Genomic DNA, 57671 nt, shown 5'->3' with positions numbered 1-57671 from the left:
CGCCTTTCCCCACGGAACTGCAGAGGCGAGTGGGCGTAGCGCGCACTCACTCGGCCCCCCTGGGGAGAATCTGGGGAGAATGGAATGCGCCCCACTGCGGCCAATACTCCCCAGTCGAGTACGGCGGCCTTGTCGGGGCCTCCCAGGTAGACGTCCGCAGGCAGCGCCGATCGCCACTGACCGTAAGCGAACTGCTGGACCACAGAACGCGAAGAGGGGTGCAGCACATGCTGCACCCCTCTTCCCTCTGACTTCGAGGAATCGCTTCTTCTATGTGGCTGTGGCGACGTGGGCAGGCCGGTCGAGCAGAGCGTCGATCGCACCGCGTCCCTTCCCGCCGGCCTCCGGCATGAAGTGGGCGTAGAAGTCAAGAGTGATGGTCGGGCTCGAGTGGCCCAGCCAGCGGGCCAGAGTGACCACCGATTCGCCCGCCTCAAGGATGATCGAGGCGTAGGTGTGCCGCAGGACATGGAACCCGTCCCTGCGGGATGCCTTCCAGCGTTCGTCCTTCTTCCGACGGGGGATGACGCCGGCCGCTGCCAGGGCGGGCTTCCACACGTCGACGTTGAAGATGTTCGCCCGGAGGGCATTGCCGTACGTCGTGGTCAGGATGAGCGGGAACTTCATCCTCTCGCGTTCGGCCTCCGGACCGCCCCAGGGCAGCTCGACCTCGACGGCCGGAAACTCCAAGAAGTACGCGGCCAGCGCCGAGGCGACCGCTTGAGGCATGTCGACGACGCGCGTCTTACCGCCCTTCGGCAGTGTGAAGTACAAGCGCCCGTGGAGAAGCTGCACCTGCCGACGTACGCGCAGCACCCCTCGCGAGAAGTCAACGTCCTCTGGTGACAGCCCGAACACTTCGCCCTGCCGCAGTCCACAACCCAACGCGACGACGGCGGCAATGCGGTAGCGCGGGCTGAGCGCGTCACAGACCCGGATCGCGGTCTCCAGCGGCCATGCTTCACGTTGATCCTCCGGCGCCTTCGGCCAGCGCACCGACTTGGCTCGCATCGGGTTGCGCAGCAGACGCTTGTCGTCGATGGCGGTCTCGAAGATGTTCGAGAGAGACGTGAGGATCTGCCGTGCATAGCGGGGCGCACACTCGCTCTCCAACGCGGCGATGTAGCCCCGAAGTACCGACGGCGTGATGTCGCGCAGGGAAACCTGGCCAAGACGGGGCTGGATGTGAAGTCGGACCCGCTCGTCGATGCGCTTCACCGTGCCAGGCGCACCCCGAACTCCCGCCTGCCAGTACCGGATCACGTAGTCATCGAGCGTGATGGAACCATCACGGGGATCGACGAACTCACCGCGCTCGCTGTCGGTGCCCGACTGTCGCAGCCACGCCTTGGCGTCCTCAAGCGTGTCGAACGACTTGTCCCGGACGCCGGGGATGCCGGCGACTCGGTAGCGGGAGCCTTTGCCATGGTCGTGTCCCTTGTCGTGGCGTTGGGGATCAACTGGCGGGCGTGTTTGGGGTGTTGGGTAGCGCCGGGGCGCTTTCGGAGAGTTCGCGGTAGATCTCGCCCATGCTGCCTTCGGGGAGGTATCGGCGGGGAAAGGCGATCCACTCGTCGTGCATCTCGAAGAGCACGGCAGTGACCAGCCGGATGAGCGCATCGTCATTGGGAAAGACCTGGACGACGTCGATCCTGCGCTTGATCTCCCGGTTCACCCGTTCCAACGGGTTTGTCGACTGGATCTTCTTCCAGTGCCGCGGTGGGAAGTCCGCGAATGCGGTCAGGTCCTCTTTCGCCTCAAGCAACATGGCTTTGACCTTGGGGAACTGGGTGCCGAGCATGTCGGCGACGGTGTCCAGCTGAGTCCGCACGAGGCCGGCGGTGGGCTGGGTAAAGATCGTGCGGACCGTCGCGGCGACCATTTCACCGGAATCCCGGTCGATCACACTGAAGGCATTCCGCAGAAAATGAACCCTGCACCGCTGCCAGGCGGCGCCGAGCATCACCTTGCGGACCGCGGCGACCAGCCCGGCGTGCTGGTCGGTGATGACCAGACGGACCCCGGACAGGCCGCGCTCTCGCAGCGAGCGCAGGAACCCCTTCCAGAACGCCTCGCTCTCACTGTCCCCGACCATCAGTCCCAGGACCTCGCGGCCTCCGTCCTCGGTGATGCCGGTGGCGACCACGACGGCCCGCGAGACGATCTGATGGTTCACTCGCGCCTTGCAGTAGGTCGCGTCCAAGTAGACGTAGGGGAAGCGGACATGATCCAGCCGGCGGGTGCGAAATGCGGTCAGCGGCTCGTCCAGCATCGTGCAGATCCGTGAGACTTCAGACTTGGAGATCCCGCTGTCCCCGCCGAGCGCTTTGACCGCGTCATCGACCCTGCGGGTGGAGACGCCGTGCACGTATGCCTCCATGATGACCGCGTAGAGGGCCTGGTCGATGCGGCGCCGTCGCTCCAGCAGGCTGGGGAAGAAGCCGCCGGTGCGGACCTTGGGAATCTCCAGGTCCAGGTCTCCGGCCAGTGTGGTCAGCACCTTCTCGCGATGCCCGTTGCGGACAGTGGTCCGCGTCGGCGTGTGCTCGTTCCACTCCGCACCGATGCGGACACTTGCCTCGGCCTCGATCAGTTCCTGCACCATGCGCTCGGCGATGGCGCGGACGAGCTCGATTCCGTCGGTCGAGCGTAGTGACTCAAGGAGCCGTATCAGTTCAGACTGGGACAGGGCCATCGTGCACTCCTCGTGGTTGAACTGGGCGTTCACCAAGGAGAGTTACGCGGTGGCCCACCCCCTGTTGAGGGAGCGGGCCGCACTCGTGGAAGTGCGCCCCGGGCAGACGCCCGCGCACTCCCAGCCGCTGATCCCGTACACCACGACAAGGGACACCATCCGGTGGACGGTGGCCGGGTTCAGCCCGAGGAGGTAGGCGATGCGGGCCGGTCCCCAGCGGCGCAGGACGCGGACCTTGACGATCCGGCGCTCGGTGCGGGTCGCCGTGCGGCGCGGGCTGTGGTGCGGGCGTGAGGAGCGGTCCGACATGCCCGCCTCGCCGAGTGCGCGGTAGCGGGTGGCCCACCGCTGGGCCGTGGTCGGCGAGACCTGGAAGCGCTCGGCGGCCCGGCGCAGGGGCCACCCGTCCTCGACAACGCAGCGGGCCAGACGCAGTCGTCCGGTCTCGGTCAGGGGTGCATTACGGTGGGACACGAGGGCCTTTCGGTCGGTGTAGACGTCGCAATCCACACCGAACCCGGAAGGCCCTCACTCGTTCAAGATCCCCAACCGAGACCTACATCACCGTCCACAACCTCCCAAGGCAGAACAGCTAGGTCGTTCCTGGAGATCGCGGAGTCAAGGTCCTGCAGTCTGTACAGAACGGCGCATGGGCTGGATGCACTCGCGCGTCAGCCGAGGGGCGATCGGCGGTGCGCCGCGCGAGACTCGTGCTACGGATGCGTACTGGCCGAACTCCGGCAGCGGCTCCCACAGAAGTCCAAAGACCTGTCGGGCCGATAGGAGACTCAGCCGGTTGGACAGCAAGCCGATCAGATCAGCGGCACTACCAAGCCTCAATACAACCCACGGCGCGCCATACCCAGGCAGGCGGCAGAGTGTCCGACCTACACTCCAGAAAGCCTGACACTCCATCAGAACGAGCGTCAAATGAGCGACAAGATATCGTCCGCAACACCCAAACCGCACATAATACACGCAGGCAAAACCGCAGGTCAGGCATCCTTCCTCACCGGTTCCAGAATCGCCACGCACTCCACATGATGCGTCACGGAAACATGTGAAACGAAAACACGGGGCAAGCGTCACAGGTCAGCACGCTGCGGCGAATTTTCCCGGCAAAACGCCCATGTGCGGTAGGTGCGCTGCGGACGTTCCCGTGCTCGATTCTGACGCACGCCTCCAGGACCCACTCCGCGCTGCTCCAGGCCGGCCCACAGTGGGTCTTGGCGTCGTCGATCCCCTACAGCCGGCGCATCCGCGACGGTCCGAGACCGAGGTGGCGGCCGACGAACGCCCGTACGTGTCCGAAGACCATTTCGGCATCGTCGTCGTGGAGCAGTTCGTGCCGGCCGCCTTGCACCGGCAGGTACGAGCTGCCCGGTGCGGTCAGGAGTCCGGCGAGCCGAGGGCTGGCGCGGGGATCGGTCGAGGTGTCGGCGGTGCCGTGCGCGATGAGACACGGCGCCTGCCACCGTGAGGCGCCCGACCAGACGGCTGCCGCGACGTCGAGAGAGCTGGTGGCCACGAGCAACGGCAATCGTACGTGGGCCATCAGCGCGTCCTGTTGCGCCTGCCGCACCACATCCGGGCGGCGCGTCAGCTCGGCTGAGGGAGCGGCCGGGAGGGGGGCGGGCGCCGCGGGCAGGAGACGGGTGGCGAGGCCGAGGAGCGCCCGTGCCGGCGTGGGGAGATGGGGTGGGAGAGCGGGTGCGAGGAGGACGGTTCCAGACACCCCCGTCTCGTCGGCGGTGATGCTGCCCGCGGTGACGAGCCCGCCCAGAGAGTGGCCGATCGCCAGCAGGGGAAGGGAACGGGCGAGCATGTCGCGCCGGACGGTGACGTGGTCCTCGACCGCACGGCGTACGTCGACGACACCGCGTCGCCCGGGCGAGCGGCCGTGTCCGAGCAGGTCCATGGCCCACACCTCGATCCCGCTTTCCAGCAGGCGGGGCACGAGCCGGGAGTACTGGTCCACGAAGCGCTCGGAGTATTCCGCGAAACCGTGCTGCAGCTGGACCATCGCCAGCGCCGGTATACGGGGCGTCCAGACGTGTACCACGGCTCCGGACGGTAGAACGCGGGTGCTGTGGAGGACGTCGGCGGGGTCGCGCGGGAGGGGCCGGTCGTGGGTCATGGTGCTCCGCTCAGGGGGTAGGTCCCGTGTCCCTGCCGGGTGTGGGCCGGGCAGGCGTGGTCGGGGTCCGGGTCGGTCAGCGGACGGTGCGGATGGGAACGACAAGGAGGGCCCCGAGCGCGCAGACGGCCATGGCAGCGAGGAATGCGGGCGAGTAGCCCATGCCGAGGCCGACCAGGGCCGAACTGGCGAGGGGGGCCAGGGCCTGGCCGCCGGTGTTGGCGACGTTGAGGATGCCGAGGTCCTTGGCCCGTGACGTCTGGTCGGGCAGGACGTCTGCCATGAGTGCGGCGTCCACGGCGTAGTAGCAGCCGAAGGCCAGGCCGCCGACGCAGGAGAAGGCCGTCATCCCGGCCGAGGTGGCCCACGCCAGAGGGATCGCGATGGCAGCCAGCGATACGAGGGACGCGCCGATGACGAAGGGTTTGCGGCGACCGGTACGGTCCGAGAGGGGGCCCGAGAGCGCCGAACCCACGATCGCAGTGGCAAGGAAGAAGACCGAGTTGATGCCGAGCGCGGCCGCCGCGCGGGTCTTGGACAGGCCGACGTGGTCGGTGAGAATGTACAGCTGATAGCTGTTGATCATGAAGTAGCCCAGGACCAGCAGGAGCCTCCCCCACAGCGCCCAGTGGAAGTCCGGACCGCCCTTGGGGAACTTGACCGAGGCCAGCAGGACGCGGACGGTCAGCCGTGGGGCGGGACCAGAGGCGGTGCTGGGCAGGTCGGGTGCCACGCAGACGGCCAGGATGGCCAGCGCGGTGGAGGCGAGGCCGGTGACGGCCAGGCCACGCCCGGGGGTTTCGAGGAACGCCGCGCCGAGCACTGCTCCCAGGGCGTTTCCGATGAGGACACCGATGCCGACCAGAGCGGAGACGGTGGCGCGCCGTTCCGGGGGAACACGGTCGGGCACCACGGCGGTCAGAGTCGCGGTCATGGCGTTGAGACCGACCACGGTCAGACACCACCAGCCCAGCAGTGCCCAGAAGTTGGTGCCGGCGGCGAGCAGCGTCATGAACACGGCGGTGGACAGGCCGCCGCCGATGATCCAGGGGGTCCTGGAACCCAGCCGGGAGCGGGTGCGGTCGGACAGGGCGCCGATGACGACGTTGGACATGAGCCCGACGACGGCGGCGGTCGCGGTGAGCACGGCCAGCAGCGTCACTTTGTGGTCGGGCGCGATGTCCTCGATGCGGGCGGGCAGCAGGACGGCGGTTCCGGTGGCGAACGGCATCGACCAGGCGACAGTGCCAAGGAGCAGTCCGATGCCCACCCTCACCATGCCGGTCCGCGATCTCACCGTCTCCCGCACGTCTGGGCGCGTGTGTTCGAGGGGCGCGGCGCTCACTGCGTGTTCCGGCGGGTGTGCAGGTCGGCGAAGGGCACGGTGCACAGTTCGATGACGGTCTCGGTAAAGGCGATGGCCTGCCGGCGCATCGCTTCTACGTCGATGAAGTCCATGACGGGTTCGGCGTTGAGGAGGTAGCCGGGGCCGGTGATGAAGTTCGCCGAGGGCAGGCCGGCGGTGTGCCAGAAGGCGCTGCCGTCGCCGGGCCAGGTCGTGCCGTCCGGGGAGCGGCCGGTGGTGTCGGGGACGAAGGGCCGCAGTACGCGTGACTCGGTCACCGCGGCACGGTCCAGGCCGCGGCGTACGGCGTCGATGACGGCCTGGTGCGGGCTGGCGAAGGTGCACCCGAACTCGTGCTGGCGCGCCGGAACGCCCTCCTGCTGGTCGTGCGGCCAGGGACGGGCGCCGAGGTGTTCCAGGCACAGCGCGGCGGCGATCTGCGGCACCAGGTCGTCCTGGTGCCGTTCCAGGAAGGCTTCCAGGCCCCAGGCGGTGTGGGTGGTGAAGTGGCCGGTGGTCAGCAGGACGAGCACGCTGCGCGGCAGCTCTGCTTGGGGGACGCGGGCCAGGTACTGGGCCATGGCGAGGATGGCTTCCGGGCCGTTGTCCTCCAGGCCGTTCGTGCCGTCGGTGTGCGAGTGCAGGACGACCAGTTCGTCAGATGCTCCGGGAATCAGGCCCAGCACGTTGGCGGTCTCGACGTCCTCGACACGGGCTTCGAGGACGAGCGTGGCCTCCCGGCCTTCCGCGGCGGCCGCGCGCAGCAGGGCTCCCTGCTCGCGGCTGACGAACACGGCCGGCAGGCCGCGGTGCACGCCGTCGTAGAGGAGATAGCCCTCCCTCAGGGCCTCAGCGGGCAGGTCGACGACGAGGATCAGGCCGCTCGCGCCGACGCGGGCGAACCGGTCGAGGTGTTCGCGCATGGAGTCCTGGCTCAGCCACACCCGCTCGTAGGGGGTGGCCGGGTCGTAGTCGGCGTCGTGCCGGACTTCCTGGGGGTCGCCCCAGTCGAGTTCGTCGAAGACCTGGGCCTGGAGCGCGGGCAGGGCGATGTCGACCACGCCGATCCGCCCGGTGACCGGTTCCGCGGACAGCGGGGCGATCACGCCATCGGCGCAGGTGCGGCCCGAGTAGGCGACCGGGGAGACCAGCGGAACCTCGACGGGCCGTGCCTCACCGCCGGGCTCGCCGTCGAGGGTGAGCTGCCACCGCTGGGGGGTCCACCGCCGCAGCGGCAGCGTCTCCTGGCGCACTTCGCCCACTCCGACCTGGGCGAGGCGCTGCACCAGCGACGCGATGTAGGCGTGGTGGCTGTCCGATCCGGTGGCCCGCAGGCCGCGGGCGTCCAGGTCGCGCTGCCAGGCGTCCAGGACCTTGAGGCCGAGGAATTCGGTGTCCCTGATGGTCGCTCCGGGAGTCGCGGTGGCCGGGCCCGCCGGCCACTGAAGGTCCTCGCGTGTGGTCGTCATGTCGCTGCCCTCATCGGCCTCTAGGTGCGGTACGGCTTCGACCCTCCCTTAATCCGGGCACAACAGAAATTGATCCACGACCAAACTGTGCGACGCTCACGTTGTGACATCTCCAAACGGCGAACCGCTGACCATCGACGGCGTCGCCGCGGCGCAGTGGATCGGCGGACGGCGCAGGCAGCTCGTCGAGCGCGTCCTGGCGCGCCTCGCCGCGTCCTCGCCCGACGCGGATCTTCCCTGGATCGTCGGCTACAACATCGACCTCTTCGTGCGCGCCCTACAGAGCCCCGAGGACCGCCCGGTCACCGAGGACGACGCCGCGGACCTGGTGGCGTCCGCTGCCCGGCGCGCCAGCGAGGGCCAGCCGGTGGAGAACCTGATGCGCGACTACCAGCTCGGCTTCAACGCCGTCTGGGAAGCGGTCCTGGACGAGGTCGGGGACGCGGACGCCGCCGGGCTGCTCCGGCTCACCGCGCGCACGCACACCCACCTGCTCGCCGTCACCACCCTGGTCCTGCGCGGCTACCACCACGAGGCGGCACGCCTGAGCGCCGGCGAGCGCGACGCCCGCTACGGCGTGTACGCCGCACTCCTGGCGGGCGAGGATCCGGCTGCCGCCGCGCACCGGGCCGGGTTGTCCCTGGCCGAGCGCTACCTCGTGCTGTCAATGCACCTGTCCGGCCCGGCCGTCGAGGGCGGTCCGCCGTTGGTCGCCCATCACCGTCGCGCGAACACCATTCAGCGCGTCCTCGCGGAGCACAGCGAGGGCGATGTCCTCGCCGTCGTCGGCGACCCCACCGCCGTCGCGCTCCTGCCGGTGCCCGCCGCCGTGCCGTCCGCCACGGACCGCGCCTACCGCGGCCTGCTGAGTCTCATCGACGTCCTCGACGGGACGGTGCACGTGGGGGCCGCCGCCGTCGCGGTGGCCGACATTCCGGCGGCCGCCGCGCAATGCGCCGACGTCGCGGAGATCGCTGTGGCCGTGCGCCGCCCCGCAGGCGTCTACCACTTGGCGGAGGTGCTGGTCGAGTACCAGCTCACCCGCCCCGGACCGGCCTTCGAGCTTCTCCTGGAGCGTCTCGCGCCGCTCGACGACCACCAGGACTGGGAGGAGACCTTGCGGACCTACCTGCGGCACGGGTGCGACCGGCGGCGCACCGCGGCGGAGCTGCATGTGCATCCCAACAGCGTCGACTACCGCCTCTCGCGCCTGGCCAGTACCTGTGGCTTCGACGCCACCGATCCGGCTCAGCGGGCCGTGGCACACGCCGCTCTGTGCGTCCGCGACGTGGCCGCACACCGGGCCGCCCAGGTGTCAGGCTCCTAAACGCCTCACGCGGGGCGGCGGATGCCCAGCGTGCGCTCGAAGACGACGGCGACGGTGTCGACCAGGCGCCTTTCGTCGGCGCGGGTCATCGGGGTGGTGGAGAACTCGTATCCCGTACGCCACAGCATCGCGAAGAGAACGTGCGCGAGGTCCTGGGGGCGCGGCGGTGGCGGGGCGAAGTGCCCGGCGCGCTGGCCGCGTTCGACGGAGGCCACGATCCCGGCCAGCAGGTCGTCCGTGATGCCGGTCCAGAAGCCGTTCAGGGCCGGATCGCTCTCGGCGTGCAGCGACATCGCCCGCAGGACGGGCCCCTGGGTGCGCCATCGGTGCAGGTAACCGGCGATCGCCTTGCGCAGGTCCGGAACGCTGCCGTCGGCCCCGGTGTGGAAGCCGGCGACGGTGGTGCGGATCTCCTCGGTGATGCGCTCGGCGAGCGCGAGCATCACGGCGTCCTTGGAGTCGAAGTAGAAGTAGAACTGCGAGCGGGAGATCCCCGCGCCCCGGGTGAGGTCCTCCACGCTGATCGCCGCCAGCGCCTTCTCGGTCAGCAGGGTGTAGGCGGTGTCCAGGAGGGCGGCTTCCTTGAGGTCGCCCTTGCTGGGGCCGCGCCTGCGGCCGGTGCGTCCGGCGGGGCCGCTCGGCGTGGGGGTCATCGGCGTCCGTCTCTTCGTCCGGGAAGGTGTGCCGGTTCGAACCGACATGGCGTCGTGATTCTAGCCGGGCAGATGCCCTTGCACGGGGTGCCGCGATGGACCCCCTCAGCCTGTCCGATCTGTCGGGTGAACCTCGTCCTTACCTGAGTCGGGCCGACATCTCGTTGAAAAATTCCCGACACACTGTTGAGAAGTAACCGGCGGTAAGTCTACGGTTTCGGCCATCGCTCCACTCCTGCCTGCCCGCGATGGGAGAGCCGCCCATGCCGTTCAAGAGCCATGCCCGAAAAGGGAATCAGGGCCGCACCAGAGCAACGCCGAGTCGCCACACGGATGTTGTGGCACAGCGCCGTGCGAACCGCCGCACCGCGGGAGCGGTCTTCGCGGCGGTTGCCGTGTCGGCCTCCTGCCTGACGGGACTGGCGGCACCCGCGGCGCATGCGGACGATGCGTCCCGCCAGCCGGTGATGAGCACGTCGCTGGGTACCGCGGCGGGCAGCCTCGCCAACACCACCGACGACAGCACGACGTCGTCCTGGACGAGTGACCGGGCGCCCACCACCAAGGACTGGATCAAGGTCGACCGGGGCGCCGCACTGCCCCTGCCGACGGTGGCGTTGTCGATGACGAGCCTGTTCCACGGTTCGGCACGCATCTCCAGCGGCATCGTGGAGGTGTCGAAGGACAACGCGACCTGGACCAGGGTCGGTTCGTTCGCCGACAGCAACGAGGTGCGCCTGACCCAGTCGGCCGGCACCGTGGCCCGCTGGGTGAGGGTGCGGCCGGCCGTGAATCAGACCCACCCACTCGTCGTGCGGGACTTCCTGGGCGTCGTCCGCCAGCCCGGTCAACCCGCGTCAGGGCCGGGCGGATCCGACTACACCCACGATTTCCGCGTCACGAGCGGCGGCAGCGGGTCGAACGGCTGGTACGTGTTCGAGCCGACCAGCCCCGCCCCTGCTTCCGCGCCGGTCACGGTCATCACCCACGGCTACGGCGACTACTCCGGCTACAAGATGCACGAGGCGCTGATCAAGCACACGGTCCGCAAGGGCAGCATCGTCATCTACCCCCGCTGGCAGACCTCCCTGGTCACCCCGTGCGCCGGCCCACTGGACGCCACCCCGTGCCGCAACGCGGCGCTGGCCGGGATCCGTGGCGCGCTCGACTACCTGAAGGCCGATCCCTCCCGGGTGCAGCCCGAGCTCGACAAGGCCACCTACTTCGGGCACTCCTTCGGCGGGATCATCACCGCCAACCTCATCAACCGCTGGCAGTCCCTGGGCCTGCCCAAGCCGCGGGCCGTGTTCCTGGACGAGCCCACCGACGCCGGCGGCGGCGCCGAGCCCACCCTGGACGCCTCGCTCACCGGGATCCCGGCGACCACCAAGTTCGTGTGCTTCCTCGGCCAGGACGGCGTCATCAGCGAATCCGGCAAGGCCGGCGCCAGCTGCAACACGATCTTCCCGCTGCTGACCCAGATCCCCGCCCAGAACAAGAACCTCGTCCTGGCCTACACCGACCACCACGGCAGCCCCGGCCTCTCCAGCGCCCACGGTGTGAGCCAGGGCGGGCCCAACGCCGCCGTCGACGCCCTGGACCACAACCTCATCTGGCGCCAGTGGGACGCCCTGCGCCACGCCGCCCTCGACGGCACGGACACCGACATCGCCCTGGGCGACACCCCCGAACACCGCTTCCTGGGCTACTGGAGCGACGGGACACCGATCCGCGAACCGAAAATCCAGAACACCGCGCCCATCGCACCGTAGAACAGCCGCCTCGGCCTCAACTCCCGGGCCCCATCTGCCTGCCACGCCCTCTCCCCCGCCGCGAAGGGACTCCGCCATGCCCACCCCCGTTACGCCCGAGAACGCTCCGGGCCGCCCGACCGGTCTGAACCGGCGCACCCTGCTGGGCGCCGCCGCCTCGGCCGGCGCCGCGCTCGCCCTCACCACCCCCGCCGCCTCCGCCACCACACGCACGCGTTCTTCCGCCTGGCCGCAGCAGCCGCTGCACGGGGCGGCGACCCGCCAGGTGGCACCGGCCCAGTTCATGCCGCTGAGCCAAATGCACGCCTGGCAGGAGGCCATCGACGCCATCGGCCTGCGCGCCACCGGCACCCGTTCCCACCACGCCTACATCGACGACCTTGCCGCCCGCATGGAACGCGTCGGGATCCGCAACGTCACCACCGACCCGGTCCCCCTCAACCGCTGGCAGCCCTCCGCCTGGCAACTCGACGTGGTCGGCGGCCAGAACGCCGGACCGGTGAACGTCTCCTGGTACGTGCCCTACTCCGGCGACACCGGCCCCCAGGGCATCACCGCACCACTGTCGCTGAAGGCCACCAAGGGCGCGATCGGCCTGGTCACCGTCAAGCCGCCGTCGCTGCCCTACGGACTCATCGACCTCATCAACTGGGACGCGCCCCTCCAGCCCAAACACCCTGCCGGTTACAACCCGTTCGCCACCTACGACCGCACCTGGTTCGCCGGCAGCGGCCTCGTCAAGGAACTCGACCAGCACAAGAAGGCCGGCGCCGCCGGCGTCATCGTCATCCTCGACCTGCCCAAGGAAGCCGCCGAAGGCCAGTACCTGCCCTACGACGGCATCATCCGCGACCTGCCCTCCCTCATCGTCGACCGCGACACCGGCGCCACCCTCACCAAGGCCGCCAAGGACGGCGCCACCGTTCGACTGCGCCTGGAAGCAGACGTCCAGGAGATCACCACGCCCAACCTGTACGGGATCATCCCCGGCGCCTCCGACGAACTCGTCATGATCCAGTCCCACACCGACGGCACCAACGGCCTGGAGGAGAACGGCACCGAAGCCATCCTCGCCATGGCCCAGTACCTCGCCCGCATCCCCCGCAGCGAGCTGCCCCGCTCGATCCTGATCGTCATGAGCACCGGCCACATGTCCGGCCACGCCATGGGCACCGAAGCATTCCTGCGCAAACACACCGACGACCTCGTCGCCCGCACCGCCGCCGCCATGAGCCTCGAACACCTCGGCGCCCGCCCCTGGCTCCCCGACAAGAACGGCACCTACCACCTGGGCCCCGGCTACGAGACCGGCCTGTGCTTCGCGTCCCCGCACAAGGAAATGATCAAAGTCGCGCGGGCCGCCCAGGAACGCTCGCAGGTCGACGGCAACCGCGTCCTGCGCCCCTTCATGCCCGACACCATCAGCGGCGAATCCCCCAACGGCTTCTGGTGGCCCGGCGACGGCGAGGGACTGTGGCGCGTCTCCGCCCTGCCCTCCATGCAGTACATCAGCGGCCCCGCCTACCTGCTCAGCTCGGGCAAGCCCGTCATGGACTTCATCGACACCGCAGCCATCCGCCGCCAGGCCATCGCCTTCACCGACGCCGCACTCGAACTCACCCGCATCCCCCGCGCCCAACTCAACAAGCGCCGCTGGGACGACCCCGGTTCCCTGCCCCACCTGCCCATCTGAGAACCGCACCCCTCACGGAACCAGCAGCATGTCGTGCCGCCTGGTGAACTGGTGGTGAAGGCAGCGGCAGCCGTCCTCACCACCAGCACCTCGTGCAGCAGACCCAGACGCATCGGCTGAGCGAGCGTCTCGACAGGGCGAGGGTCGCATGGCGCACTGACAGCGGGCTCAGGTGCTCGCCCGGTTCGTAGACGCTGCCGACACACGGACCGCGGGGGGCCACCCTGGATCGGCAACGGGCTGTGGTTAACCTCCTCGCCGAGGTGAAAGTTCAGTAGGGCGAGAAGGCGAAGCGGCGGAATTCGCTGTCAAACGCCTCGATTGGACGACGAAGGGCACCTGCCTGCGGGGGCGGCGTCCCCACCGTTCCGCCAGTCGTCATCGAAGAGAGGCGTTTGACAGCGAACCTAGTCGCGAAGGGCCCTCGCCACGTTTCAGAGCGGTCATCGCTTCCGGCGGTGGCGAAGGAAGACGGCAGCGAGGTCTGGCAGTTCCCTGGTGACGGCGACGATGTCGGTCCGATCAGCGCGGCTCAGGGCGACAAGACAGACGACTGTGGCGCAGATGAGGCCGAGTAGGAGTGCGAGCGGAAGGAATAGCCACACTTCGATAGGCACGATTGGTCTCCACGGTTGGTGGGCCGCAGGGTGTCCCCTGCGGATGACGGGCAGGTCGGGGAAGAAATCACCGTGCCCGTGCGGCCGCCCAGCCTTGGGTGGAATCGGTCGTGGCGCGAGCTGCCGCGCGACGTTCTTCGGCCCGGACGGCGAGACGACGGGTCTTGCGACGGACTCGTTCACCGAACGCAGTCGGGTCAGAGGCGCCGACGTGGGCAGCAGCCTCGGTCCAAGTTGCGCCGTCACCGGCAGCCAAGGCGACTACGACCAGACGTTCCTCCGACGTCAGGTGGTGCACGATTCGTAGGAGGCGGTCATCGTGGATGGCCATGCCGAGGCAGGTGTCGGACAGGTTGGCCCGGTCGGCGACGAGGTCATAGAGGCACAGGCCGTCGCCGAGCGGTGCGTCCAGGAGTAGCAGTCGGGAACGCCGGACCCGGCGGCGCCACAAAGGGACGAGTTGGCGGTGGATCGTGTGCGCCTCGGCGCGCAGCTGGCCAAGGGCCTCTGGTGGCAGACATCCGCGCTCGTCCAGTGGCCTGGTCCAGTCACCCATCAGGGCGGTGGAGACCGCCTCGCACCAGCGTGTACTCCGGTTCACCCCCAGAACGCGGGCAGCGAAGTTCTCTACCTTGTCCTGTCGATTCTGGAGCGCGTCGGCGCGTGCCTCCAGCGCCGCCATCAGATCGGGTACGGGCCCTTCGGTGTCCTTGACCCAGTCCGTGTTGTAGCGGGCGTCCTCGCCGACACGCAGCCGCACTGTGACGCCTGGGAGGGCGATAGGTGACTCGGGTTCCAGGGCGGCCATGACAGCGTCCACCGCGGGCTCCCGGATGATGTCTCGCTGATGGCGCTGTACGAGACCGCCGTCGTCAGTCTCGTACAGGAAGGCCCCCACAGGGAGGCCCGTCTCCTTGTGGATTCCGCCTGAGGTCGCGCGGACGCGAACTTCGTGGCTTTGGACGTACCACATCGGAGAGATCGGTGGGAGTACCGGCTTGTTGAGGACAGATGCGGACGACGTAGCGGTGGTGGAGAGATCGAGATCAGGCACGGCGGGCTCCTGGGGTCGGTTCAGCAGCTTCACCTCTTCGGTCCCGGCAGATGCCCTGAGCGGCAATGAATCTTGGACGGATTCTGCAGACGGTCGTTGGTCCATCACACGGTAGTTGCGGGCCGAGAGAGTCGCCTGCGATTCAGGATGTGCTCTCGCTCTCCGCGCCGCCGGGCGGAACCGCCGCCTGATTAGGCGGCGCACGCCGTTCCCCCTGCACGACTGGGTTCTGTGTCAACCACATTGATTGGTTGGCGAAGGACAACTGCGGCTTCCCGCAGTCCACTTGAAGCGTCCGACGGCTACCGAGTCGTAATGCCTGGTTACAGCGTTCCGGTGGACGACCGTGACGCGAGCAGAGCGCGTCGGTCGACGATCATGCTGCGCCAGCGTTGGCGTACTGTCTGCTGCTCGTCGAGCCACCGTGCGCTGGAGGGTTCGTCGAGGGGGAGGTCGGCCATGAAGTGGGCGATATCGACGTAATAGGCGTAGTAGCCCTCACGGGTCAACTCACGGAGTCGGCTGATTCTGGAAGCGACGCCCGCCTGGTCGTCTCGGATGGCGTGGTGGAAGGCGCGTGCCAACGCGAGCTTGGCCTGGACGAAGAGCAGCCCCGAAGTGCTGATCTCTGCGCTCAGCACTTGGGCCCTGTCTTCAACTCCCGTGTCCGTTCCGGCGTCGCGCAGGAATGCCGCGATCCGTACGTCCAGTGTCGCGGCGCGCAGGTCGACCTGGGCCAGGAGGTGTTCGCCGAGGTCGATCTCATCATCGATGGTGGGTTCGGTCGTGAACGCGAGGGTGAAGGCCCGCATCGCCTGAGACATGGCTGCCTCACCGCTCTTGCCATGCGCCTCGCCCTCCGCGCGGGCGGCCCCGAAAGCCTCTGCAGCCGAGGCCATGTCGCCCTGCACCCATCGCACGTCGCCCACGATGCGATGGTGCCGACCTGCCCAGCCCAAGTGTTCAGCGGCCTCAAGAGTGGCTGGGAAGTCACCAGCAAGCCGGGAGAGATGGGCGAGCCCGCGGCGGGCGTTCGCTGCGAGACGTCCACCACCTGCGACGACCAGTTGCATCCCCTGGCGGGATCCCTCTGTGTGCCCGAGGTCGCGCTGTGCCTTGGCTCGGTAGTAGATGGCCACCTCGTGCAGTTCCGCAGGCAGCAACCCAGTGTCAGCGACTGCGACCAGGCGCTGCACGGTGCGGGCGCGGTTCTCGTGCTGTCGGCGGGCGAGCGCACTGAGCAACTCCACCAGCACGTCGGCGGCTGTGGCCGTGCCGCCCTCCTCTTCGGGGCTGGCGGCCAGGTCGAGGGGTTCCCATACGGAGTCGCCGATGTACGTCCAGGCAGCCTCGATGAGCCAGCCGAGGTCGAGGCGGTAGTCGCGGGCAATGGCCAGTCCTTGGCGCAAGCAGCCCACGAGGAGCAGGCGATCGCGGTCCGAGCCGCTACTCCACTGCTCTCCGAGGGCTGCGAAGGCCCGGACGGCGGCCTGCTGCCAGTCGGCGGGAGACCAGCGGTCGTCGGTCTGGTCGTCGGCGCCCCGGATCGTCGCGCGGATGAGGGCGTGCAGGTGGAAGGGCCACAGTCCGAAAGGCGTCTCTCGTACGAAGGGACGCTCGACGAGCCGAAGGGCTGGCGCTTCTTGAGGCAGACCAGCGGCCCGGGTCGCCAGAGCCACGTCGAAGGAAGAGAAGAGGCTGGCGGAGCGCAGGACATGGCGCTCGGGGGCGGTGAGGTCGGAGAGAGTGCGGGCGATCAGCGCGGGGAAGTCATGGTCGAAGTCGGTCGGCTGTGGAGTGTGCCCGTTGCGTCGGAGCTCCAGGAACCTCATCACGGAAAGGTCCAGGTACAACGGCAAGCCGTGCGAGCGCTGCCCGATCACCCTACGGATGGCATCGCCGATGAGGGGGCGGCCATTCGCGGAGAGGCGGCGGGCAAGGTAGTCGTCGCAGTCCCTCAAGGAGAAGTCACCGATCAGCATCTGCCGTTCACGGCTACGGGCAGAGGGCTCGGTGCGCGCCTGGGGAATATCGTGGGCAACGAGGCCGGGCCAGGCGGCGGGGCCGGTGAAATCGAGCTGCCCCTGAAGGGCTTCGTCGGCCCACTGCAGGCGGGAGCGGCCGGTGATGACGAAGAAGGCATTGGGCATCAGCCACACGAGGCGCTGCAGGAGGCGTTCGAAGTCCCGATGGGTGCGGTCCCCGATCTCCTCGAAACCATCAAGCAAGATCACCGGCGTGACCTTCTTCGCGGCGGGTATCCGGGCAAGCTCCCAAGCGAGCAGATGCGGGTAGTAGGACAGGGAGTCCAGATCCGGTTCACCCTCCAGGAGATCGGCTAGGCGCACGCAGCCGGCGAGCGCCCGCACGGTCTGCCGACGCTCGCGCAGCGCTCCCACGAGCGCCCCGGTCACCTGCCCGATCGCAGAGCCCACCGTGCCCGGCAGCAGCAGGGCCTGGGCGACGTCAGCGAGCGCGGACTGCATCTGCTGTGGCAGCGCCTTGCCGAACCGGGCGGCCAGGCCGCCTCGATTGAGGAAGTCCTCCAGCGGATCCCCCGGGTGCTGCTGCTCCCAGTAGCGACGTAACGCCAAGTCGAAGGCGGGCAGAGGCCGACCGATCGCGGCCAGCGTGAGGCGCACGCTGAGCACGACCTTCTCGAAGTCGGGATTCGCGGAGCGCGCGAGATCGATCCGTATGGGCAGGAGCCGCGCTCCACCCCAAACGGGGGCACCCCATTGAGCGGGGCGCTGCCCCGGGTCTGCGAGGGACGCCTCGAACTTGCGCGACAGCGTGGACTTTCCGATGCCACCGATCCCGTGGAAGACCACCACGTTGTCGCGAGCGGCTTCCATGTCCTCCGGAGCGAAGGCAGGGCTGTTGACGTGCCGCAGGTGCTCGGCCAGCGCAGCCACCACGAACCCCCACTGCGCCTGCCGGTTCGTGAACGCCTCCGCAGTCCCGAGCGTGCGGTCGTTCGTACTGAACAGCGCCCGCAGATCCCGACCTGCCACACCGGCCCCCAATGGAGATCCCCCAATCGCCAACTTGCGCACACCCCAACCCTGTTGGGGAAGCATCCCCGAAGGTGGCCACGCGCGACACATCACTGTCCCTAACGCACCACACTGCCCAACCACAGCACGTCACGGGCCCGAGTCATCGCCACGAAGAGCTGACTCCGTAGCAGCTCCTCGCGCTCCCGGGCCGTTTCGGCCGCGCCGGCAATGCTGGAGGCGTCGGCTGACGCCCCGTTCGGCAGGGCTGCATCGTGCTGGGGCAGGTACACGTGCTTGAACTCCAGGCCCTTGGCCCTGCGGTAGCTGCCGAGCTTGACCGCTTCGACGGGGCGACCGTCGTAGTGCTCCAGCAGGCATACCGGGAGGTTCGCCTGGGTGAGCAGTCGCTGGTAATGGCCGATGGACCGCATGGAGGGGCACAGCACCGCAACGTCGGCTCGCGCGGCATCGGGCAGAGCACGCAGGGCCTCCAGGAGCGCCTGGTCGTGGGCGCCCGCCGTCGGCCTCGTGACGCGGACCACCTGCCCGTCGTGGTAGGTGAGGTCGACCTCGCGGCGGCCCGGCGTGCGCAGGCCGTCTATGTCTTCGAAGGCGTCGTCGGCCACGACCGTGAGCGCCGCGTCCAGGATCTGTTTGCTGTTGCGGTAGTTGGTGCGCAGCACCTGTCCGCGATCGCCGCGAATGTCGATGCCCGCGTCTGCAAGACGGAACCCGCCCGGATAGACGGCTTGCTGGCCGTCACCGACCAAAAGCAGCCCGTTGGGGGCATCACCGACCAGGGCGTGCAACAGGCGTACCCCGATGAGAGTGAGGTCCTGGACCTCATCAACGACGACGGCCGCATAGGACGGTTGACCCGTGTGACGGACCGCTTCTGCCAGAGCGAGGGAGAGTACGTCGTTGAAGTCGTGCACGCCGCGCTCGGTGCGCAGCGACTCGTACGCCTCGTACAGCGCCCACACGGCTTGGCGGTGCGGGCGACGCAGGCTCGCCCGGCGCCGGCGCCGAGGCACGGTCGCGTACTCCTCGAAGGTGGTGATGCCGCGGCCCTTGATGACGTGGTCGATCTCCTCGCGCCAGTAGACCGGCGCCGGGTCGATCTCGGCCAGGCAACTGTCGCGCCCGACGTGCTTCCAGGCAAGGCTGAAGGCCGTCTCGGCCTTGTCTCCGTGCAGCCGCACCGGGACGTCTCGCGCCTGCAGGAATTCCTGTGCCCAGGAGTGCAAGCTGCGGAACTCCACGCGATCCGCGACCGCCGGGGACATGGTCCTGAGGAAGGTTCCCTGTACTCGGGGCAGGTTGTTGGCGAACGTGACGTACAGGATCCGGCCGCCGGTACGCCTGGCGAGGTGGGCCGCGCGGTGCAGACCGACCACGGTTTTTCCCGTGCCCGCCGGGCCGCTGATGCGCGCCGGACCTGACCAGTCGCGGCGCACCAGCGCAACCTGGTCGGGGTGGAGGAAGGTCATCCACTGCTCGATCGGGGCCCGCAACGCCTCCTCCAGGGCCGCGTCCCGTAGACCTTCCAGGTCGAACAGTCCGTCGGGCACGGCCTGTTGTGGTTGCTCCGGCGCCGGAGCAACCCCCTGCACCACCGCCGATCCCTCGTAATCGGGGAAGACTCGTTCCAAGTGGTCGGCAATTGCGCGGACCGACTCCGTGCGCAGCCGTCGGCTCTCCGACAGCAATGCGGGCCCGACTTCGTGCTCTCCGAGGAGCCGGATCCGGCCGAGGCCAGCGTCAACTCGTTGCCCTGCAAACACCATGAGCGGCTGGACCGCTACCGGGGACAAGCCGAGCGATGCGACCGCTCCCTCGGCGGCTTTCGTGACCGCGAGCAGCTTCCCTGCGTGCTCGTCACGCGGCTCGCCTCCAGTACGGAGCTTGCCGTCCGAGACCTCTGGGGCAGAGCGCCAGTTCTTGACGTCGATGACGAAGACACCGCCGGGCCCCACCAGCAACATGTCCACATTGGCGGCGCGGGTCCCTGGCCATCGGCGGTCCACGAGCAGTCGCCACCCGCGCTCCGTGAGCACCAACAGCTGCGCGGCAACCCGGCGTTCGCCCTCGCTCCCCGCTTCCCACTGACGCGCCTGCCGACGAGCGGCTTGCCACTGCTCACGCAGCAACCGCTCCTGCCGTCGTGCCTCCTGCGCTCGTCGCGACGCCGACCCGCCTGCCGCCATACCCAGCCCCCTCGTACGCGGAGTAGCGATCATAGGACGGTCCGCGACCGTAGCGGCAGGGTGCACAACGGCAATAGGAGCGGCTCGCCCCCGGCTACGCAGCCGAGCCAGAACAGAGGCCCGGCGCGCTCCAGGTCCTTCGCTGAGCCCAGCCGTACCTCCAGCGATCCCGTGCCGTGGTGTCCGATGCCGGTCACGTCGCGCGTGAATCCAAGCGAGGTCGACCTAGCTTGGATTCACCGACAGGTACAACACGACCTCGCGCTGCTGCGTGCTGCCGACGCAGGCGAAGTCCCGCAGTCGGTGGTACTCCTGGTATTGCTTGCGGTCGACAGGTGTGACCTCGTCGTCGAGGGACGTCAGGATCTCGGCGACCGAAGCCCTCAAAGCAGCTACGGCACCGCTCGAGACGAGCTCCCGCCGCCTGCGCAGAGGCTGCGGCCCCGAGAAAGGGCCGGTGACCATCTGCCGCCGCCCCACCGACAGGAGCGAGGGACGATGCCTGGAGTCGGGGCGATCACGCGACGGTGGGCTCTCGGGTGGTCTCGAGATCGTTGAGCACCGCGAGGACCGGCCCCCAACACATGCCGACGGTGTCGCGGTCCGGAATGACGCCGCGTTCGCGTTGTTTTCGGAGGTGGACGAAATTTCGGTACTCGCGGACGATTGCCATGAAGTCGTGGGCGTCCATCTGGATCCAGCCTCGCGTGCGAGCTGTGTCTAGGAGCAGGGCGAAGCTGGCTCGTTCAAGCGCAACACGCCTCTCCCCCTGGGGGATGCCCTGTTGCAGGCTGGGATCTCTGTACGTCAGCACGTCGAGGAGAAGAGCTTCAGTGAAGCTCCCGATGCCGATGAGAGCCATACCGTATGCGCCGTGCTGCTCGCAGATCTGTGTTTCAGTGACCCTCGCCATGAGTTGGCGCAGGAACTCCTCGCTGCTGACGAGGGGGCGGATTCGCTCTTCCAGGTCCTCGGGGGCTGAGAACACCGTACTGTCGCCGTCCGTACTGACCTCTCCCAGAACGGGGCGTCGGGCAATGTAGGTGACGGCCAGCCCTTCAGCCGCGAGAATACTGTTCAGTTCTTGGCGGATGAGATCGGCGGAGGACAATCCGTCGTCGTATTCGAGCGGATCACAGATGCGGCACAGCAGCCGGCTGACTGCAGCGTGATCAGTGGTGCCGACCATGATGTCCTTTAGCCACACGATGCGGGGTGAGCCGTCGTACTCGGGGGGCGATGGCCAGGCTGCACGTTGCAGGAGTTGTTCGAGCTGGTAGCCGCGGCGCTCGAAGGGGCCGTCGATGTCGACGATGAGACGAGCGACGCGCTCGAGGGTCAGAGTGTCGAGCGTTTTCATCACTGCTCCTTGTCTGCCGGGTGCCGGGCCTGTTCAAAGGCGCAGGTGAGGCGCTCGACGATCACGCGACCGCGACGTTTGAACCCGAGCTCGGTGAGTGCCTGGCCTATGCGGGTATCGCGATCGAGTTGAAATCCGTCGCTCAGAAGCCAGTTGGCCAGGGCGAGCAGATCCGTGTCGCTGTAGTCGCCGGTGCGTCCTCCTTGTGGCAAGACGGGACGGGTGCCTCGGCCACTCGCTGCGGGCGGATCCGGCGCGCGGTGGACGGGATCGGGAGTAGTAGGGGTGCGGTCGGCCCGTTCCATGGCGTCATGCCAGGCGTCGAGGAGCCTTTCGATTTCAGCATGCGGATTGGCGAACCAACTGGACGCCCAGATGCGATGGAAGCGCCATCCGAGTCTTTCCAGGTGCTCTTGCCGCAGTCGATCGCGGTCGCGGGCACTGGGAGCGCGGTGATAGCGATCACCGTCCGTTTCGACGGCGAGGATCATCTGTCCGGGGCGGTCGCGGTGACCGAGCGCGAAATCGATGCGGTAGCCGGACACGCCCCATTGTGGTGTTACCGGGACATGAGCCAATTCGAGTGCCACAAGTATCTGTTGCTCGAAGCCGTTGAGGTTCCAGTCGGTACGTGCGCTTCCGGCGCGCTGGAGGTCTCCGCCGTGGGAGGCGTATTCCAGGAATCCACGCAGCATTTCGGGGCCGCGATGCCGAGCGGTCAGGAGCTTGGACGGGTCGAAGTCGTGATGAGTGAAGGAAGAGACGACGGTCATTGACTGGCGGGCGCGGGTGATGGCCACATTGAGGCGCCGTTCTCCCCCATCGTTGTTGAGCGGGCCGAAATTCATTGCCAGGCGCCCGTTTGCGGCTTTCCCATAGCCGATGCTGAGAATGATGGCGTCACGTTCATCGCCTTGGACTTGTTCGAGGCTTTTGACGAAGAAGCGCCGGCGTGGGCCTGCTTCCGGGCTGAAGTAGTCCTGCACATCCGGGTGGTCCTGCAGGGCTTGCCTCAGAGCAAGATCAATCCTGTCTGCGTGACGCTGTCCCATAGTGATGACGCCGAGGCTCTGATCCGATGTGTGGGTGGCATGCGCCAGGGCGAGGTCGACGACGCGCTGTACTTCTTCGTCCGAGGAGCCAGATTGGCCGGGGCGGACCTGGGCGTCGACGATGTCCAGGCGAATGGGGCTCGCCTGGACGGTGCCTGGAAAGGTGACGAGTGTGTCGTCGTAGATGGCACGGTTCGCGAAGGCGATGAGGCGTTCGTCGCGGCTCCGGTAGTGCCACTTGAGGGTGTGGACGGGCAGACGGGCGCACAGCATGTCGAGGAGGGACTCGAAGGCATCTGGTGCGGCGTCGCTGGATTCTTCGTCATCGGTGTTCTCGTCTGAGCCGCTGAGAAGCCTCTGGAAGAAGGTCGTCGGGGGGAGCTGGTGTGGGTCGCCGGCGACGATGACCTGTTGGGCGCGCATGATGGATGTGATGGCGTCGTGTGGGAGGACCTGGCTGGCTTCGTCGAAGATGACGACGTCGAAGAGACGGGTGGCGGGAAGGACGCGGCTGACGACGAGTGGGGACATGGCCCAGCACGGTTTGGCGGCCATGAGGACGTCCGGCGCCATCTCGACGAGTCTGCGCAGGGCCAGGTGCCGGGATTTGCGGTGTGCCTGGGTGCGCACGAGGGTGTTTTGGTCGGAATGGGCGTCGCGTGCCTTTCTCAGCCGGGTGGCGACTTCGTATCGGACGCGAGCCGGGTTGAGGTCGCGATGGGCGCGGTCGAGACGTTGGAACTGCTCGATCGTGTGGTTGTGCTCGGTTCCGATGAAGGAGCGGAGATAGGGGCGTTGCATGAGGGCCTCGTCGAAAACAGAGGCCCACCAGAGGTGGTTCAGCGTTCCCACAGCGCCGTCGGGGTCGGCGCCGGCTTCGGCGAGCTCATCCAGGAGGTGGCCGAGCCCGGCCGACTCCAGTCGTTTGGTGAGCTGGTTGAGCTCGGGCATCCGCAACAGCGTCTCGCGGTCTTGGTCAAGCCGCTGGATGTACCGGTCCACTTCACCGGTTGAGGTGTTCTCCCAACCGTCCCAGCACACGCTCAGTGCTATCGCGGCGAGCTGATTGCGCACCTCCGTGAAGGACGCGGCCGCCGACGATAGTCCGGGAACGGCCCATGGACTACCGCCATCGGCGGCGGCCTGTTCCCGCCACCGGGCTTTCTGCTCCGCAGCGTCGATGAGTGCCGTGTGCAGCAATTGGCGGGCACGACAGCCCTCCTTGGCCAGCCCTCGCGCTCGTGCTGTCAGTTTTCGGCGTTGCCACCAACCGACTTTGACCCCGTGCTCCTTGCGCCATGCACGGTCGGCGGTCGCGGCGACCATGTCATTCAGATCGGAGTCGAAGACGGCCGCCTCGAAGCGACTGAGGGTACTGGTGACGTCGTTCAGCAATGTCAGGAGGGACTGCCATCCTTGGACATCGTCGGCCCGTCGCAGCCCCGCAGTGTCCACCAGCTTTTCGACGGTGCGTCGGGCATCCGTCAGAGCGCGCCCGGTGAGCTGGTCGAGACTGGTGACGACGGAATGCAGTTCGCCGTCGGAGCAGACCGTCAGGCGAGACCAGGGAGATGAGCCACACCGGACCAGGAGGCCACTCTTGGCCACGAAGGCGCGCAGGTCCTTCTCGGTCTGGAGCTGCTGGTCACCGTGGAGACGATGCAGGTCGCTGCCACGCAACCGCAGTCGGGTCTGCTGGTCGCCGGGGCTGGCCATGAGGCATGCGATCAGTTGGTACGGACTGATCTCCCACGGTGCCAGCGGCTGGTGAAACTCCTGAACGTGCTGCAGAGCCTGCTGTCGATGGCCATCAAGGTTCCTGTGGAGACCATCAGGGCGAGGCGGGGGCTCCTGTCCAGCTCGTTCCAGGGCCTCATATAGCTGCTGCGCGGTCTGGCGGCGGCTGAGTTTGTTGCCGTGCAGGTCGAAGACAAGTCCGTCGAGGTCGACTTCGGCAAGGTTGTCGGTCACCGCTTCGATCGCGGCGCGCTTCTCGGCAACGAAGAGCGTCTTCTTACCCAACGCCGCGAAGGCAGCGATCAGGTTGGCGATGGTCTGGCTCTTGCCCGTGCCGGGTGGCCCCTCAATGACCAGATGAGCGCCGGCCAGCGCGGCGGTGATGGCCTTCTGCTGAGAGCCGTCAGCGTCCCGGACCAGGTATTCCGACCCCGGTGCGACGGAGTCCGCGCTGGAAGGTTCGCGGGGAACAGCATCTGCGCGTAGAGCACGCTCGGCTTCCTTGTCGTTTGCCAAGGCCGCGACAACCGGATGGCTCGCCAACAAGTCGACCGACTGGGCGAGGTCGTTGACCATGGGAAGGCGGTCGAAGCTGAAAACCCCGGCCACCGCGCGCTCTTCCAATTCCACGTGGAGACTGCTCCGTGTACAGGCAGTCTGCAATACCTCGTAGGCGCAACGCGCACGGTCATCAAGATCCGCGCACTCGTCGATCGCGTTCGTGATCTTGTTGGTGAGAGCCTCGAGATCACCGTCCAGCCCGTACTGACGGCCCAACGCGTAGAGGAGAACCGGATTGATCTCGGCCTCGCCCACCCCTGCGAGGACGAAGTCATTCTCTGTCACGGTGCGCGGTTCAATGGTGATCGGCTGCAGCAGAAGGGGAGCACGCAGTGCTGCGACCGGTCGGCTGCCTTGCGTTGCCGGGGGTTCGACACACACGATGCCGAGTGCCAGGCGCCCGGCGTCAATGCCTTGCTCCTCCGCCAGTTCGACCATCTTGCGGCGGAGACCCCGTGCTCGCCCCCACGCCGTTTTGTGATCGCCCGAGTCCGGGAAGAGGCTGGACAGGCGGGTTGCACGGCCGTTCAGCAGCGAGGTCAGCGCCTGGGGCACCGCATGGGTGACGTCGAGTGTCGCCCGCTTCGTGTCTTTGAAGTGCAGCAGAGTGTTGTAAGGGCCGAAGTCGATCAGCGCATCGGACCATTGCTGCGCACAGACCTCTACCGCCCGGCGGCGTGCAGGTCCCACGTGCTCATCCACGTCTCCCCCTTGGGTGAACTGGCTTGCTGGCTCCGACCTGTTACGGGCCGCGGTCCGCCCTTGGTCCGAGACGAACAGACCAAGATATGGGGCAGCGACGAAATACCACAGGCGGAATCTGGTCACGCAGGGGGCGCGCGGGAAGCACGTACGGCGCAGATGCAGCGCACCTGCGGCAAGGTCGATGTCAGTGCCCGCTAAACGCAATAGCTACGGAGTAGAGCCAGCCGCTCGTCTCGCCCCACAGACAACACGGAAAATACGTTCAGTTTCAGCCAGATCACTATCTCGAACGCCATGCGTACTTGCGTGCACCCGGCTCCCCGCAGCTACGTTCCACTCCGTCCAGCGCAGGGCGACATGATGGGGGACAGATGGCAAGGACCGCGCGACAGACAATCAACGCACTACGTCGTCCGGCGAGCGTTCATCTCCACTCCACCGAGGAGCTCGTCGGCCAAGTCGAGTCGGCGGCGGCACTGGTCGACAAGAGGCGGCGCGAAGAGGGCCAGAGCCCGCTCCGTCGGAAGCCCGCGCTCCACCCCGTCGCCGGCGCGCATTCAGTAACCACCATGGAACTGACGCCTTGGAAAGTGCTGCACGCCCTGGCACGCGGTTACATGCTGTCAAGTCAGGGGACGGGTCACGGCCTTGCAGAACACTGGCTGAGCCTGAAATTCTGCGAAGCCCTAGGTGCCAATCGGGCCCGCTCCATGGAGCTCACCGAAAGCGGCAAAACACCCGAGAGCTGGTACAAGGGCATGCAAGCGCGCGAGTTGGCTGTCGGGTTCGGCCTCGCTGCGGCCGAACACATTGTGCAGCAGCGTTATCCGGACCACATCATCTCGGTGGTGGACACCGGGATTGTGCTGCGTGCCGGATGGGCCCCAAGCGTCTCACAACGCAGCAAGTCCGCTCGCCCTCGGCCTGATTACATCCTGGAGGCGTGGAAGCCCGGCGAGCCCTCTAAGATCACGTTCGTGGCCTGCCGTGGCAACCATCAAAGGCCAACTAAACGGAGCGGCAGGACACGCAGCACCACAATCCAACAGTTGATCAAAGGTGCCGAACTGACCGAAGGAATGCAGGTTGGAGACTGGAATAGCACCGCTTGCCTCATGATCTCGACTGAACTCATGGGGCAGGGTGGCATTGTCGTCAACGTCATCGAGTCACCGGGTGACGCTCAACTCCCTCTCCGTACACCAGGAACCTCCGGGCATGCAGACGACGAAATCAAGGATGAACCAGGGATTCCCTACCCCAATGCCATCCAGATACCGGCCCGTGGAGGGCGACGTGCACATAGAGTTGACGGATTTCAGGTGGGCCCCGACAACATCGCGTGGTTCGGGCAACTCCTCGCGCGAACCGGGGCAGCCGGCCTGACGGCCTTCGCTGGAGGAGGCCCGAGAACAGCCCGCTACCTCACAGCGCGTCAAGGCCAGAAGTACTACCAGGTACCCGTGTTCGCTGCTACGTCGAGCGTCGACGACGCCGAGCTCTACGTAGGCGACACGAAGTTCGTCGGCACAGACCACGTCTTCCGGCTCGGATCTGTGCGCGTCGAAGCCTTCTCTGGGATAGCGAGCGAGTTGTACAAGCCGCTCAAAGAGGGGCGAGTAGAGGAATACCGGCGCACGGCATACGAGCGAAGTCAGGAAGGCGCCAACACAGCCGACGAGCACACTGGTCCTCTTTCCTTGCAACCCGACGGCACGGCCATCGCACTGAGAATCTTGCCGCTTCGGCAGCAGCGCAGGTAGGGCGCGACCCCGCCACCTACGACCGCCAAGGCCCCTATCAGCACCTGCCCAGCAGGGGCCTCAGGCGCCGTCACATGTGATGTGGCACTGCGGGCCTGACCGAGCACGAACATCATGGCCCGGTCAGTGCTGCGAGGGACCAAGCAACCGACCTTCGACCCCTTCCGACCGCCCCCACCACCAAGCCTGCTGGGGAGAATCTGGGGAGAACGAAGCCCTGCTGGGGAGCGCCTGGGGAGAATCGACCGCGCAAACGGGCAGCACGGCGAAGGAGCGTGAAATATTCATCGCCCCAGGTCAAAGCAGGGGTTGAGCCAATCGCTGCAGGTCAGCCAGGCATGGACGACGACTTCAAGAAGATCTCCTCGTGGGCCGCGATCCTCTTCGCCCCGACGCTGGTCGGCACCATCTACGGCATGAACTTCGAGCAGATGCCTGAGTTGAGCTGGAGCCTCGGATACCCCTTCGCGATCGGCTTGATGGGAGTTGTCTGCACTGGTTTGTACGCGATTTTCAAGCGGCGAGGCTGGCTCTAGAGGTGTACCGACCCTACTCACACCGCGCCACGGTTTGCTTCTGCACCCTCATCACAAACCACCCATTTGGGACTCTGCGGAGCCCATGGGGAGAAGTGATGCCAGCGATCTCGTCTACCTCGCCTAAAACAAGGATCTGACCAGTTCTTTTGCCTCCTCCGGCCTCCTTGGGGAGGATCCGGGGAGAATCGATCAGCGCCCACGCCATGCCCTAAGCACCTCACCCCGTTTCCTTGCGTACTCCATACCCGATCAGGCATGCCCCACATACCCCTTAAGTCGATCACGGAAAGTGACGCCACCGACGCTTCATTCACGTCGTACGGAACCGACAGAATCGCGGCGTCTGGACCGGAGGTACTCGAGTCGTTGAGACCAAGACACGCGCACACAGGTCCCGACGCGACTGCCACCACTCGGCCGCGGGGAGGCCACACAATGACGCTGCAGCACTTCGATCAGAGAGCCTCATCGTAAGGCGATCAGGCGGCAGATGTACGGCCGCAACTCGTTCCAACTCCTGTACGCCCGAGCACTGTTGTAATTCTGACCAACTCGAAATATCGACCAGACCCGATTTCAGGAATCCATCAACAGCAGGTCAGCGGCCCTTCTCAGCAGGCTCAAGGATCGCGACACACTGAACGTGATGGGTCATCGGAACCGGAAGCGTAGGAACCCGCGCCCGGGCGGAGGGCCTCGAAGCGGGCACAACGGTGAACTACACGGACGAGCTGGGGCGAGCACCAGATCACGGTGCCGGGGAACACCCGTCGATGAGCGCGCGCGGCCCGGCGAGACTCCTTTCAACAAGAGCAGTGTCGTGCCGACAGGGTCTGCAGGAGCACAGGAGGAGGTGACAACACCCGTAAGACGGTGGGCTTCACCCCCCTCACTCAGTTGCTACCGCGTCCGGGGCCTTTGCCATCGCACACATACCCTGCGCCGCACAGGCACAGGCCGAGCTGCTCTCCACGCACTGGGACAGCCGCGGGTGGCAGCAGATGCCCGCCCCAGTAAGGCGCGGTGCCGGGAGTGCCTCGATAGCGCAGACGACCGCAGACAAGGCCGCGCGTGAGAGCGCTACGAGGGCGTACGGGTTGGCCTGCCTCACGCCGGATCCGCTGACGAAGTGGCTTGTCGGTGACGGCCGGGCGGGGAACACCGTGTCGCCGGCGTCCAGGGCGATCTGGTCGGCTTCGGCCTTCTCGGCCAGTTCCGAGCCGACGAACATCCGCATGCCCCTGCGTAGATCACCCCGCCCGACCGCCTCGACACGTGATCACGTTGACGTCTCCAGCCGGCCGCCGGCCTCTGGGAAGACCACGAATCGGGATCCCTGCCTGGCTCATGGGGGGCCAGGCAGGCATACCCACGTGCCCAGGTTCCTCGGCCGCCCGTCCGGGGTTGGTCGAGGACGTGACGCGTCCGGAAAGCTACAGCCACAGCGCATCCGCAGGTCCGGGAGAGGTGGCAGTGCACGCGATCATTCTGGCGGGAGGAAAGGGAACCCGGCTGGCGCCGTACACCGACGACCTGCCCAAGTCCCTGATTCAGATTTCGGAACACTCGATCCTGGAGATCATTGCGCATCAGCTTCAGGTGTCGGGGTTCACTCGGCTGACGCTATGTGTCTCACACCTTGGGGAGATGATCACGGAACGGATGGGAGACGGCTCCCACTTCCGTCTGGAGATCGACTACTGCTGGGACCGTGAGCCGCTGGGCACCGCCGCACCACTGTTGCTCGTCAAGGACTGGGACACCCCGGCGCTGGTGATGAACTGCGACATCCTGACCGCCGTGGACCTCGGCGCACTGACCGCCGACCACCTGAGGAGCGGTGCGTACATGACTGTCGCGACCCACCGGCACCAGGTACCGGTGGACTTCGGTGTCATAGACAGCGTGGACGGGCTGGTCCACGGAATCCGGGAAAAGCCACGGATCAGTCTGGATGTCTCCGCAGGAATCCAGGTCATCGACCCCCGGGCCCGGGAGTGCATCCCGCCGGGCGAGCGGATGGACATGCCGCAGCTCGTGGCCGAACTTCTCGGCCGGGGTCACCAGGTGCGGTCCTTCCACATGGCGGAGCCGTGGCATGACATCGGAACCCCGACAAGCCTGCATGCCGCTAAGGACGCGGTGAGCCGCTCCCCCGAACGCTACCGACTGCCCGGCGCCAGCTGGCCGGTCTCCATCGACCGGCACACGGCACTGGCCACCGCCGGGCGGTCCGGCGGCGTGCCGTCGAAGCTGCCCGGCCTCGACAGCTGAGAAGGGGGCGAACCATGCTGGAGTTCCTGCGCCACCACAGCGATCGAGCGCCCGATCGGCCTGCGCTGAGCGAGTTCACCGCCTCCGGGTGGCGGTCCGTCTCGCGGGCCGAGCTGTACAGGTCCACACTCTCCGCCGCGGCCCGCGCGGCGGAGACGCTGAAGGTCTGTCCCGGACCCGCAGTGGTGGAACTCGACGGCAGCGCCGACAGCGTGGCTGTACTGCTCGGCCTGCTGACTGCCCGCATCGACGTGATCTGCGTCGAGGAGCACAGCTCGCATCTGACGGACGCCTCGTCAGCGATCTGGCGTACGGCCGCGACCGCAGCCGTACTGCCCACCGCGCGAGCGCTCCCCTCCGGTACGCCGGTGTTCGACTACCGGGAACTGCTCCGCGGGGCCGATGGCGCCAGCACCGGTGGCGGGGTCGCCCCCGCGTGCACGGAAGCCGCCGTGGACGACGGAGCACCGAGCGTGCTCCAGCTGACCTCCGGCTCGACCGGCGAACCCCGGATCGCGCGGCATCCGCTCGGCTCGGTGCTGCGAGGCGCGGAGTTGTATCGCCAGGTGCACGGCTACCACGCGGACGACATGGTGCTGCTGCCCCTGCCGATCGCCCACTCCTTCGGCCTGGTGGGTGGTCTGTTCGCGGCGCTCGTCTCGGGGACCGAGCTGCTCAGCATCCCCAAGTTCTCCCTCAGCGCGGTCCGTTCAGGTCTGCTGCGCGGCGCGACCGTGCTGCTCGGTACGCCGTTGCTCTACCAACTGGTCGAGAAATCCCTGCCTCAGGCGCTCGACGACGGCGAACTGCGCGTGTTGCTCTCATCCGGTGGGCCGCTGGCGGCCGAGACGGCAAGAGCCGTGCAGCGGCTCAGCCGTCAGCCTGTGCGCCAGGTGTATGGCAGCACGGAAACCGGTCTGATCGCCTGCGGGACTGGTGCGGAGGCGGCTGACTCCGTCGGGCGCTTCGCACCCGGCGTCGAGTGGCGTCTACTGGATGCGGAGCCAGGCTCCAACGGGGCGCGCACCGGACGGCTGGCGGTACGTACCTCGACCATGTTCACTGGTTACGCCGGTACCGACGGGGCACAAACAGCGCCCGGGCCCCCACAAGGCCCGGACAGCCAAGACCTTGCCGGCGGCGTCCCCTCTGGCTACTACGACACGGGCGACCTGGTGACGGTCTCCGCCGCCGGGAACGTATCCCTGGTCGGCCGCAAGAACACCTTCATCAACGTCGGTGGCCGCAAGGTCAACCCGCGCCGGGTCGAACGGATCGTCCGGGAGTTCCCCGGCGTGGCCGACGCCCACGTGCTGGGCCTCGACACCCTGCACGAGCAGGCTGTGCACGCCGTGGTGGTACCGGCTCCGGGCCGGGCAGGACCGCAGTCCGGTGACGTCGTCGCGTTCTGCCGCGACCGGCTCGCCGGCTACGAAACGCCGCACCACGTGCACGTGCTGCCCGCTCTCCCCCGTACTTCCATGGGAAAGATCGACCGCACCGCGCTGCTCGCCGCACTCTCCTCATCTCCCGCCACCGACCGGTCCCCCGGTCACCAGACTGACGAGGCAACACTCTGATGAATGACCTGACGGCCGCCGTACCGTCTCCCCGCCCGCTCGCTGTCATCGGACTCGGCTACATCGGCCTGCCGCTCGCCCTTTCACTGGCCGGCGAGGGGCATCGTGTGATCGGCGTCGACACCAGCCCGGACGTGCGGCAGGCGATCGTGGGCGGCACGCCGCTGTTCCACGAGCCGGGGGTGACAGAAGCGCTCGCGACGACGCCCGCCGACCTGTTCAGCGTGGCCGACCAGCTGCCCGACGAGCCGCTCCAGGCCGTCATCCTCTGTGTCGGTACCGCCGTCGACCCCAAAACCCACCGCCCCGACCTGCGCCATCTGGAGTCGGCCGCCGCGCACGTCGCGGAACACCTGTCACCGGACACCCTCGTGGTCGTACGCAGCACGGTCTCGGTCGGCACCTGCCGACAGACCGTTCTGCCGTTGCTGGCCCGCAGCGTCGCGCAGCCGCTGCTGGCCTCCTGCCCGGAGCGCACCATCCAAGGCGTCGCGCTGCACGAGATCCGTTCACTGCCGCAGATCATCGGTGGCATCGACGAGCGCTCAGTACAGCGCGCCGCCGAGCTGCTCTCCGCGGTCTGTCCGGACCAGGTGACGGTGTCCTCGATCGAGGCCTCAGAACTGGTCAAGCTGATATGCAACGCGCACACCGACTTGATCTACGGCTTCGGCAACGAGATCGCGGCACTAGCGGAGGGCGTGGGGCTCGATGCCAACGAAGTGATCGCCGCCGCGAACCTCCGCTACCCGCGCCCCGACCTCTCCCGCCCCGGCTTCGTCGGCGGCAGTTGCCTGGTCAAGGACCCGTACCTGCTGCTGGACGCGGGGCGGTCGGCCGGCTGGCCCGCGCCGATGGTCGCTGCTGCCCGCCAGGTCAACGAGAGCGTGCCGCACCGCGCTGTCGCCCGGGTCGTCGCCGCGCTGGAGGAGCGCGGTACCCCGCTGGCGGACGCGAAGGTACTGGTCTGCGGCGTTGCCTACAAGGGCCGTCCTGAGACGGACGACGTACGCGGCTCGGCCGCCGTGGACGTCGCCGCCTCCCTCGGCAGCCGGGTCCGCTCGCTGGTGGCGCACGACTTCGTCGTCACCCCTGAGCGCATATCCTCACTCGGCTTCGTACCGACCGGGCTGGACGACGGCCTGGCCGACGCCGACGCCGTGATCGTCCTCGTCGACCACCCCGGCTACCAGGAGCTGACCGCGGACCGGCTGCTGACCTATGCGGCGAAGCAGCCCGTCGTCTTCGACATGTGGGGCATCACCGAACCGGAACTCGCCGCGCCGTCCGCGCGGAACGAACTGACCTATCTGAGGCTGGGCCGTGGCTGACCGCGTACTCATCACCGGAGGCGCCGGCTTCATCGGCCTGCACCTCATTCGCAGGCTGCTCGATCAGGGCTGCGAGATCACCGCGCTGGACGACTTCTCCCGCGGTAAGGAGGACCCCGAATTCGCCGCACTGGCCAAGGACTTCCGCCTGGTGCGGCACGACCTGACCCGACCGGTCCCGGACGGGCTGCTGGACGGGTCGTTCGACGCGGTGTACCACTTGGCGGCAGTCGTCGGGGTTCAGCGCACCCAGTCGGCGCCGGCGCATGTGCTGCGCACCAACCTGCTCACCACCGTCAACCTGCTGGACTGGTGCGACCGCAACCCGCCCGGCGCGGTCTTCCTCAGCTCCACCAGCGAGGTGGGCGACGGCGCCGCGCAGCTCGGCGTCGCGCCGTTCCCGACACCGGAGAACGCGCCGTTCGCACTGGTCGAGCCGCGCCGCCCCCGCTCGTCGTACGCACTGAGCAAAGTGGCTTCGGAGTCGATGCTCTGGCTGCGTCAGGACAGCTACAAGGTGCGCATCGCGCGCTACTACAACGTGTACGGGCCGCGGATGGGCCACTCGCACGTCATTCCGCAATTGATCGGCCGCATCGCCGACGGAGTGGATCCCTTCCCGCTGTACGGGGCCGAGCAGTCCCGAGCGTTCTGCTACGTGGACGACGCGGTGCGGGCCTCGGTCGGGCTGATGGCGCTGCCGACGGACGCGCCGGTGCTCGCCAACATCGGCAACGACACCGAGGAGATCCGGATAGAGAATCTCGCCCGACGGCTGTTCCGGCTGGCTGGAGTGGCTCCCGCGCTGGCCGCGCAGGCGGCGCCGCCCGGCTCCCCCGAGCGTCGGCTGCCCGACCTGACGACCTTGCGGTCCGTGCTGCCCTCGTTGGAGTACACGCCGCTCGACACCGGCCTGCGCGCGATGCTCGACTGGTACGGCGCGAACCGGCCCGACCGTCCGGCCGTTCGATGAGCACCGTGCTGGCCGTCTTCGGTGGTTACCCGGACAGCCGCGTCACAGGAGCCTCGCTGATGGCGTGGCGCACGACGGCGGCGCTCGCGGCGCGCGGTCACCGCGTTGCGCTGCTCACCGACAGCCGCTGCCCGGAGGATCTGGCCGACGCCGACTGGCCGGTGTTCACCTCCGTCGCCCAACTGTCCGGTACAGCGTGGTCCCACCCCGACTACGTGCACGTGTACGACCTCGCGTCGCCCGCCCATGCCGAACTGGGGCGGGAGCTGGCGGCGCGCAGCGGCGCGACGCTGGTGCTCACCCCGGCCTCCGCACCGGAGACCTGGCCGGACCCCGCGCTGGGCCGCCGCGTCAGCGCGGAGGCGACGGCCCTGTTCGTCCTCACCGAGACCGAAGCCACCACGCTGTGCTCCATCGGCATTCCCACCGACCGGATCGGCCACATCCCGCAGGCCCCCGATCTGGCCGGGCCCGGCGACGGAGACGCCTTCCGCGCACGGCACGACATCGGCGGACCACTGGTGCTGTTCGTCGGCCGACATGTACCGGCCAAGGGGTACGAGCTGTTGCTCGATGCCGCACCGTCGGTCTGGGAGCGGGTACCGGAGGCGGTCTTCGCCTTCGCCGGCCCGGACGAAGGCGAAGACGTCGACGCCGCCTTCAACCGCCGTGCGGACGCGCGGATCCGGCGGCTCGGGCTGCTGTCAGACGCCGAGAAGCACGACGCGCTGGCCGGCTGCGCCGTGCTGTGCCTGCCGACCAGCGCAGACGTCTTCCCGCTCGTCTTCGTGGAGGCGTGGAGCTGCGGCCGACCGGTGGTGTCCGGAAGGTTCACCGGATGCCTTGAGGTGGTCCGTGAGGGCGTGGACGGTCTGCTGGTCGACCACACCCCGCTCAGCGTCGCGTCGGCCTTGCTGAAACTGCTCCAGGACGACGCGCTGCGTGCTGCCCTCGGCGCCGCCGGGCAAGCCCGGGTCGACGCCGAGTTGAGCTGGGATCAGGCGGCCGCCGCAGTGGAACGCGGTTGCAGAATGGTTGTGTCGGAGCCCGCGGTCGTAGTGGCGTCTCGTGCCCCCTCCCCCCGCCCACACACAGCGGCGCCCTCCGGTACGACGGCCGACGCCCTCGGTACCGAACAACCCAGTGAGGCCCCATGACATCCCCCGCCCCCCTGCCGTCCCGGCCTGTGAACCTGGCCGACAACACCATCGGTGACGAGGAGATCGCTGCCGTCGAGAAGGTGCTGCGCTCGGGCTGGCTGTCGCCCGGCCCGGAGACCTCGGCGTTCGAGGAGGAGTTCGCAGCGGCGCTGGGCGCATCCGCCGCGGTTGCCGTGAGCAGCGGCACCGCCGCGCTGCACCTCGCGGTACTGGCCCTGGGCCTGCGCCCCGGCGACGAGGTGATCGTTCCGTCGCTCAGCTTCGTGGCATCGGCGGCGGTGGTCGCCCTGCACGGCGGAGTGCCGGTCTTCGCCGATGTGCTTTCCGAGACCGAGCCCACCGTCTCACCCTCGGAGGTCGAGCGGCTGATCGGCCCACGGACGCGGGCTGTGGTGGTCATGCACAACGCCGGCTACCCGGCCCGCGTACGGGAGATCGTCGGGCTGGCCGCTCGACACGGTGTCACCGTCATCGAGGACGCCGCGCACGCGCCCGTGGTGCGACACGGTAACCAAGCGCTGGGCACCTTCGGAGACTTCGGCTGCTTCAGCTTCTTCGCCACCAAGAACCTCACCACTGGGGAGGGCGGCATGGTCGTCGCCCGCGACCCGGAGCTGCTCGGCCGCGTACGTTCGCTGCGCTCGCATTGCCTCACCCGCACGACCTGGGACCGGGTACAGACGGGCGGCGCGGACTACGACGTGCCGGGCCTCGGGCTCAACTACCGGCCCACGGAGATCTCCTCGGCGATCGGCCGCGTACAGCTGTCGCGGCTCCCTGCCGACCGTGCGACACGCGCTGCGCTGACCCATCGCTACCACCGGCTGCTGACCGAAGTGCCAGGGCTGACCCTTCCGTTCGCGAGACACGAGGAAGACTCCGCATACCACCTGCTGGTCGTCCTGCTGCCCCCTGGCGTCCCGCGCGAGGAGGTCCGCGCCGCGCTGTCGGCGGCGGGGGTGCAGACCTCGGTGCATTACCGGCCCACTCATCTGTTCTCGTACTACCGCGACCACTACCCGGCGGGCCCGCTGCCGGTCAGTGAGGCGATGGCCGACCGGCTGCTCTCGCTGCCGCTGCACGCCCGACTGACCGAGTCGGACGTGGACCATGTGGTGGCCGCACTGGCTGCGGCACTGGACCGGGCGCGGCCCGTGGCGACGCCGGCCCGGACGGACACGGAGGGCTGAGCGATGTTCGCGGTGCACGACGGCCGACTCAACCGGGACGGCCGCCCCTTCCTTGCGCTCGGCGTCAACTACCACCCTGCGGAGGCGGGTTGCCGGATCTGGTCCGACTGGGACCGGGACGCGCTCCGGACCGACTTCGAGCAGATGGCCGAGGCGGGGCTGACAACCGTGCGGCTGTTCCTGTTCTGGCGGGATGCACAGCCCGACCCGGCCTCGGTGGACAAGGTGACCCTGGACCGGCTGCGCACGGCGGTAGCGACGGCGCATGACGCCCGGCTCACCTGTGTGGTCTCGCTCTTCACTGTCTGGATGAACGGCCAACTGCTGGACGTGCCGTGGCGGGCCGGGCGAAACATATGGCGGGACCCGGGACTGTTGGACGCGGAGCAGCTGCTGGCCCGGGAGGTGGCCCGCGCGCTGCGCGGCCAGGACGGTCTGCTGGCGTACGACCTGGGTGACGAGCTGTGGCACATCGACCCGGCGGCAGCGCAAGCTCTCGACCGCGCCGACGTGGCCGACTGGCAGGAGCGCATCGCCGGGGTGCTGCGCGCGGAGGATCCGGGGGTGCTGGTCCTCCAGGCGAACGACCCGTCCGGCGTGTTCGACGGTGTGCCCTACGGCAGTGACAACAGCGCGAGTCTGGACCTGATCGGCACCCACGGCTTCCCCTCCTGGGCACCCGGCGCGATCGAGTCCACGCTGTCCTACCGGGCCACCTCCCTGGTGCCGTTCCTGGTCCGGGCATCCGCGGCGTACGGCGTGCCGCTGGTGGACGAGATCGGCAGCTACGGCGTAGCGGAGCGCACTAGCGCCAGATACCTGGGCGCCGCGCTCGCCTCGGCAGTCGGCAACGGTGCGGCCGGCGCGCTGGTGTGGTGCTGGCGGGACATCGCCTCGACGGACGAGCCTTACCAGGAACGCCCGTTGGAGCGGCTGACCGGGCTGCACCGGCTGGACTACACACCACGCGCCACCATGGCGGCGCTGCGCCGGGTGGTTGCGGACCCGCCTGCGCCCGCTCCAGGACGCCCACCCCAGGAGATCGCGCTCTACCTGCCCGAGCGGATGCGCGGTGGGGGCAGCAGCTACCTCGACGGCGGCGGCAGCGCGGTAGCCGCGTTCCACGCCTACACCTTGCTGAAACGAACCCATCTGGCTTTCGATGTGACGGCCCGCGAGGTGACGGGCCGAACTTTGCTGCTCTGCCCGTCGGTGACCCACCTCACGATGACGGACCTGGACCGGCTTCGGCAGGCCGCGGAAAAGGGCGCCACCGTCTATCTGTCGATGGGCGACCACCTGCACGGCTTCCCCGGCACCGAACTGACCGGCGTCGAGCTCGAGGACGTCTGCCCACCCGCCGGAAAGGAGAGGCTGGAGTGGGGTGAGGGCACATGGCCGCTCGACTGGTCCACCGTCGCGGCCCGCCCGACCACCCTGCTGGTCACGCCCGACTGCACGGTGCTCGCACGCTACCCGGACGGCAGCCCTGCGCTGACATCGCGTCGGACCGGACGAGGGAGCGTGCTGTTCACCAACGCGCCGCTGGAGGCCATGTTGGACCGGCCAGGGCGGCTCGCTGAGCAACCGTGGGAGGAGTTCTACCGGCGGCTCGCCCGGCTGGCGGGCACCGGGCCGCAGGTGACGTGCGACGCGCCCGACGTCGAGGTGGTCACCGGGGTGGGCGACGGCAGCGGTGTGCTGCTGGTCAACCACGCGCCCGACCCCGTGAAGGCCGAGGTGGTGCTGCCCGGTCCGGGCAGCCGGAACACCCGCGTGGTCAGCGAACTGGCCGGAAAGGAATGGACGGTATGGAATCCGGAACGGCCGGCGCCGGGGGCGGAATGAAGGGCGTGGTCTACCGCGGGCCCGGCCGGGTCGCGGTAGAGGAGCTGCCGCTACCCGTGCTTCAAGGGCCGCGGGACGCGATCGTCCGGGTCACCCGGGCCGCCGTGTGCGGCACGGACCTGCACCCGTACCGGGGCGAGCTCCCTGACTTCGCGTCGGGCACCGTGCTCGGACACGAGTTCGCCGGGGTGGTGCACAGCGCAGGGCCCGAGGCACGGTTCCGGCCTGGCGACCGGGTGTTCGCCTCCGATGTAGTGGCCTGCGGGCGCTGCGCGCAGTGCGCACGTGGTATGCATTACCAGTGCGCCGAGGTGAGCCTGTTCGGATACGCCGACGTGGTGGGCAAGCCGGTGGACGGCGGGCAAGCCGAGTTCGTGCGGGTCCCGTTCGCCGACGTGGTGCTCGGCGCCACCCCGGCGGACGTTTCCGACGAGCAGGGCCTGTTCGTCGGAGACGTGTTGACGACCGCCTACGCGGCGGTGCGGAACGCGGGCGTCCAAGCGGGTGACCGCGCCGCGGTCGTCGGTGCGGGGCCGGTGGGCCTGCTGGCCGCACTCTGCGCCCGGCTGGCGGGAGCAGTAGAGACGGTCGTCGCGGACACGGATGGCTCCCGTCGGGCACGCGCGGAAACGCTCGGTTTCCGCGCGGTGGACCCGGCCGAGCCGTCCGCGGCCCTGGCGGTCGGTCCAGGCGGCGCCCAGCGGGTGGTGGAGGCGGTCGGCACCGATGCCGCGCTCCGCTTCGCCCTGGAGACGGCCGGCGCGGGGGCGACGATCGCGGTGGCCGGTTCGCACCACTCGACCGCCATGCCCTTCCCGACCGGCCTGGCGTTCGCCCGGGAGTGGACGCTGCGTTTCACCGTGGGCGACCCAATCACGCTGCGGGACGAGGTACTCGGCCTCGTCCGCGACGGGTCGATCGACCCGTGCCAGGTGGTCTCCGACCGGGTTCCGCTGGCCGCCGCACCGGAGGCGTATGAGGCCTTTGACCAGCGGCGGGCATTCAAAACGGTGCTGGAGATCGGCTGACGGTGGACTGCGGTCCCGTCTGCGGCGCCTTTAAACGTGACAGACGGAACAGCAGCTCAGCGGCTGCCGTCCTCCAGAGCCTCCAGCGCCACCCGGATCGCCCGCGCCAACTGCACGTCGTCACCCGCCCCGTGCCCGGAAGGAATGCCGTGCGTCCGCCCGTACGGCGCATCGTCCACCGAGATGTCCGGCTCGATCCCATGGTTCTCCAGACTCTGCCCCACGTCGGTGAAGGTGTAGGCGTACTCGGGCTGGGTGGTGAGCGTGCCGTCGACCAGCGGATGGCGGGGGTGGGTGGCGATCACGCCACCCCACGTGCGTCGTCCGACAATTGGGCCGAGGCCGCGTGCGCGGAAGAGGTGTGCGAAGACCTCGCCGTCGGAGCCGGTGTGTTCATTGACAAGAGCTATCAACGGGCCGCGCGGTGACTGCACAGGGCAGGGCAGAGCCCCTTCCCACCGACTGTGCTCGTATCCCTCCCGCCGCCGGGCCAGTCGGTCCAGCACCAACGGTGAGGTGAACCCTCCCGGGTTGAACCGCGCGTCGACGATGAGCGCCGCCCGGTCGTGCTCGGCGAGGAAGCCACGGACGAACGCGGCATACCCGTCGGCGTACAGATCGGGGATGTGCACGTAGCCGACCCGCCCGCCTGTCCGCTCACGTACTTCGTCGCGTCGGTCCCGCACCCAGTCCAGGTAGCGGGCCGGGCGCTCGTCGGCACCTGCCCGCACGCGTACCCGGCGTTCGGCGCCGTCCCGGCGGAGCGTCAGCTCGATCTCCTGCCCTGCACGCCCGGCCAGCAGAGGGCCGACGCCCGGCGGGCCCACCGGGCGGCCGTCGACGGCGGTGACCACGTCGCCGGGGCGGATGTCCACCCCGAGCCGGCGCACTGGGACAGCCGTGGCGTGGTGACCCGGGTCGCCGGTGAGCACGTGCGCGATCCGGGCGGAGCCGTGGCCCGGTACCCAGTCCACGCCGAGGAACCCCTGACCCGGTCGCCGGTCGAGGCCGGCTGTGCCGCTGAACTCATAAGCGTGCGAGGTCCCCAGCTCGGCCTGCATCTCCCAGAGGAGGTCGGAGAGTTCCGCGCGGCTGCCCACCCGGTCGAGTAGCGGCAGATAGCGCCGGTAAACGGCGGCCCAGTCCACCCCGCCCGTCGCGGGCTCCCAGAAGTGGTCCCTCTGGAGCCGCCACACCTCGCGGAACAACTGACGCCACTCCGCCTCGGGCAGCACCGAGGGGCGGACCCGCCCCAGATCGACCCAGCCCGCCCCGGGGCCTGGAGCGTCCTCTTCGTCGAGCTCCCGGTCGCGAGCCGCGCATTCGGCCGGCAGTGCACGCAGCCGGTCGCCGGAGCGGTACAGCAGGGTGTCCCCCGCGGCGTTGAGTCGAGGTTCGGACACCGCGTCTGCGACCGGGCGGAGCTCCAGCGCGGTGAGGTCGAAGAAGACCAGCTCGGCGCCCTCCGAGTCCTGTTCCGAGGCAGTCAGCAACAGTGCCCCTGACGGTGTGCCTAGCACCGCCAGGTACTCGCCCGACGGCACCGGAAACGCCACGACCCGACCCGAGATGCCCGCGAGGTCGATGCCGGAGTCCTCCTCGTGCGCTGTGCGCAGCGGCGGCTCCGGCTCCTCACCCGGAGCGCTGGGCCGGACCACGAACGGCGAGGGCTGATCGGCGTGGAGGGTGAGCAGGTACGGGTGAGAGGCGTGCGGGAAGCCGAAGCCTCGAGTGACCGGATCCTGCACGGGCGACAGTCTGCGCTGCCCGAGGAAGTACAGGAACCGTCCCTCCGGATCGAAGCAGGGCGAGTGGTCGCGCAGCACCGGCTCGGTGATCTGGTGGCACTCCCCTGTCGCCAGATCTGCGAGCTTGACAGCCGAGGTCTGCGGACCGGTCGGCAGCGTGTACGCCAGCCAGCGACCGTCGGGGGACCAGGCAAGGCCGGTGATCGGCGCGTACGGGCTGTGGTCCAGCTGCCGGACCGTCGGCGGACCGTCGGCGGGCAGGTCCACCGCGTACAGCTCGTGCCGGTGGTTCGCGACCGCGATCGTATCGGCGGTAGGCGACGCCTCCAACTCCAACGCGCGCCCCAAGTCCGGAAGTTCGAGCTCCGAGGGCGGACCGTGAACCGCCGTGTCGAGCAGGACCAAGCGTTCGTCGGGGCACTCGTCGGCCAGCACGACAGCCAACCTGTGGCCGTCCGGCAGCCAGGCGGGCAGACGGTATCGGGCGCCGTCCCGCACGCCGTGCATGCGCGCCGGGCCCTCCCAGTGGCCCAGCGTGCACACTTGCCCCCGCACCACCAGCGCGGTTCGGGCGCCATCCGGGCTGGGGTGGGCGTGCTCTAGATGCTGTGCCGCGGACACGACCGTCCGGCGGCGCCGTGCTCCGGTGCGGTGTGTCACCAGATCGATTCGACGCGGCCCGCCTCCCGCCGGGTCCAGCAGCATCAGCTCCGCTCCGACCTGATGGACCAGCCGTGTGCCGTCGGAGTGCAACGCCCGGGCGTAGAAGTCCCGGTGGTGGGTGTGCCGGGTGAGATCTGTGCCGTCCGCCGCGCAGGAGTAGACGTTTCCCACGCCCTCATGGTCCGACAGGAACCACACACGCCCCGCGGCCCAGCAGGGTGCGGCGAGATTTCCCGGCAGCTCCACCAGCGGCCGAAACCTGCGGCCCTGTGACGCGGCAGGGCGGTCAACCGCACGGTCGCGCACGACGCCGGCGGCACCCCCGTCATCGGTGGTCCACAGCTCCCCTGCCGCGCCGCCCCGGTAGCGCTTCCAGCGCGCCGGGTCGCCCGTGTTCCGCCCCAGTACCAGCGCACCGCCGGGACCGTGCGCGAGCACGGTGGCAGAGCCATACGGCAGCAGGCGGGGCTCGCCGCCCGCCGGGTCGACCGCGAACAGTCGGGGCCCGAAATCGGGCAGCTGGTGGGCGTCCGAGGCATAGAGGACCTCACCGGTGTCCGGGTGCCAGCCGACCACGCTGCAGCGCTGGGCCGCCTGGTGGGTCAGTCGGCGCGGCGGGCCACCGGCCAGCTCCAGGAGATACACCTCCTGAGGCCCGTCATCGGTACCGGTGAAGGCCACCGACCGGCCGTCCGGGGCGAACCGCGGGCCCTGCATCGGGCCGACGGAGGCGGTCAGCCGGACCGCCTGCCCGCCCTCGGCCGGGGCCCACCACAGGTCGTCTTCGCAGACGAAGACCAGCTCATCGCCGCAAATCGTCGGCTGGCGCAGATACCCGGGCGTCGCACCCACCCCGGGAATCATCCGGCCGACGGCCCAGCGATAGCGACGGCAACGGCCAAATCCGCCTGGTGTGTAAGGGTGACCGCCACCTCGCCCAGCCCGGCCGCCTCGGCCAGCTCTCGGGCGCCGCCCGAGAGCGTCACCCGGGGCGCACCCCAATCGTCGTTCAGCACCTCGATGTCACGCCAGCGCAGCCCCTGGCCGAAGCCACGACCGAGCACTTTGCAGGTCGCCTCTTTGACGCAGAACCGCCCGGCCAGTCGCTCGACGCACCGCTCCTCGCCCAGCCCTTCGGCCTGGGCGAGTTCGGCGCGGGTGAACAACACCGCGCGGTACTTCGGGTGTGTGGCGACCTTCGCGAAGCGCCGCACCGACAGCAGATCGACGCCCACCCTCATGCCCCTGCGTCCCCCTGCACATCTCCCTGACCGGTCCTCTGCTCGTCTCCATGGCCCTGGCGACTGTCCTGCAGGGCCGAGCGGATGCGCGCCGCACGCTCGCTACGGCGGCGGTCGATCTCTGTCCGATCCGCTTCGAAGTCCGCCGCGGTACGGGTCCAGTAGCAGGCGGTGCACCAGCGGCCCGCGGTGTACTGGTCGAACCGGCGGCGCAGCCGGTGCAGTTCGTCCAGCCGGCTGCTGGAGTGCAGCATCACGTTGTGCTCGAGCACCTGGTCGACGATCACCTCCATGTTCAGCTCCAAGTGCAGGTAGCGTTGCGCGGCTTGAACGAGCAGCGTGCCGAACGCACCACGGAACCGCGGCAGCAGGGCGAAGGAGAGTTCGCAGCGGCGGCTGGGCCAGTCGATCGAGGTCATCCACCAGAAGCCGATCACCTCATCCCCACGGCAGACAGTGAAGATCCGTTTGGTGTCGTGCTCCTCGTGAATGGTCCTGCGGTGCCACTCCGCGAGCGCATCGTCGGCCGTCGCCATGGCGAAGTCCGTGAGGTTCGCCTGGAATTCCGGGTCTCGCAGCAGCTCGCCGCGGACCGGGATGTCCGCCTCAGTGAAGTGCCTGATGGTCAGCGCCATGCCGGTTCCAGAGAGCGATGGTGGACGGTCGCGTCGAGGTACGCACCGGAGCGGAAGAAGTGCGCGCGCAACACCCCGACCGGCCGGAATCCGGTCGCGGCGAACCCGGCGTGCGCCGGATCGGCCGACGCGCACACGCCAACCGCGCCCACGCATCGGCGGTGCGTACGGAGGAAGTCCAGCAGTGCGGTCAGTGCCTCGGGGTCTTCGGTGGTACTCGACACCACCGCCTGCCGGGGGTTGTGCGGGTTCCACACCGCGCCCAGCACGCTCGCCACTGGGGCGTTGCCGCCGCCGTAGCGGAACACCAGTGCTTCCTCGGCCCGCAGCCTGAGGACGAGCAGCGCATCGTTCTGTGTCACCGGATCCAGCCCCAGGAAACCGCGGGCGGCCTGGCCGCAGCGGCCGAGGGCAGTCGCTGCAGCCTCGGCGGTGAGCACATTCAGCTCAGTCATCGTGCACGATCCCCCAGAGGTCACGGTCCACGGCTTCCCCGGCGTGCCACAGCGCCTGTGGCACGGTCGCCTCCCGCCGGAAGCCGACCGCCTCCGCCGCCGCCACCACTGCGGCCTGGCCCGGCACCGTCGGCGTGAGCCAGCCATACAACCGGCGCAGCCCCAGCGCGTCGGCAGCCACCGCCACCGCCTCGGCCAAGACATCCGCCACGACGGCACGGGCCTCCTCTTGGAGGCCGATCTCCAGCCGGGCGCGGCGGACCACCCAGTCGACCTCAACGAAGCGGACGAAACCGCCCGCCGACGTCAGGTACAGCCGCTCGTCCGAGCAGGACCTGGGCGGCTGGACTCTCACTGGCTCGGCCAGCGCGGGTCGACCGGTCAACGGCGCGGCCAACAGCTCGCCGGGCGGCCAGTTCCCCGTCAGTAGCACGCGGTCGGACTCCCGGTATCCGTAGAGACTGCTCACGCCACTCCCCAGAGCTGTACGAAGTGGTGGTAGCCGCGGTAACTGCCGCGGTGCAGGACGACGTGTTCGAGTACGCCCTCCTCGGTCAGCGGCAGACCGCGCAGAATGCCGAGCAGCCGCGAGTCGAATTCCCCTGCGGTGACCGTCAGCCGCACCGCTTCGGTCCGCTCCCGAAGGCCGGCCTCGATCTCGCGGTAGGCGGCTGTCCACCAAGTGTCCGGCGCGCAGTGCCGCAGCCGGAAGTCCAGTTCGTAGTGTGCGCTGACACCATCGGTCGGTGCCATGGCGTACAGCCCCACGGGCTCGCCGTCCGCGCAGAGCACACGGGTGTCCTCGTCCAGCAGCGCGACGATCTCCGCCTCGGCCGCCAGCCCCGGATGGACAGTGCGGAAGTAGAAATCGGGCTCCGTGAAGAACGCGAGGACAGTGGGCAGGTCGGCCTCTGTGTAGGGATGAGCGGACCAGCGGTCCGGTACGTGCGCGTCCTCCGTGACGGCAAGCGCGCCGTCCGCCGCGGCCGTCATACGTCGGCCTCCGGAGTGGGTTCGGGCTCCGCGTGCTCGGGGTGGAGACTCTTCGGGCGCAGCGCAAACCGGCTGGCGTAGGGGACACCGACCAGCAGGCTGAGCAGCGCGCCGGTCGCCATCGTCCAGTACAGGCGACTCACGTCGTCGGTCGTGCCGACCAGCGCCCAGCCGACCGTCACGATGAGCGCGAAGTATCCGGCGTTGAAAATCATGGCGAGTCGTGCGTGTCCCACCTGCTCCATGACGGTCAGGACAATGAGCATCATGCCCGTGCAGCCGAAGGTGACGCCCACGATGTCCACGAAACGTCGGGCCTGTTCGGCCACGTCCGGGCTGCCTGCCAGCAGGTTGGTCAGCGGATCCGCGAGGGACAGCACCAAGACGGTGAGCACCGCGTAGCCGATGAGGCCGAGCACCATGCCACGCCGGAAAATCAGGCGCACCGTCTCCGACCGCCCAGCGGCGAGCGCCTGGTTCATCAGCACCGCCACCCCGGAGGCGAAGCCGACCGCGGGCACCACGATCGCCGTCTGCACCATGTATCCGACACTGAAGCCGGCCACCGCCAGCTGGCCGGCCGGCGCGACGATCCGCAGGAGCACGAAGTTGACCACGACCAGCACCAGGAACGACGCCGCCACCGGCGCGCCGATCTGCCGCAGCATGACGGGGGTCTCCGGGCGCCAGCCAGTCAGTGCGGGGAGCCGCACCAGCCCGGCCCGTACCAGCACGGCGAGACAGATCACGACCTCGACGGCACCGGCCAGCGCGGCGGCCAGCGGCACCGCCATCAGGCCGCCGTCGAGCACGAGGCCACCGACAGCGACCGCGGCGATGTTGAGCCCCACATAGAGCCCGGTAGTGATCGCCGCCACGCCACCGCGGCCGAGGCCGCGCAGCGCGGCGGAACAGATCTCGCCCAGCATGCCGAGCACCGAGGCACCCACCATCGCGGCCAGGAAGAGCCGGAACTCGCCGCGTTGTCCGGGCACCACCTGCACGGCATCAGCCAGCACCCCGCTGAGCACGATTAGTAACGCGCCCAGCGCGAGGAACAGCACGATGCCACTGCGTGCGACGCTCCCCATATAGCGCGGCACCTGGTCCTTGTCGCCACGCCCGAACGCCTGCGCCACCACGACTTGCAGAGTCACCGCCAGCCCGGTGGTCAGCGCCAGCACCAGAAAGGCGATCGGCGTGTACACCGAGCGAATGTACAGCTCGTCCTCGCCCAGCCGGCCGATCAGCCCGGTGACGACGAGCTGTGACGCTGTGCCGATGGCGTTCGAGAGCGCCATCGGCAGCGAGATCCGCGCGATGCGCGTGTGGGAGGCGTCGTGCTCGACGCTGGTAGTGGTCATGTCACCATCATCCGAAAATGTCCGGTGGGAAAGCTAGGAAGCCGTGGGGTCGAGCCGACCGGCGTCCACGTAGTCGGCGAGGCTGCGGACCGTCTTGAAGACCTCGGGGTCCAGTTCGTCCGGGTCGATCTCCAGACCCACTGTGTCTTCCAGGGCCATGAGCAGTTCGATGACGCTCGTGGAGTCCAGCGCCAGGTCCTCGAACAGGCGAGTGTCCTCGCTGAGTTCTGTCACCTCCTTGTTCAGCACCTCGGAGAGCGCCACCTGGATGTGCTCGATAATCTGCGTGCGGTTCATGAGGCCCCATTTCGCGTGGTGTCGACCAAGTCGGCCGGTTCGATCAAGTGCTGTTTACCGATCAGGTCCTCCAATTCGTCCCGGCTGCGCACCAGGTGCGCCTCTCCGTCGCGGACCAGGACCTCGGCCGGAAAGCCGTGGCTGAGGAAGAGGCCGGGTGACGCCGAGGGCCCGTAGGCACCCGACCTCATGACCCCGAGGAGGTCGCCGGGTTTCAGCGGCGGCAGTGGCACACGTTTGAGCAGGGTGTCGTTCGGGGTGCAGAGCGGGCCGGTGACGGTCCACCGACCGGGCTGACCCGCACCGGCGGTCACCTCGGTGCCCTCCGTCAGGTTGCCGAGCACCTCGACCGGGAAATTGCGCTTGACGAAGGAACCGATGCCGACAGCCGCCATGTGGTGATGCGTGCCGCCGTCCGCGACTGCGAACGATTCACCCATGGACTCCTTCGTGTACCGGACCGCTACGACGTAGATGCCGGCCGGGCCGGTCAGATACCGCCCCGACTCCATGATCATGCGTGTCCCGGGGTGCTCCGCGAGGAACTCGTCGAGCAGCGGGTTGACTTCCTTCGCCACCGCTTCGGCGACGAGGTCCTGCTCGCCGTCGAAGTACGCGACACCCAGCCCGCCCCCAATGTCCACGGCATCGAGCCGGATGCCCGTGGCGGCCGCCACCCGGCGCGCCAGATCCAGGATGTAGCGCGTGTTTTTGCCGACCACTTCGGCATCGAGGATGCGCGTGCCCAGGTAGACCTGCACACCGGCCACGTCGGCATGGCGCCAGCGGCCCGTCAGATCACCCGCGGCGAGCACCTGGTCCTCGTCGATGCCGAACTGGCGCGGCTTGCCGCCCATGGTCAGGCGCGAACCGCTGATCGCGACAGACGGATTGACCCGCAGCAACACCCGCTGGCGGGTGCCGCGTTCGGCCGCGAACCGGTCGATCCGGTCGATCTCGTCGAAGGACTCCGCGACGACGGCGTAGATTTCGGCGTCCAGGCAGGCCCGCAGCTCGTCGTCGCTCTTGCCCGGCCCGAGGAAGAGGATGTTCTCCGGGCGTGCCCCGGCGCGCAGCACGGTGCGCAGCTCGACCAACGACGAGACCTCGGCCCGTGCGCCGGCCGCCTGGAGGGTGCTGAAGACACTGATGTTGGGGTTGGACTTCAGCGAGAAGAAGACCTCGAGCGCGGGGTGCAGCACACCGCGCAGTTCGGCCAGCGTCCCGGTCAGGACGTCGGCATCGTAGACGTAGAGCGGCGTTCCGAAGCGGCGGGCCAGCTCCGGGTAGGCGATGCCCTGGATCGTCATGCGGATTCCACCATCTTCTGTAGACGAAGCTCGGCCTCGGTCCGCAGTGCGAGGGCGTTCTCCGGCCCTTCGTCCAGGCAGACCGCGTAGAGCCGGCCGTGGAAGGAGCCCTCCGCTGCCGCCGCGTTGAGCGTGGCGAAGTTGTTGACCAGCACACCCGTGCGTCCCGTGCCGTCGAAGAGCAGGTCTCCGAGGGCGTCCGCCACCTCGCCGAAGGTGTGCGCCCGGGACGGTCGCAGGTTGATCGTCGCCGCGATGCCATGCATGCCGGGGGCCAGCAGCCGCTCGGTGATGCGGCTCTGGTAAGTGGACATGTTGAACCTGGCGTTGATCTCCAGGCAGGGGTAGAGCGTCCCGTACGGGCTGAGCATCGCGTCCACGCCGACCATGCCCGTGTAGCCGTCGGCGTACAACTGCTTGCCGATCAGCTGGGCGGCCTCGGTCAGTTCAGCGGTGTGCGCTTCGGAGAGCACGGCCGGGAAGCGATGGCCCTGATGCACACCATTGCGCAACACTGCGGCCTTGACGGTCTCGAACCGGACTACGCCGGAACGGCCGACCACGAACTGGTAGTTGAGGTCCTCCGCGCCGGCCACCCAGGACTCGACCACTAGATTGGCCGGGCTGTCGGCGCCGCGCCGCCCGATCAGCCGGAGCAGCCTGGCCGCGGCCTTGTCGTTCGCGACTTTGATCATCCCGCGCCCCGAGACACCGAGTGACTCCTTCACCACCGCACCGGTGCCGCGGGCCAGCTGGCGGTGCAGTGCGTCCGGCAGTTCGCCCACGGTCACGCAGACCTCGCCGGGAACCGCCCGCAGACCGGTCGACTCCACCAGTCCGCGGCTGTAGATCTTGCCGTTGACAGCCGTACAGACCGCGGCACTCGGTCCCGCCAGCGGAAGGCCGGTCTCCTGGGCCAGCCGCTCCTCGGCGCGGGAGATGCCCAGCGGCATCAGGTAGGTGTTGCCGTCGGCCAGATTGCGCAGCGCTTGCAACAGCTCAGGGGAGGACAGGGCGTCCTCCGTGACCGTCCGGGACGGGTCGCAGTCGTCGGCGGTGAGCACGTGGCCCGCCGCGGCGCCGATCCCGTGCAGGTATGCGTCGTACTCCTCGTCCATGGGGGCCTTGAGGACCACGACGTCCGCGGCCTCGGCGAGCAGTACCCCCATCTCCTCCATGCGGTTGACGGTGGCGTTCGCGAAGGCGATGCCGGAGCCCGGCAGCTTGGGCTCGCCGACGGACCAACTGCGCTCCACCTCGAAGTTGTTCAGGTAGACGAAGCGGGCGTCGGCCCGGCCGACCAGGTCCCGTTTGAGCCTTCCCGCGAAGTCCATCCTGCCCCTCATTCCCGCAGTCTCGCCATTTCCGATTTCCATAACACATTCGCCGCGTACGTGGCGCCGCTCGAATGAATTCGGCGACGCCACGTCTGCTCAGACTCAGGCGGCCTTGCCCGCGGCCTTACCGGCAGCCTTGCCCGCGGCCTTACCGGCAGCCTTACCGGCAGCCTTGCCCGCGGCCTTACCGGCAGCCTTGCCCGCGGCCTTCACGGTGATCTTCTCCATGACGTACCCCCTTTCCGATTTCTCAGGTCAGCCGATCGAAGCTCGGCCGACTTCGTCGTCCAGGAAACCCCGGACGAGGCTCATAGGTACAGGCAATCGGACCGGCAGATCAGCGGCAATTGCAGATACCGCCGGGCTCACCGACGGATTCTGCGGAGCGTCCAGGAACATCCGGACGGATTCCTCCAGGCGATAAAGCGAGGCACCCTCCGGCCCTCCGTCCGAGGCCCGGACGAGCTGGCTGTGCTCGTACTCCTCCGCAAGATCGACGGCCTGAGCGAGCGGTATCCCGAACAGCCGTGCCAGGTCCGCCGGAACGAAGGGACCGTGCAGCGCTCCGAGTTCGTCCAACGAGGCCCACCGCTGTGGCGGCTGCCGACGCAGGAACGCACCGACGCTGGCGCGCAGAGAGAGGTCACCGACCGCGAGCTGGTCCAACCGCCCGTTCCGTTCGGCCAGCCGGTCCGCCAGCTCGCTCAGCCGCCGGCTCGGCCGGGCGGCCAGCCAAAGTCCCGCGATGTGCAGGGCCAGCGGCAGCCGCCCACAGGCCTCCACGAGCCGGTCCAGCGCACCAGGCTCAGCTGCGACGCGGTCCCGGCCGATCAGGTCCGCGAGCAACTCGGCGCAGGCCCCGGGATCGAGCGGATCCAGCCGCAGCGCGGGACCGCGGCCCAGCGCGGGCAGTTCACGATCGGCCCCCACCAGCAGCGCGCTGCGCGGCGAGCCGGCCAGCAACGGGCGCACGTGTTCCTCCGCGACGGCGCCGTCCAGCACTACGAGCACGCTGCGTTCCGCCAGTAGCCCACGCAGCCGTGCCAGCCGCTCGGCCGGGTCCGCCACGCGGACGGAGGCGTCGAGCGAGCGCAACAGACGGGCAGCCAGGTCGTGTGCCGTCGCACGCGACTCGGGCGAACCGGACAGATCAACATAGATCTGCCCGTCGGGGAAGGCGTCGCGCACTCTGCGGGCAACCTGCGCCAACACCGCGGTACGTCCGGAGCCGGGCGGCCCCGTGAGCACGGCCAGTCGCGTCACGTCACGCGCGGGGTCCGGCGCCGTGCCGTCCGGCCGCGCCGGTACGGGACCAGCGATCTCCACCCGGCCGGACTCTACGAGCCGTCGACAGAGTCGCTCGACGACCTCATCCCTGCCGATCAGCCGGGCGTGTCCGGCAGGAACCTCCCACCGCGGGCCGGAATCATCTCCCCGGATTTTCCCCAGGGCGTCATCAAGGCTTTTCTCGGAAACCCCGAGCACCTTCGTGAGCAACCACAAGGACTGCTTTCGCGGCCTACCGATAGAGCCCTTCTCAAGATTCCTGATGGTTCTGACACTCACTCCGGAGCGGTCCGAAAGCTCCTCCTGAGTGAAGCCCGCCGCGGCACGCGCGGCGCGCAGAAAGGCGCCGAATTCCCGGGAACCTTCCTGTCGGTCATCCGAGTCCATACGTCACGTCCCCCCATCCCCGGAAACCGCCCCGCCCGGCGCGAATCCGTTCCGGACCACTCCGCCGAAAATTCCGAGCCTCTGGATATTGCTGGTGCCTTCCATGTACTCAACGGCGCGCGCGTCGCGGGCCAGCTTCTCCAATGGCGGATGATCCAGCCGTGCGCCCGGACCGAAGAAGTCCAGCGCTTCCAACGTGACCTCCTCGGCCAACCGGGCGGCACTGCGCTTGGCGGCCGAGGCAAGGTGCCCGTCGGCCGGGTTATGGTCCACCGCGATGGCCGCCTTACGGACGAGCTGACGCACCGTCTCGATGCGTTCGCCCATCCGCTCGAGCCGCCACCGCTCACCTGCCCGGAGCCCGCCGCGGTGCTCACCCACGTACTCGTACGCCGCACGGGCCACACCGACCCCCATGGTCGCCACCGCGGGACGAAGCAAGTTGAAGGTGCGCAGCCAGGCCCACATGCCACGCCGAGTGGGCGGCAGATGGGAGCCGAGCACCTCGTCGGGCGCGACCCTCACTCCGTCGAGGGTGATCGCGCCGAGCTGGGCGCCCCGGACACCGAGTGTCGGTACCGGCTCCACCGAGAACCCCGGCGCGCTCCGCTCGACCAACACCGCGCCAAGGCCCAGCGGGCCGGGTCCGGTGCGTGCGAACACCACCCCGAGTTCGGCACGCACCGAGTTGCCGACGTACCTCTTGGCACCGTTCAGCAGCAGCGCCTCACTGTTTTCCGCGCGATCCAGACGGGTCGTCATATTGGTGGCGTCGGAACCGCGTTCAGGTTCGGTCAGGGCAAAGAACGTCCAGGTGGGGCGCTCCAGCAGACGGCCGAAGAACCACTCCTTCTGCGCATCGCTGCCCAGCGCGTCCACCGCGATCCCCGACATCGGGCCGCCCGGCGAGGCCAGCATGATGCCCAGGTCGCCCCACGCGCCCTCCTCGAAGAAGACCACCCGCTCCAGCGCGCTCATGAGGTAGTACTTCTCGCCGCCGACCAGCAGGGGGTCGGGGTTGTACTCCGGGGGGATCTGGAGGGCTGCCACCCGGCTCAGCCCCGGCAGGTCCACGATCTCCGAGACGCGCTCCGGATCCTCGTCCACCGCCAGTGCGTGCGGGCGCATCTCGGCGGCCCACTCCCAGGCCTGGCCTTGCAGCCGCGTGAGTCGCTCGTCCAGCTCGATCATGCCGGCACCCCCCAGTCAGCAGGGCCGACGTATGCGTCAGCCAGCAGCTCCGAGACGTAGGCGGTCCGCCCCGGCCCGTCCTCCACGTAGCCGCTCGCGCCGAAGAGCCGCAGCAGCAGCCGGTCGGCGCCGGTGATCCGCCGGTGCACGTCGGCGACGGCGGGCCAGGCGAGCCCGTCGGCCCCGGCGGCGTCCAACACCGCCCGGATCTCCAGGTGTTCCACCACCACGTCGGCCACCATGCCCTTGACCAGTTGCTGGTGCAGTACGGCGGTGTCACCGGACTGACGCCCGCCCAGGTGGGCCAGCGCAGCGTCCAGCAGCGCGTACGAGAGACCGAGACGCAGTCCGGCCAGGCCGACTGCCCACTCCTCGTCTCCTGTCGGCCCGGCGTCATCGACGCCCCGGTCCGGTGCCACGCCGTCCACCCGCACCATGACCACCTGGGGCACCCGCGTGTCCCGTACGGTCTCCGTCCCCGCCGCGCGGTCCCGCACCACACCGCCGAGGCGTACCCGGGCGGCCTTGCGGTGGGCCGTGACGGGCAGCAGCGCGTGGCCCGCGGGGCCGACGACTAGCGCGTCGGTGGCGGCGTCGGCGTGCAGCTCGTCGAGCGCCCGCCGCCAGCCGTCCTCCCGTGCCACGTCAAGCAGCAGCCGCCAGCGGCCCGCGCCGACGCGCGCTGTCTCCTGTCCCGTCATACGCCGGGCTCCTCTCCTGACTCGGGTTCGATGTCGATCACGCAGCCCGCCAGCCGGCCCAGGTCCGGGTCGTGGTCGGCCAGCAGTACGCGGCGGCCCGCACGCCGCCACGTCGGCAGCCGTTCGGCCAGCAACGCCCAGATCCCGCTGCACGGTAGACCCAGAGGTGCGGCGAGCAGTTCGACGGCTTGCGGGTGACCGGCTGTACGGGCGGCCAGCTCAGGGCCGACGACCGTGGTGAGCGGGCCGGCCGCACCGGGCACCGACTCCGCGGCGGCGACCATGGCGTCCCACTGTTGCGGCACCTCCGCCGGCTCCACCGCTCGCACCACCGGAGCCGACACCCTGCCCGGGTCGCCCTTGGCCTCGAGCACCACTACGGCGCCCGCGCTCTCCTGGGCGCGGAGCCGCTCCGGCACCGGCTCGCCGTGCAGCACGCTGTGCTGGTCCAGCACGAACAACAGGACCCGCGTGGCCTGGCCCGCCGCGGCCCTGTCGGTGGCGAGCCGCAGCGCGGTGAAGGGTCCGAGCACACCCTGGTCCGCGATACCGAGGACGAGCCCCGGGTCCCGCACCGCCTGGGTGAGGAAGCACATCGGCCAGCCCGGCTCGGCGTCCGATGTGGCGCTCGCCAGCAGAGCGAGGTCGAAGCCGTGCTCGTACCCACCCAGCCGCGGCAGGAGCTCGGCCACCAGGTCGGTGAAGGAGGTGCGCCCGGCATCGAACGCGCCTTGGTCGAGGCAGAGCCCGAAGTCCCGGAACAGGTCGGTAAAGTAGTCGTGGTCGTGGTGGGAGAACGCACGGGTCTCGCGGGCCACGGTATGCGTGGCGAGCCGCAGGCTGAGCGGCTTGGTGGCCGATTCTGCCCGGACCTGGCTACGACCCGCGGGGTGGGGCGTACGGGCTGTGGTCACGTACATGGCTGTAGGCATGCTCCGTTCCAAGATTCCTCCGAGCACTGCACGCCGCACGGTCGGCGCGCTGGGCGGGTCTGGGTTCTCATCGCACTCCGTCTCAGTGCTCGAGCACCATCGCGGAGAAAGTGGCTCCGAGTCCGACCGCCGTCATCAGATAGCGCTCGCCCGGGCGGAGCCGCTCGGCGTCCAGTGCCGACCGGTAGTTGATGAAGGCGTCGGCCCCGAAGCAATGCCCATGGTCGGCAAGGGTCTCCAGGTACAGCCGGTCGGTGCCCTTGACACCCAGCAGCTTCAGCACGCGCAGCCATGACATCCGGTTGACGTTGTGCGGCAGGATCAGCGCCATGTCGTCCATGGTCAGCCCCGCGCTCTCGGTGGCGGCGGTCATCACCTCGGCCAGCGAGCCCGCGTACTCGTCGTGGAACGCGGCGTTCATCTCCGCCTCCAGCCAGGCCCCACCGTGGAACTTGCCGTGCGTCCGGGTCGCGTAGCTCAGGACCCGGTCGCGCGAGCCGCCGGCGCTGACCAGCGCGGCGGAGGATGCTTCCCCCATCACCCCGGTGTCATTGATGACCTGCGCCGCCGAGGTGAACGTCTTCTCGCCGGCAACGATCAGCGCCAGCGCCTCCGGGTCGCCGTCCGAGGCGAGCAACCGACCCGCGACGTCGATCGCCAGCAGCCCCGACGCGCAGGCGTGCTGGGTCAGACAGAACGCGGTCGCGTCCGTCAGCCCGGTACGTCGGCATGCCTCCTGGAGCGGGTTGACCGGGTAAGGGACCGCGACAGGCATGGTCCGGGCCTGGAGCACATACCGGATGCGCGGCCGCAAGGTGTCCAGGTCGTCCAGTCCATTGATCGCGGCGACCAGGTGATCGGCCTGTGTCGTGGCGGGATCCATCGGCACCCGGGAGAAGCCGAAGAAGCGCTCGTGCACCCGGATCCGGGCGTCGGTCATGCCATGCGCTCGCAGAAAATCGGCGACCGGGACGCTGGCGGCCGGGAGATAGCTGGATACGGCTTCTATAGACGTCACACGGCAACGGTGCTCGGGGCTGCGTTCGGCGCCAAGACTCGGATGGCTGCCCAGGAGGCTGGACCAACGGCCATAGCTCAAAGAGGGGCTACTCCCCGCGGGCGAAGTCGCCAAGACTCAAGATTCCCTCTCCTCCCCGGCCGCCCGGATGATCCGCAACCGGCAGCGGCCGGGAAGTGGTAGCAGCGGACCAGAGCCAGGCAGGGCAAGGAGACAGCCGTGGACTTCGGCATGACCATCGGCGGGCGGTCCGTCCCCGGCAGCCGCCGACTCGCCGTGGAGAACCCCGCGCACGCCGCCACGTTCGCGCACGCGCCCGATGCCTCGGCAGCGGACGTACGGAGTGCGGTCGCGGCGGCTGGCGAGGCCTTCCCTGGCTGGTCCGCGCGCCCCTTCCAGGAGCGCGCGGACACCCTGCGCGCCTGCGGCGCGCTGGTGCACCAGCACAAGGAAGAGCTGGCCGAGCTGCTCACCCGCGAGCAGGGCAAGCCACTCGCGGAAGCACGCTCCGAGACAGCCCTGGCCGCCGACTGGTTCGGGCACACCGCCGCGCTCGCTCTGCTGCACGTCACCGTTGCCGACGAGCCGGGTTCGCTGGTCACGATGGAGCGTGTCCCGTACGGCCCGGTGGCGGCCGTGGCACCGTCCAACTTCCCGCTGATCCTGGCCGCCACCAAGATCGCTCCGGCCCTGCTCGCGGGCAACACCGTGGTGTTCAAGCCCTCGGAAGCCACCCCCCTGTCCGGGCTGCGCATGGCCGAACTTCTGGCCGGGATGCTGCCTGCCGGTGCGCTCAACGCGGTCTGCGGCGGAGCGGCCGCCGGGGCGGTGCTGACCGAGCACCCGGACGTCCCCATGGTCTCCTTCACCGGCTCGGTACCGGTGGGTCGGGCCATCGCGCGCGCTGTCGCACCACATCTCAAACACCTGGTGCTCGAACTCGGCGGCAACGACGCCTGTTTGATCCTGCCCGGTGCCGACATCGACGCGCTCGCACCGAAGATATTCGCCGGGGCGATGGTCAACGCGGGACAGTTCTGTGCCGCGATCAAACGCGTCTATGTCTCCGCCCCACAAGCCGCGCAACTCACCGACGCGCTGGCAGAGCTGGCCTCTGCGGTCCGGCCGGGCGACGGGCTGCTGCCCGGTACGGACTGCGGCCCGCTCATCAGCCGCGCCCAACTGGACCGGGCGACCGGGCTGGTTGACGCGGCTCGCGACGCCGGGGCGCGGGTCGTCCCGGGCACCGCGACCCCGGATCTGCCCGGCCACTTCCTCTCTCCCACGGTGGTCACCGATCTCCCACCCGGCACCCGGCTGGAGGCCGAGGAGCAGTTCGCGCCGGTTCTTCCAGTGCTCTCCTACGGCTCGGTCGAAGAAGCCGTGGACCGGGCGAACGGCACCGAGTTCGGGCTCGGCGGCTCCGTCTGGGGCGATGAGCAGCGGGCCGCTTCCGTGGCCGCCGCCCTCGACTGCGGGACAGTCTGGATCAACCAGCACGGAGCACTGCGCCCGGACGCCCCCTTCGGCGGCTACCGGTCCTCTGGAATGGGCTCCGAATACGGCTACTGGGGACTTCTCGAGTACACCCGCATCAAGGTGCGCAACACCGCAAGGACCGCGAATTCGCGCACCACCGACAGAATTCCTGGCCACTGACCCGGTGGACACCCGGCAGCAAATCTACCAACCGGCATTCACTCACACGTACCCCACTCCGAGGAGAACGCTCATGGCCGATTCGGAAAAGCGCGCCCTGCGTCGCGCACTCGTCAAGGCCAATATCGCCATACGCGCCGACCGACCGCTCTACCCCACGTACACCAATGTCTTCGTGCGGAACTACGCGGTGTCCGTGGGAAATCCACGCACCGAATCACAGATGCATCAGTTCTGGTTCCGCACCCGGGGCTGCACTTACGACCGGGCCGGGCAGTGCAGCATGTGCAACTACGGCATCGGCCCGGAGATCCGCCCGGAAGCCGTGGCGCGCTCCGTCGAACGCAAGCTGGAGACCGTGCCGGAGGGCTCCTGCATTTACCTCTCGCCGTCCGGCAGCCTCCTGGACGAGAAGGAGGTCCCGGTCGAGCTGCGGGACCGGTTGCTGCGGAGGGCCGCTGAGCGCAAGCCATCCAGCTTCGCCTTCGAGACCCGGCCCGAGGTCTGCACGGAGGAGAAACTCGCGCACGTCCGCGAGTACTTCCCGGACACGACCCGGATGGTCTGCCAGATCGGCGTCGAGTCCTGGGACCCCGAGGTGCGCACCATGTGTCACCTGAAGCCGACCCGGCAGGAGGCTTACGTCGACACCGCGGCAATGCTGGGCAAGCTGGGGTTCGACCCGATCGCCAACATCACCCTCGGCGGGCTCGGTCTCTCCCCGCGCGAGGCGTACCAGGACACACTGGCCAGTGTGCGCGGTGCCCGTGCGGCCGGATTCGAGACACAGATGGTCTTCCCGCTGAGCGCGAAGGCGGGCACCTTGCTCGGCTGGGCGCACGATCGGGGGCTGTGGGAGCCGCCGACACTGTGGATGCTGGTACGGCTGCTCGCCGAGTGCGCGGACGACGCACCGGATGAGCAGGGCTACGGCGACCTGGACATCTCCTGGTTCAACCCACAGGTCGACGACGTGGTGCAGTCCCGCCCGGACGGCTGTGAACGCTGCCGTCCGATGCTGGTCGAGGCTCTCTCCGCGTTCCGGCTCGAGGCCCGCCGCGCGTCACTGCACGCGGCCGACGACTGGGACGGATGCGACTGCGCCGTCCGCACCAACGAGGCCCTCGCGGACGCGGGCTCCGAGAACTACCTCGACCGGCTGGCCAGCATCTCCGCCCGTTGGGCCGAGACATCGGCGCAGGAGTCCGCCGGGCGCACGGCACTCCCCGTCGTCTGAAGTGCGCCCGGTCCGCCGCCCCCTCCTCCGGCGGGGTGGCTCGGCACGTCTGCGGGGGTTGGGGGCCCCCGGGAGGGGGGGGCGGCCGCCGCCTCGTACGAAATATGCCACGCCTAGTCAAAAATCAACAGACACTAAAAATAGTGT

43 protein-coding genes and 2 pseudogenes are annotated in these 57671 nt (G+C 68.8%); 15 read left to right on the top strand and 30 right to left on the bottom strand.

The features are described 5' to 3' along the window. Positions 1–270 precede the first annotated feature (270 nt). The 6 genes and pseudogenes from ABT004_RS10730 to ABT004_RS10705 form a co-directional block, all read right to left on the bottom strand. Complete coding sequence (locus ABT004_RS10730) at positions 271–1218, bottom strand: tyrosine-type recombinase/integrase (protein WP_351333951.1); 948 nt, start codon at positions 1216–1218, stop codon at positions 271–273. A 238-nt stretch (positions 1219–1456) separates the two neighbouring features. Continuing rightward, positions 1457–2695 carry an IS256 family transposase gene (locus ABT004_RS10725; RefSeq protein WP_351333948.1) on the bottom strand — a complete coding sequence of 413 codons (1239 nt, stop codon included), beginning with the start codon at positions 2693–2695 and terminating at the stop codon, positions 1457–1459. Positions 2696–2845: 150 nt separating this feature from the next. After that, positions 2846–3169, bottom strand: a pseudogene (locus ABT004_RS10720) (leucine zipper domain-containing protein); the annotation flags it as partial. Positions 3170–3938: 769 nt separating this feature from the next. Further along, positions 3939–4718, bottom strand: coding sequence for an alpha/beta fold hydrolase (locus tag ABT004_RS10715; protein ID WP_351333946.1), 780 nt, complete (start codon positions 4716–4718; stop codon positions 3939–3941). A gap of 190 nt (positions 4719–4908) precedes the next feature. Next, positions 4909–6129 (bottom strand): MFS transporter, encoded by a 1221-nt coding sequence (locus tag ABT004_RS10710; RefSeq protein WP_351333943.1) that lies wholly within the window; start codon positions 6127–6129, stop codon positions 4909–4911. 44 nt (positions 6130–6173) lie between these two features. Beyond that, entirely contained in the window at positions 6174–7646 is a 1473-nt protein-coding gene (locus ABT004_RS10705; RefSeq protein ID WP_351333941.1) for a hypothetical protein, read from the bottom strand. Between the two features lie 103 nt (positions 7647–7749). Here ABT004_RS10705 and ABT004_RS10700 point away from each other — a divergent pair, with 103 nt between their 5' ends. Continuing rightward, positions 7750–8973: a PucR family transcriptional regulator gene (locus ABT004_RS10700; RefSeq protein ID WP_351333938.1), complete on the top strand. Its 1224-nt coding sequence runs from the start codon at positions 7750–7752 to the stop codon at positions 8971–8973. 5 nt (positions 8974–8978) lie between these two features. Here the strand turns inward: ABT004_RS10700 and ABT004_RS10695 are convergent, their stop codons facing one another. Beyond that, entirely contained in the window at positions 8979–9626 is a 648-nt protein-coding gene (locus ABT004_RS10695; protein WP_351333936.1) for a TetR/AcrR family transcriptional regulator, read from the bottom strand. 338 nt (positions 9627–9964) lie between these two features. Between ABT004_RS10695 and ABT004_RS10690 the strand changes: the two genes are divergently transcribed. Both ABT004_RS10690 and ABT004_RS10685 read left to right on the top strand, forming a co-directional pair. Next, the gene (locus tag ABT004_RS10690) at positions 9965–11398 is read left to right on the top strand and encodes a discoidin domain-containing protein (protein ID WP_351333933.1); all 1434 of its coding nucleotides are present in this window, start codon (positions 9965–9967) and stop codon (positions 11396–11398) included. 76 nt (positions 11399–11474) lie between these two features. Then, positions 11475–13091 carry a zinc-binding metallopeptidase family protein gene (locus ABT004_RS10685; RefSeq protein ID WP_351333930.1) on the top strand — a complete coding sequence of 539 codons (1617 nt, stop codon included), beginning with the start codon at positions 11475–11477 and terminating at the stop codon, positions 13089–13091. A gap of 684 nt (positions 13092–13775) precedes the next feature. Here ABT004_RS10685 and ABT004_RS10680 read toward each other — a convergent pair. The 7 genes from ABT004_RS10680 to ABT004_RS10650 all read right to left on the bottom strand — a co-directional run bounded on the left by ABT004_RS10680 (position 13776) and on the right by ABT004_RS10650 (position 25940). Continuing rightward, a complete protein-coding gene (locus tag ABT004_RS10680) occupies positions 13776–14795 on the bottom strand; it encodes a hypothetical protein (protein WP_351333928.1) in 1020 nt (339 codons plus the stop codon). A 290-nt stretch (positions 14796–15085) separates the two neighbouring features. Beyond that, positions 15086–17818 (bottom strand): ATP/GTP-binding protein, encoded by a 2733-nt coding sequence (locus ABT004_RS10675; protein ID WP_351333925.1) that lies wholly within the window; start codon positions 17816–17818, stop codon positions 15086–15088. Positions 17819–17877: 59 nt separating this feature from the next. Further along, positions 17878–19968, bottom strand: a complete 2091-nt coding sequence (locus tag ABT004_RS10670) for a nuclease-related domain-containing DEAD/DEAH box helicase (protein WP_351333922.1) — start codon at positions 19966–19968, stop codon at positions 17878–17880. A 225-nt stretch (positions 19969–20193) separates the two neighbouring features. Next, entirely contained in the window at positions 20194–20355 is a 162-nt protein-coding gene (locus ABT004_RS10665; RefSeq protein ID WP_351333919.1) for a hypothetical protein, read from the bottom strand. Between the two features lie 130 nt (positions 20356–20485). After that, positions 20486–21328 carry a hypothetical protein gene (locus ABT004_RS10660; protein WP_351333917.1) on the bottom strand — a complete coding sequence of 281 codons (843 nt, stop codon included), beginning with the start codon at positions 21326–21328 and terminating at the stop codon, positions 20486–20488. Continuing rightward, complete coding sequence (locus tag ABT004_RS10655; protein ID WP_351333914.1) at positions 21328–25380, bottom strand: PDDEXK-like endonuclease domain-containing protein; 4053 nt, start codon at positions 25378–25380, stop codon at positions 21328–21330. The genes ABT004_RS10660 and ABT004_RS10655 overlap by 1 nt, the downstream gene beginning before the upstream one ends. Before the next feature lie 407 nt (positions 25381–25787). Next, on the bottom strand, positions 25788–25940 hold the full coding sequence (locus ABT004_RS10650; RefSeq protein ID WP_351333912.1) for a hypothetical protein: 153 nt from the start codon (positions 25938–25940) through the stop codon (positions 25788–25790). Between the two features lie 12 nt (positions 25941–25952). Here ABT004_RS10650 and ABT004_RS10645 point away from each other — a divergent pair, with 12 nt between their 5' ends. The 10 genes and pseudogenes from ABT004_RS10645 to ABT004_RS10600 all read left to right on the top strand — a co-directional run bounded on the left by ABT004_RS10645 (position 25953) and on the right by ABT004_RS10600 (position 39069). Further along, entirely contained in the window at positions 25953–27146 is a 1194-nt protein-coding gene (locus ABT004_RS10645) for a hypothetical protein (protein ID WP_351333909.1), read from the top strand. A 350-nt stretch (positions 27147–27496) separates the two neighbouring features. Further along, positions 27497–27682: pseudogene (locus ABT004_RS10640) on the top strand (CorA family divalent cation transporter); the annotation flags it as partial. Positions 27683–29089: 1407 nt separating this feature from the next. Beyond that, positions 29090–29959: a sugar phosphate nucleotidyltransferase gene (locus ABT004_RS10635; RefSeq protein ID WP_351333906.1), complete on the top strand. Its 870-nt coding sequence runs from the start codon at positions 29090–29092 to the stop codon at positions 29957–29959. Positions 29960–29973: 14 nt separating this feature from the next. Next, positions 29974–31539 (top strand): class I adenylate-forming enzyme family protein, encoded by a 1566-nt coding sequence (locus ABT004_RS10630; protein WP_351333903.1) that lies wholly within the window; start codon positions 29974–29976, stop codon positions 31537–31539. Beyond that, entirely contained in the window at positions 31539–32870 is a 1332-nt protein-coding gene (locus ABT004_RS10625; RefSeq protein ID WP_351333900.1) for a nucleotide sugar dehydrogenase, read from the top strand. Before ABT004_RS10630 ends, ABT004_RS10625 begins: the two co-directional genes overlap by 1 nt. Beyond that, the gene (locus ABT004_RS10620; protein ID WP_351333897.1) at positions 32863–33843 is read left to right on the top strand and encodes an NAD-dependent epimerase/dehydratase family protein; all 981 of its coding nucleotides are present in this window, start codon (positions 32863–32865) and stop codon (positions 33841–33843) included. Before ABT004_RS10625 ends, ABT004_RS10620 begins: the two co-directional genes overlap by 8 nt. After that, a complete protein-coding gene (locus tag ABT004_RS10615) occupies positions 33840–35000 on the top strand; it encodes a glycosyltransferase family 4 protein (RefSeq protein WP_351333895.1) in 1161 nt (386 codons plus the stop codon). Before ABT004_RS10620 ends, ABT004_RS10615 begins: the two co-directional genes overlap by 4 nt. Next, entirely contained in the window at positions 34997–36193 is a 1197-nt protein-coding gene (locus ABT004_RS10610; protein WP_351333892.1) for a DegT/DnrJ/EryC1/StrS family aminotransferase, read from the top strand. Before ABT004_RS10615 ends, ABT004_RS10610 begins: the two co-directional genes overlap by 4 nt. A gap of 3 nt (positions 36194–36196) precedes the next feature. Then, complete coding sequence (locus tag ABT004_RS10605) at positions 36197–38041, top strand: hypothetical protein (protein WP_351333889.1); 1845 nt, start codon at positions 36197–36199, stop codon at positions 38039–38041. Beyond that, the gene (locus tag ABT004_RS10600) at positions 38005–39069 is read left to right on the top strand and encodes an alcohol dehydrogenase catalytic domain-containing protein (protein WP_351333886.1); all 1065 of its coding nucleotides are present in this window, start codon (positions 38005–38007) and stop codon (positions 39067–39069) included. The genes ABT004_RS10605 and ABT004_RS10600 overlap by 37 nt, the downstream gene beginning before the upstream one ends. 56 nt (positions 39070–39125) lie before the next feature. Here the strand turns inward: ABT004_RS10600 and ABT004_RS10595 are convergent, their stop codons facing one another. The 16 genes from ABT004_RS10595 to ABT004_RS10520 form a co-directional block, all read right to left on the bottom strand. Further along, on the bottom strand, positions 39126–42332 hold the full coding sequence (locus tag ABT004_RS10595) for a S41 family peptidase (protein WP_351333884.1): 3207 nt from the start codon (positions 42330–42332) through the stop codon (positions 39126–39128). Positions 42333–42340: 8 nt separating this feature from the next. Continuing rightward, entirely contained in the window at positions 42341–42721 is a 381-nt protein-coding gene (gene acpS, locus ABT004_RS10590) for a holo-ACP synthase (protein WP_351333882.1), read from the bottom strand. Continuing rightward, positions 42718–43356, bottom strand: a complete 639-nt coding sequence (locus tag ABT004_RS10585; protein ID WP_351333879.1) for a GNAT family N-acetyltransferase — start codon at positions 43354–43356, stop codon at positions 42718–42720. Before ABT004_RS10585 ends, acpS begins: the two co-directional genes overlap by 4 nt. Further along, positions 43347–43811 carry a hypothetical protein gene (locus tag ABT004_RS10580; RefSeq protein WP_351333877.1) on the bottom strand — a complete coding sequence of 155 codons (465 nt, stop codon included), beginning with the start codon at positions 43809–43811 and terminating at the stop codon, positions 43347–43349. The genes ABT004_RS10585 and ABT004_RS10580 overlap by 10 nt, the downstream gene beginning before the upstream one ends. Continuing rightward, positions 43804–44280: a hypothetical protein gene (locus ABT004_RS10575; RefSeq protein ID WP_351333875.1), complete on the bottom strand. Its 477-nt coding sequence runs from the start codon at positions 44278–44280 to the stop codon at positions 43804–43806. The genes ABT004_RS10580 and ABT004_RS10575 overlap by 8 nt, the downstream gene beginning before the upstream one ends. Beyond that, positions 44277–44804 carry a hypothetical protein gene (locus tag ABT004_RS10570; RefSeq protein ID WP_351333873.1) on the bottom strand — a complete coding sequence of 176 codons (528 nt, stop codon included), beginning with the start codon at positions 44802–44804 and terminating at the stop codon, positions 44277–44279. The genes ABT004_RS10575 and ABT004_RS10570 overlap by 4 nt, the downstream gene beginning before the upstream one ends. Next, positions 44801–46168 (bottom strand): MATE family efflux transporter, encoded by a 1368-nt coding sequence (locus tag ABT004_RS10565; protein WP_351333871.1) that lies wholly within the window; start codon positions 46166–46168, stop codon positions 44801–44803. The genes ABT004_RS10570 and ABT004_RS10565 overlap by 4 nt, the downstream gene beginning before the upstream one ends. A gap of 33 nt (positions 46169–46201) precedes the next feature. Beyond that, on the bottom strand, positions 46202–46465 hold the full coding sequence (locus ABT004_RS10560; protein ID WP_351333868.1) for an acyl carrier protein: 264 nt from the start codon (positions 46463–46465) through the stop codon (positions 46202–46204). Continuing rightward, positions 46462–47775, bottom strand: a complete 1314-nt coding sequence (locus ABT004_RS10555; RefSeq protein WP_351333866.1) for a type III PLP-dependent enzyme — start codon at positions 47773–47775, stop codon at positions 46462–46464. The genes ABT004_RS10560 and ABT004_RS10555 overlap by 4 nt, the downstream gene beginning before the upstream one ends. Next, on the bottom strand, positions 47772–49121 hold the full coding sequence (locus tag ABT004_RS10550; RefSeq protein WP_351333863.1) for a preATP grasp domain-containing protein: 1350 nt from the start codon (positions 49119–49121) through the stop codon (positions 47772–47774). The genes ABT004_RS10555 and ABT004_RS10550 overlap by 4 nt, the downstream gene beginning before the upstream one ends. Positions 49122–49214: 93 nt before the next feature. Further along, positions 49215–49340, bottom strand: a complete 126-nt coding sequence (locus tag ABT004_RS10545) for a hypothetical protein (RefSeq protein ID WP_351333860.1) — start codon at positions 49338–49340, stop codon at positions 49215–49217. A 27-nt stretch (positions 49341–49367) separates the two neighbouring features. After that, positions 49368–50786 carry a helix-turn-helix domain-containing protein gene (locus tag ABT004_RS10540; RefSeq protein ID WP_351333858.1) on the bottom strand — a complete coding sequence of 473 codons (1419 nt, stop codon included), beginning with the start codon at positions 50784–50786 and terminating at the stop codon, positions 49368–49370. Between the two features lie 3 nt (positions 50787–50789). Beyond that, complete coding sequence (locus ABT004_RS10535) at positions 50790–51977, bottom strand: acyl-CoA dehydrogenase family protein (protein ID WP_351333855.1); 1188 nt, start codon at positions 51975–51977, stop codon at positions 50790–50792. Continuing rightward, positions 51974–52678, bottom strand: coding sequence for a hypothetical protein (locus tag ABT004_RS10530; protein ID WP_351333852.1), 705 nt, complete (start codon positions 52676–52678; stop codon positions 51974–51976). The genes ABT004_RS10535 and ABT004_RS10530 overlap by 4 nt, the downstream gene beginning before the upstream one ends. Beyond that, positions 52675–53610: a hypothetical protein gene (locus ABT004_RS10525; protein ID WP_351333850.1), complete on the bottom strand. Its 936-nt coding sequence runs from the start codon at positions 53608–53610 to the stop codon at positions 52675–52677. The genes ABT004_RS10530 and ABT004_RS10525 overlap by 4 nt, the downstream gene beginning before the upstream one ends. Positions 53611–53692: 82 nt before the next feature. Beyond that, entirely contained in the window at positions 53693–54628 is a 936-nt protein-coding gene (locus ABT004_RS10520; protein WP_351333848.1) for a 3-oxoacyl-[acyl-carrier-protein] synthase III C-terminal domain-containing protein, read from the bottom strand. Between the two features lie 219 nt (positions 54629–54847). Between ABT004_RS10520 and ABT004_RS10515 the strand changes: the two genes are divergently transcribed. Beyond that, complete coding sequence (locus ABT004_RS10515) at positions 54848–56287, top strand: aldehyde dehydrogenase family protein (protein ID WP_351333845.1); 1440 nt, start codon at positions 54848–54850, stop codon at positions 56285–56287. Positions 56288–56360: 73 nt separating this feature from the next. Next, a complete protein-coding gene (locus ABT004_RS10510; RefSeq protein WP_351333843.1) occupies positions 56361–57524 on the top strand; it encodes a radical SAM protein in 1164 nt (387 codons plus the stop codon). Positions 57525–57671: the final 147 nt, after the last annotated feature.

Source organism: Streptomyces sp. NPDC002790, from assembly GCF_040295505.1.
In the GTDB taxonomy this organism is placed as follows: Bacteria; Actinomycetota; Actinomycetes; order Streptomycetales; family Streptomycetaceae; genus Streptomyces.
The sequence above is the reverse complement of the archived record's forward strand: the minus strand, read 5'-3'. Positions and strand labels throughout refer to the sequence as shown.

Coding starts and splice junctions, on each gene's coding strand:
- ABT004_RS10725 (WP_351333948.1), bottom strand. CDS start 2,695: ATGGCCCTGTCCCAGTCTGAACTGATACGGCTCCTTGAGTCACTACGC.
- ABT004_RS10715 (WP_351333946.1), bottom strand. CDS start 4,718: ATGGTCCAGCTGCAGCACGGTTTCGCGGAATACTCCGAGCGCTTCGTG.
- ABT004_RS10705 (WP_351333941.1), bottom strand. CDS start 7,646: ATGACGACCACACGCGAGGACCTTCAGTGGCCGGCGGGCCCGGCCACC.
- ABT004_RS10695 (WP_351333936.1), bottom strand. CDS start 9,626: ATGACCCCCACGCCGAGCGGCCCCGCCGGACGCACCGGCCGCAGGCGC.
- ABT004_RS10685 (WP_351333930.1), top strand. CDS start 11,475: ATGCCCACCCCCGTTACGCCCGAGAACGCTCCGGGCCGCCCGACCGGT.
- ABT004_RS10670 (WP_351333922.1), bottom strand. CDS start 19,968: ATGGCGGCAGGCGGGTCGGCGTCGCGACGAGCGCAGGAGGCACGACGG.
- ABT004_RS10660 (WP_351333917.1), bottom strand. CDS start 21,328: ATGAAAACGCTCGACACTCTGACCCTCGAGCGCGTCGCTCGTCTCATC.
- ABT004_RS10650 (WP_351333912.1), bottom strand. CDS start 25,940: ATGCGCGCCGGCGACGGGGTGGAGCGCGGGCTTCCGACGGAGCGGGCT.
- ABT004_RS10645 (WP_351333909.1), top strand. CDS start 25,953: ATGGAACTGACGCCTTGGAAAGTGCTGCACGCCCTGGCACGCGGTTAC.
- ABT004_RS10630 (WP_351333903.1), top strand. CDS start 29,974: ATGCTGGAGTTCCTGCGCCACCACAGCGATCGAGCGCCCGATCGGCCT.
- ABT004_RS10625 (WP_351333900.1), top strand. CDS start 31,539: ATGAATGACCTGACGGCCGCCGTACCGTCTCCCCGCCCGCTCGCTGTC.
- ABT004_RS10615 (WP_351333895.1), top strand. CDS start 33,840: ATGAGCACCGTGCTGGCCGTCTTCGGTGGTTACCCGGACAGCCGCGTC.
- ABT004_RS10610 (WP_351333892.1), top strand. CDS start 34,997: ATGACATCCCCCGCCCCCCTGCCGTCCCGGCCTGTGAACCTGGCCGAC.
- ABT004_RS10605 (WP_351333889.1), top strand. CDS start 36,197: ATGTTCGCGGTGCACGACGGCCGACTCAACCGGGACGGCCGCCCCTTC.
- ABT004_RS10600 (WP_351333886.1), top strand. CDS start 38,005: ATGGAATCCGGAACGGCCGGCGCCGGGGGCGGAATGAAGGGCGTGGTC.
- acpS (WP_351333882.1), bottom strand. CDS start 42,721: ATGAGGGTGGGCGTCGATCTGCTGTCGGTGCGGCGCTTCGCGAAGGTC.
- ABT004_RS10585 (WP_351333879.1), bottom strand. CDS start 43,356: ATGGCGCTGACCATCAGGCACTTCACTGAGGCGGACATCCCGGTCCGC.
- ABT004_RS10580 (WP_351333877.1), bottom strand. CDS start 43,811: ATGACTGAGCTGAATGTGCTCACCGCCGAGGCTGCAGCGACTGCCCTC.
- ABT004_RS10570 (WP_351333873.1), bottom strand. CDS start 44,804: ATGACGGCCGCGGCGGACGGCGCGCTTGCCGTCACGGAGGACGCGCAC.
- ABT004_RS10565 (WP_351333871.1), bottom strand. CDS start 46,168: ATGACCACTACCAGCGTCGAGCACGACGCCTCCCACACGCGCATCGCG.
- ABT004_RS10560 (WP_351333868.1), bottom strand. CDS start 46,465: ATGAACCGCACGCAGATTATCGAGCACATCCAGGTGGCGCTCTCCGAG.
- ABT004_RS10555 (WP_351333866.1), bottom strand. CDS start 47,775: ATGACGATCCAGGGCATCGCCTACCCGGAGCTGGCCCGCCGCTTCGGA.
- ABT004_RS10550 (WP_351333863.1), bottom strand. CDS start 49,121: ATGAGGGGCAGGATGGACTTCGCGGGAAGGCTCAAACGGGACCTGGTC.
- ABT004_RS10545 (WP_351333860.1), bottom strand. CDS start 49,340: ATGGAGAAGATCACCGTGAAGGCCGCGGGCAAGGCTGCCGGTAAGGCC.
- ABT004_RS10540 (WP_351333858.1), bottom strand. CDS start 50,786: ATGGACTCGGATGACCGACAGGAAGGTTCCCGGGAATTCGGCGCCTTT.
- ABT004_RS10535 (WP_351333855.1), bottom strand. CDS start 51,977: ATGATCGAGCTGGACGAGCGACTCACGCGGCTGCAAGGCCAGGCCTGG.
- ABT004_RS10530 (WP_351333852.1), bottom strand. CDS start 52,678: ATGACGGGACAGGAGACAGCGCGCGTCGGCGCGGGCCGCTGGCGGCTG.
- ABT004_RS10525 (WP_351333850.1), bottom strand. CDS start 53,610: ATGCCTACAGCCATGTACGTGACCACAGCCCGTACGCCCCACCCCGCG.
- ABT004_RS10510 (WP_351333843.1), top strand. CDS start 56,361: ATGGCCGATTCGGAAAAGCGCGCCCTGCGTCGCGCACTCGTCAAGGCC.